Source organism: Sphingomonas sandaracina, from assembly GCF_036663695.1.
Taxonomy (GTDB): domain Bacteria; phylum Pseudomonadota; class Alphaproteobacteria; order Sphingomonadales; family Sphingomonadaceae; genus Sphingomonas.
In genome coordinates this window covers 57,672-106,125 of record NZ_JAXOJK010000008.1, presented here as the reverse complement: position 1 = coordinate 106,125, position 48,454 = coordinate 57,672, and the positions used below count along the sequence as shown (strand labels likewise).

At 61.6% G+C, this 48,454-nt stretch carries 43 protein-coding genes and 1 pseudogene (1 of these 44 running past the window's edge); 20 read left to right on the top strand and 24 right to left on the bottom strand.

The window, feature by feature from the left end; genetic code table 11:
- A pseudogene (locus U1707_RS18095) lies at nucleotides 1–1,604 on the bottom strand (hypothetical protein); the annotation flags it as partial.
- Between the two features lie 967 nt (nucleotides 1,605–2,571).
- On the opposite strand from U1707_RS18095, the gene U1707_RS18090 reads away from it, so the two are divergent.
- The gene (locus tag U1707_RS18090; RefSeq protein ID WP_332801451.1) at nucleotides 2,572–2,769 is read left to right on the top strand and encodes a hypothetical protein; all 198 of its coding nucleotides are present in this window, start codon (nucleotides 2,572–2,574) and stop codon (nucleotides 2,767–2,769) included.
- 35 nt (nucleotides 2,770–2,804) lie between these two features.
- Here the strand turns inward: U1707_RS18090 and U1707_RS18085 are convergent, their stop codons facing one another.
- Nucleotides 2,805–3,806 carry a site-specific integrase gene (locus U1707_RS18085; RefSeq protein ID WP_332801450.1) on the bottom strand — a complete coding sequence of 334 codons (1,002 nt, stop codon included), beginning with the start codon at nucleotides 3,804–3,806 and terminating at the stop codon, nucleotides 2,805–2,807.
- A 380-nt stretch (nucleotides 3,807–4,186) separates the two neighbouring features.
- On the opposite strand from U1707_RS18085, the gene U1707_RS18080 reads away from it, so the two are divergent.
- Both U1707_RS18080 and U1707_RS18075 read left to right on the top strand, forming a co-directional pair.
- Complete coding sequence (locus U1707_RS18080) at nucleotides 4,187–5,488, top strand: nucleotide sugar dehydrogenase (RefSeq protein WP_332801449.1); 1,302 nt, start codon at nucleotides 4,187–4,189, stop codon at nucleotides 5,486–5,488.
- 66 nt (nucleotides 5,489–5,554) lie between these two features.
- Complete coding sequence (locus tag U1707_RS18075; protein ID WP_443025729.1) at nucleotides 5,555–6,349, top strand: metallophosphoesterase; 795 nt, start codon at nucleotides 5,555–5,557, stop codon at nucleotides 6,347–6,349.
- On the opposite strand, the gene U1707_RS18070 is transcribed toward U1707_RS18075, so the two are convergent.
- Both U1707_RS18070 and U1707_RS18065 read right to left on the bottom strand, forming a co-directional pair.
- Nucleotides 6,333–6,677 carry a hypothetical protein gene (locus tag U1707_RS18070; protein WP_332801447.1) on the bottom strand — a complete coding sequence of 115 codons (345 nt, stop codon included), beginning with the start codon at nucleotides 6,675–6,677 and terminating at the stop codon, nucleotides 6,333–6,335. The genes U1707_RS18075 and U1707_RS18070 overlap by 17 nt on opposite strands.
- A gap of 26 nt (nucleotides 6,678–6,703) precedes the next feature.
- Complete coding sequence (locus U1707_RS18065) at nucleotides 6,704–7,027, bottom strand: hypothetical protein (protein WP_332801446.1); 324 nt, start codon at nucleotides 7,025–7,027, stop codon at nucleotides 6,704–6,706.
- Between the two features lie 183 nt (nucleotides 7,028–7,210).
- On the opposite strand from U1707_RS18065, the gene U1707_RS18060 reads away from it, so the two are divergent.
- From U1707_RS18060 to U1707_RS18045, 4 genes are all read left to right on the top strand, one after another.
- Complete coding sequence (locus U1707_RS18060) at nucleotides 7,211–7,906, top strand: polysaccharide biosynthesis/export family protein (protein ID WP_332801445.1); 696 nt, start codon at nucleotides 7,211–7,213, stop codon at nucleotides 7,904–7,906.
- A 157-nt stretch (nucleotides 7,907–8,063) separates the two neighbouring features.
- Nucleotides 8,064–10,163 (top strand): GumC family protein, encoded by a 2,100-nt coding sequence (locus U1707_RS18055; RefSeq protein WP_332801444.1) that lies wholly within the window; start codon nucleotides 8,064–8,066, stop codon nucleotides 10,161–10,163.
- Nucleotides 10,153–11,406, top strand: a complete 1,254-nt coding sequence (locus U1707_RS18050; protein WP_332801443.1) for a hypothetical protein — start codon at nucleotides 10,153–10,155, stop codon at nucleotides 11,404–11,406. The genes U1707_RS18055 and U1707_RS18050 overlap by 11 nt, the downstream gene beginning before the upstream one ends.
- On the top strand, nucleotides 11,403–12,752 hold the full coding sequence (locus tag U1707_RS18045; RefSeq protein WP_332801442.1) for an O-antigen ligase family protein: 1,350 nt from the start codon (nucleotides 11,403–11,405) through the stop codon (nucleotides 12,750–12,752). The genes U1707_RS18050 and U1707_RS18045 overlap by 4 nt, the downstream gene beginning before the upstream one ends.
- Before the next feature lies 1 nt (nucleotide 12,753).
- On the opposite strand, the gene U1707_RS18040 is transcribed toward U1707_RS18045, so the two are convergent.
- Nucleotides 12,754–13,911 (bottom strand): glycosyltransferase family 4 protein, encoded by a 1,158-nt coding sequence (locus U1707_RS18040; RefSeq protein ID WP_332801441.1) that lies wholly within the window; start codon nucleotides 13,909–13,911, stop codon nucleotides 12,754–12,756.
- 26 nt (nucleotides 13,912–13,937) lie between these two features.
- Between U1707_RS18040 and U1707_RS18035 the strand changes: the two genes are divergently transcribed.
- From U1707_RS18035 to U1707_RS18020, 4 genes are all read left to right on the top strand, one after another.
- A complete protein-coding gene (locus tag U1707_RS18035; RefSeq protein WP_332801440.1) occupies nucleotides 13,938–15,101 on the top strand; it encodes an EpsG family protein in 1,164 nt (387 codons plus the stop codon).
- 177 nt (nucleotides 15,102–15,278) lie between these two features.
- Nucleotides 15,279–15,746, top strand: a complete 468-nt coding sequence (locus U1707_RS18030) for a sugar 3,4-ketoisomerase (protein WP_332801439.1) — start codon at nucleotides 15,279–15,281, stop codon at nucleotides 15,744–15,746.
- On the top strand, nucleotides 15,743–16,846 hold the full coding sequence (locus U1707_RS18025) for a DegT/DnrJ/EryC1/StrS family aminotransferase (RefSeq protein ID WP_332801438.1): 1,104 nt from the start codon (nucleotides 15,743–15,745) through the stop codon (nucleotides 16,844–16,846). The genes U1707_RS18030 and U1707_RS18025 overlap by 4 nt, the downstream gene beginning before the upstream one ends.
- A gap of 121 nt (nucleotides 16,847–16,967) precedes the next feature.
- Nucleotides 16,968–17,939, top strand: a complete 972-nt coding sequence (locus U1707_RS18020; RefSeq protein WP_332801437.1) for a glycosyltransferase family 2 protein — start codon at nucleotides 16,968–16,970, stop codon at nucleotides 17,937–17,939.
- Nucleotides 17,940–17,948: 9 nt separating this feature from the next.
- On the opposite strand, the gene U1707_RS18015 is transcribed toward U1707_RS18020, so the two are convergent.
- From U1707_RS18015 to U1707_RS17980, 7 genes are all read right to left on the bottom strand, one after another.
- Nucleotides 17,949–18,989, bottom strand: coding sequence for a glycosyltransferase family 2 protein (locus tag U1707_RS18015; RefSeq protein WP_332801436.1), 1,041 nt, complete (start codon nucleotides 18,987–18,989; stop codon nucleotides 17,949–17,951).
- A complete protein-coding gene (locus tag U1707_RS19075) occupies nucleotides 18,986–19,408 on the bottom strand; it encodes an acyltransferase (protein WP_443025728.1) in 423 nt (140 codons plus the stop codon). Before U1707_RS19075 ends, U1707_RS18015 begins: the two co-directional genes overlap by 4 nt.
- A gap of 106 nt (nucleotides 19,409–19,514) precedes the next feature.
- Nucleotides 19,515–20,501, bottom strand: a complete 987-nt coding sequence (locus U1707_RS18000) for a class I SAM-dependent methyltransferase (RefSeq protein WP_332801435.1) — start codon at nucleotides 20,499–20,501, stop codon at nucleotides 19,515–19,517.
- Nucleotides 20,498–21,673, bottom strand: coding sequence for a glycosyltransferase family 4 protein (locus U1707_RS17995; protein ID WP_332801434.1), 1,176 nt, complete (start codon nucleotides 21,671–21,673; stop codon nucleotides 20,498–20,500). Before U1707_RS17995 ends, U1707_RS18000 begins: the two co-directional genes overlap by 4 nt.
- 14 nt (nucleotides 21,674–21,687) lie before the next feature.
- Nucleotides 21,688–22,605 carry a glycosyltransferase family 2 protein gene (locus U1707_RS17990; RefSeq protein ID WP_332801433.1) on the bottom strand — a complete coding sequence of 306 codons (918 nt, stop codon included), beginning with the start codon at nucleotides 22,603–22,605 and terminating at the stop codon, nucleotides 21,688–21,690.
- Nucleotides 22,602–24,116 carry an oligosaccharide flippase family protein gene (locus U1707_RS17985; protein ID WP_332801432.1) on the bottom strand — a complete coding sequence of 505 codons (1,515 nt, stop codon included), beginning with the start codon at nucleotides 24,114–24,116 and terminating at the stop codon, nucleotides 22,602–22,604. Before U1707_RS17985 ends, U1707_RS17990 begins: the two co-directional genes overlap by 4 nt.
- A complete protein-coding gene (locus U1707_RS17980; RefSeq protein WP_332801431.1) occupies nucleotides 24,085–25,167 on the bottom strand; it encodes a glycosyltransferase family 4 protein in 1,083 nt (360 codons plus the stop codon). Before U1707_RS17980 ends, U1707_RS17985 begins: the two co-directional genes overlap by 32 nt.
- Before the next feature lie 395 nt (nucleotides 25,168–25,562).
- Here U1707_RS17980 and asnB point away from each other — a divergent pair, with 395 nt between their 5' ends.
- The 5 genes from asnB to U1707_RS17955 all read left to right on the top strand — a co-directional run bounded on the left by asnB (nucleotide 25,563) and on the right by U1707_RS17955 (nucleotide 30,688).
- Complete coding sequence (gene asnB / locus U1707_RS17975) at nucleotides 25,563–27,539, top strand: asparagine synthase (glutamine-hydrolyzing) (protein WP_332801430.1); 1,977 nt, start codon at nucleotides 25,563–25,565, stop codon at nucleotides 27,537–27,539.
- 86 nt (nucleotides 27,540–27,625) lie between these two features.
- On the top strand, nucleotides 27,626–28,621 hold the full coding sequence (locus tag U1707_RS17970; RefSeq protein WP_332801429.1) for an NAD-dependent epimerase/dehydratase family protein: 996 nt from the start codon (nucleotides 27,626–27,628) through the stop codon (nucleotides 28,619–28,621).
- Nucleotides 28,622–28,861: 240 nt separating this feature from the next.
- On the top strand, nucleotides 28,862–29,098 hold the full coding sequence (locus U1707_RS17965; RefSeq protein ID WP_332801428.1) for a hypothetical protein: 237 nt from the start codon (nucleotides 28,862–28,864) through the stop codon (nucleotides 29,096–29,098).
- 283 nt (nucleotides 29,099–29,381) lie between these two features.
- Complete coding sequence (locus tag U1707_RS17960) at nucleotides 29,382–30,263, top strand: M48 family metalloprotease (protein ID WP_332801427.1); 882 nt, start codon at nucleotides 29,382–29,384, stop codon at nucleotides 30,261–30,263.
- Entirely contained in the window at nucleotides 30,260–30,688 is a 429-nt protein-coding gene (locus U1707_RS17955; RefSeq protein WP_332801426.1) for a J domain-containing protein, read from the top strand. Before U1707_RS17960 ends, U1707_RS17955 begins: the two co-directional genes overlap by 4 nt.
- On the opposite strand, the gene U1707_RS17950 is transcribed toward U1707_RS17955, so the two are convergent.
- The 7 genes from U1707_RS17950 to traA all read right to left on the bottom strand — a co-directional run bounded on the left by U1707_RS17950 (nucleotide 30,689) and on the right by traA (nucleotide 39,566).
- A complete protein-coding gene (locus U1707_RS17950) occupies nucleotides 30,689–31,948 on the bottom strand; it encodes a sugar transferase (protein ID WP_332801425.1) in 1,260 nt (419 codons plus the stop codon).
- Between the two features lie 221 nt (nucleotides 31,949–32,169).
- Entirely contained in the window at nucleotides 32,170–33,036 is an 867-nt protein-coding gene (gene rfbA / locus U1707_RS17945; RefSeq protein WP_332801424.1) for a glucose-1-phosphate thymidylyltransferase RfbA, read from the bottom strand.
- Nucleotides 33,033–33,947 (bottom strand): dTDP-4-dehydrorhamnose reductase, encoded by a 915-nt coding sequence (gene rfbD, locus U1707_RS17940; RefSeq protein WP_332801423.1) that lies wholly within the window; start codon nucleotides 33,945–33,947, stop codon nucleotides 33,033–33,035. Before rfbD ends, rfbA begins: the two co-directional genes overlap by 4 nt.
- Nucleotides 33,948–33,958: 11 nt before the next feature.
- Nucleotides 33,959–35,014 (bottom strand): dTDP-glucose 4,6-dehydratase, encoded by a 1,056-nt coding sequence (gene rfbB, locus U1707_RS17935; RefSeq protein WP_332801422.1) that lies wholly within the window; start codon nucleotides 35,012–35,014, stop codon nucleotides 33,959–33,961.
- An 11-nt stretch (nucleotides 35,015–35,025) separates the two neighbouring features.
- Nucleotides 35,026–35,601, bottom strand: a complete 576-nt coding sequence (rfbC, locus tag U1707_RS17930; RefSeq protein WP_332801421.1) for a dTDP-4-dehydrorhamnose 3,5-epimerase — start codon at nucleotides 35,599–35,601, stop codon at nucleotides 35,026–35,028.
- 371 nt (nucleotides 35,602–35,972) lie between these two features.
- Nucleotides 35,973–36,671, bottom strand: coding sequence for a DUF6118 family protein (locus U1707_RS17925; protein ID WP_332801420.1), 699 nt, complete (start codon nucleotides 36,669–36,671; stop codon nucleotides 35,973–35,975).
- A 9-nt stretch (nucleotides 36,672–36,680) separates the two neighbouring features.
- Entirely contained in the window at nucleotides 36,681–39,566 is a 2,886-nt protein-coding gene (gene traA / locus U1707_RS17920; RefSeq protein WP_332801419.1) for a Ti-type conjugative transfer relaxase TraA, read from the bottom strand.
- A gap of 151 nt (nucleotides 39,567–39,717) precedes the next feature.
- Between traA and U1707_RS17915 the strand changes: the two genes are divergently transcribed.
- The 4 genes from U1707_RS17915 to U1707_RS17900 all read left to right on the top strand — a co-directional run bounded on the left by U1707_RS17915 (nucleotide 39,718) and on the right by U1707_RS17900 (nucleotide 43,559).
- On the top strand, nucleotides 39,718–40,068 hold the full coding sequence (locus U1707_RS17915) for a conjugal transfer protein TraD (protein ID WP_332801418.1): 351 nt from the start codon (nucleotides 39,718–39,720) through the stop codon (nucleotides 40,066–40,068).
- A complete protein-coding gene (locus U1707_RS17910) occupies nucleotides 39,980–40,363 on the top strand; it encodes a conjugal transfer protein TraD (protein WP_443025727.1) in 384 nt (127 codons plus the stop codon). The genes U1707_RS17915 and U1707_RS17910 overlap by 89 nt, the downstream gene beginning before the upstream one ends.
- 288 nt (nucleotides 40,364–40,651) lie before the next feature.
- The gene (locus tag U1707_RS17905; RefSeq protein WP_332801416.1) at nucleotides 40,652–42,133 is read left to right on the top strand and encodes a glycoside hydrolase family protein; all 1,482 of its coding nucleotides are present in this window, start codon (nucleotides 40,652–40,654) and stop codon (nucleotides 42,131–42,133) included.
- A gap of 175 nt (nucleotides 42,134–42,308) precedes the next feature.
- Complete coding sequence (locus tag U1707_RS17900; RefSeq protein WP_332801415.1) at nucleotides 42,309–43,559, top strand: right-handed parallel beta-helix repeat-containing protein; 1,251 nt, start codon at nucleotides 42,309–42,311, stop codon at nucleotides 43,557–43,559.
- A 522-nt stretch (nucleotides 43,560–44,081) separates the two neighbouring features.
- On the opposite strand, the gene U1707_RS17895 is transcribed toward U1707_RS17900, so the two are convergent.
- From U1707_RS17895 to U1707_RS17875, 5 genes are all read right to left on the bottom strand, one after another.
- Nucleotides 44,082–44,774: an opacity protein gene (locus tag U1707_RS17895; RefSeq protein WP_332801414.1), complete on the bottom strand. Its 693-nt coding sequence runs from the start codon at nucleotides 44,772–44,774 to the stop codon at nucleotides 44,082–44,084.
- Between the two features lie 304 nt (nucleotides 44,775–45,078).
- On the bottom strand, nucleotides 45,079–45,345 hold the full coding sequence (locus U1707_RS17890; RefSeq protein WP_332801413.1) for a ribbon-helix-helix domain-containing protein: 267 nt from the start codon (nucleotides 45,343–45,345) through the stop codon (nucleotides 45,079–45,081).
- Complete coding sequence (gene parA, locus U1707_RS17885; protein WP_332801412.1) at nucleotides 45,342–46,010, bottom strand: ParA family partition ATPase; 669 nt, start codon at nucleotides 46,008–46,010, stop codon at nucleotides 45,342–45,344. Before parA ends, U1707_RS17890 begins: the two co-directional genes overlap by 4 nt.
- A gap of 275 nt (nucleotides 46,011–46,285) precedes the next feature.
- Complete coding sequence (locus U1707_RS17880) at nucleotides 46,286–46,960, bottom strand: helix-turn-helix domain-containing protein (RefSeq protein WP_332801411.1); 675 nt, start codon at nucleotides 46,958–46,960, stop codon at nucleotides 46,286–46,288.
- 549 nt (nucleotides 46,961–47,509) lie between these two features.
- Nucleotides 47,510–48,454, bottom strand: partial view of a replication initiator protein A gene (locus tag U1707_RS17875; RefSeq protein WP_332801410.1) — the 3' portion only. It continues 135 nt past the right edge of the window; 945 of the gene's 1,080 nt are visible here — the last part of the coding sequence; its start codon lies off the right edge, out of view; its stop codon occupies nucleotides 47,510–47,512.

Below are 48,454 nucleotides of genomic sequence, written 5' to 3'. Positions count from 1 at the left end.
GTGTTGGTGGCGAACAATTGCGCGCCGTTGACGGCATCGGTCGACCCGGCATTCAGCGCACCGGCAGCGACATTGGTGATCGTGCTCGCAACCCCGCCGCGCGATGCGTCGAAGGCACTGATCGCAGAATTGAACAGCAAGGCATTGCCCTGCAGTGTAGTGATGTTGGTCGTGTTGCCGACGACGAGGTCGTTCGTCGCGGACAACTGGCCGCCATTGATGGCATCGGTCGAGCCCGGAGCCACTGCACCCGCAACGACGTTGGTCAGGACCGTACCATTTGCCCCGCCGAGCACGAGCGTTCCCCTCGCTGCATCGGTGTACCGGACTGCCAGCGGATCGGCAGTACCGTTGGCGATATTGGTGGTAAGATTTGTAATGTCCGCCGCATTGGTATCGACGCGCGTGTTGGTGGCGAACAATTGCGCGCCGTTGACGGCATCGGTCGACCCGGCATTCAGCGCACCGGCAGCGACATTGGTGATCGTGCTCGCAACCCCGCCGCGCGATGCGTCGAAGGCACTGATCGCAGGATTGAACAGCAAGGCATTGCCCTGCAGTGTAGTGATATTGGTCGTGTTGCCGACGACGAGGTCGTTCGTTGCGGACAGCTGGCCGCCATTGACGGCGTCGGTCGAGCCGACGGCAATAGTACCGTCTGCTACATTCGTGATCCGCGTCGCCGCGCCACCACGGATAGCGTTGAAGGCGTTTTCGGCGGTATCGAAGACCAGCGCGTCGATCGGGGTTAGGCCAAGCGTCGCTTGCTTCAACTGCGCGACGTTGACGGCATCGGTGTCGGCCGAACCGCCCGCAAGGCCGGTGAGACGACGATCGCCGATATTGACCTCTGCAGCGGCAGCTCCACCGATCAGATAGGCGCCATTGCCAAGCGTCGCGCCTGTTGCGAGCGAGTTCTGGCCGAGAGCGACGCTACCGGGGGCGCCTGCTGCAACACTCGCGCCAGTGCCGATTGCTACCGCGCCGGTCGCGCCGAGGGCGGTATTGGCACCGTTACCAAATGCGATCGCATCGAGTTCCGCGGCGCTGGCATAGGTCGCGCCGGAGCCAAGCCCGGTGATCCGCCCCCCGCCCAAGGAAAGTCCGGCGGGCGTCGTCAGCTGGAAGCCATCGGCTTGCTGCACACACTGCCCCGGGCCTACTGCCGTGATCGCGTTGCCGTTGATGTCGAGCGCGTTGAGCGTGATTGGCGCGCCGGCAGCAGTGCTGGTCAGCGTAGGCGTGATGTTCAGGTTGAGCAGCCCACCCGTCAGCGGACCGAGCAACGTTTGCGCCGGCGTCAGTACAGGCACCAGCACACTGCCGATCAGATTGGTGACGACCGAGCGTGGCAGGCTGACCCCGGTGCAGGCGCCGACTACAGAAGTCTGGGCACTGGCTTGGCTGCCGGCAAGCGAAGCGAACGCCAACGCGGCGAAGGAGATGATGCCCCGCAAATGATCGGCGCGACGCGACTTGCGTGCGGTGGCGCCGATGACGTGTGATTTCGTAATTCTCTCAAGACACGCCGATGCACGACTCGCGGTAAAGGCGTAATTAATAGCTACAAGGGGGGTTTGTGTCGTGACTACGAGTTTTGACATGTGAATATCTCCTGCTCCTGACGAGCAGTGTGCAGCGAAATAACTACCTAATACTTAATGCATATATACAGGTCATATTGGCTTAAATTAGTGACCAACTCTGTTATTTCTATTAATTGCAACCGATGTGCCTTGTATTTAGATACTTTCGATTTAGTATTTTAATAAGTAACTTATATACGGTATCACAGCCAAGAAAGATTAAAGCCAAATTGATTTGTTTCATTTAATCGATTAGTTGTTGAAAACTTCCTGCTCTTACGTCCTTTGTGGACCAGCTAAAACTGAAGCACACGCCCAAGAAATAAACCACCATAGTGAGGGGTAGGACTGCCATTCTGGCTGCCAAAGGTCTTAATCAAAATGGCCGACCATATTTCGTCGACACAGAGCACATGCAATTATGCGAGGAGTTACAACGACCGCTTAGAACAAGCTGCGACGAGACCGTCATTTTTCCAGAAGATGAGCGAAGCTTGGACTAATAGACTAGGTCTACAGGTCGACAGGTCTACAGACCGCCAGGTCGACAGGTCGACGGGCCGACGGGCCGACGGGCCGACGGGCCGACGGGCCGACGGGCCGACGGGCCGACGGGCCGACGGGCCGACGGGCCGACGGGCCTACAATTTAGCATCAGGTACTGCCGCTGGTCGTCGAGATGCTCAAACGACGCGGCATGCCGATCCCAGCAACGCTTGCAGCTCGCCACGATCCGATAGATTTATCAAGGATAGGTATTTCGGCGCGAATGCAGTTCACAAGACAATATTCTTAATCGGTCTTTATTTTGGACGTTCTGTTACATCCTTGCAATTATTACCTGATGTATCGAACTACAATGTTCATCTAATATGCTGATATGTAGTGGATACAAGCAATACATTTTGCCTTGATGCTCATAAGATAATCACGGCACTTGACAAGTTATATAACCAAATATCTGATAATAGCCAGGGCTTAATTCATGATGTATATCATCACAGGCATCCTGCTCGTCGTCGTGATTGCGACAGGATGGTATATTTACTCGAAGATGTTGAAATCAAAGAGAATGCGCAGTTTTGCCCGCAAACGTGGGCGCGATGCAGCCGCATGGCAAAAGGTATTGGACCAGAACGCCGCAGATCGCGCGAAAGCCGACCTTGCCGCAAATAGGGCTTGAATCTTTTTCGTTGTATCCGATTTCTGTACGCCGATCTAAAGAAACCGCTCTCCGGCATGATCACGGAACAGTTCGTGGTTGCGGACATAGTCGGACAGAATCTCTAGTGATTTATGGCGACTTACTTCCTTCATTTTGAACACCGTTGCACCTTGTCGCGCCGCTTCGGTCAGGAAACCCGCGCGTAGCGAGTGGCCCGAGACGTGTTCGGGATCATAGCCTGCAGCAGCCGCGCGCGCCTTTACGACCAGCGCCACGCCTCGGTCGCTCATCGGCTTGGCCGTGATCCGCCCCTGCGGGGTTAGCTTGCGGAATACCGGACCCTTGTCGAACCCTGCGCAGGCGATCCATGCTAATAACAACGCCTTGGGACGGATCCGCCGACCTTCGGGTACCGCAATGATCGCGCCTTCGCCTTCCTGATCGGTCTTGGATTTGCGAACCGTGATCATCAGCCCCTCGGGCGTGATCGCAACGTCATCGATCTTCAGCGCGACCAGTTCGGATCGGCGCAACGCCGCGGCCATGCCGATCGCCAGCAGCGCCCGATCCCGCACCGCCCGAACGCTATCGGCCCCGTCGCTTTCGCAGGCGCGCAGCATGTCGCGCAGCATGTCCCCGTCCGCGGCGCGTTTCTGGACCTTCTTGATACCGTGCGTGCGGCGGATACCGGCGACAGCATTGCGGATCGCCACGGCCCCCGCCTGTTGCTGCGGCGGATCGAACCCGGCCTGCGCATGCATATAACCGATCGCGGCCAGCCGACGCCCGATCGTCGAAGGCCGTACCCCCGCCTGCGCTTCCGCCGACAGGAAGATCGCGACCGCCTCGGGCGCGGCCGGCAACGGGTCGATCGCGCGCGGTCCGCACCAGGCCAGGAATATACGCCAATCGGATTCATACGCCCGTCGCGTCGCCGGCGCGCGCGCCGCGGCGACATACGCACGCGCCGCCTCGATCTCTTCGCCCAGCAATAAAGGAATTAACGGTGTCGTCGAAATTCGCGTGAGCGCGGTATCGTCGAGGTCGTCGTTCATGCGTCACTGCCTCGGTTCGCCTGGAGCCCTGATCACCCGGTTTCGTCTACGGCGAGCAAATACGCTCGAACGACATGGCCCGCACCGAACATGCGGACAATTTTCCCGCATCAGGACCGGTATCGGTTTATTCCGAGAATACCATTTATCGGAATAAACGGGCTTGTAAACGACGGCGCTGCAATCGGTTCTCTGATGTCGCGCGAAGCGTCGGGAAGTTACGCTGTGGATCGCCGCGTCGGCTGCGAAACGGTGCCGCACGGCATCGCTCGCCCCCCTCGCGGAATCCCGCATGGCTGCGCTGTAATGATCGCGACTTGTCGTTACGCCGGTTGCCGGTAAGGAACCGGCTTCTTGCAGAACATGTGAAGGTGTCGAACATGGCCGATAACACGCGCGTAATAGTGGTCGGGCTCGGCTATGTCGGGTTGCCGCTCGCTGTTGCGCTGGCCAAGTCGTTCGAGACCTGGGGCCTCGATGTCGATACCGGCCGCATCGCCGAACTCGAACGGCAGCATGACCGTACCGGCGAAATCGACGCCGATCGTCTCGCCGCATCCAGCCTGCGCCTGACGACCGATCCGACAGCCTGTCCGGATGCCGATTTCTACGTCGTCACCGTGCCGACACCGGTCGATGCCGACAACCGTCCCGATCTCGGCATCGTGATGGCTGCGACGCGTACCGTAGGCAGCATGCTGAAGCCGGGGCGGCGGTCGATCGTCATCTACGAGAGCACCGTCTATCCCGGGGTGACCGAGGATTTGTGCGGGCCCGAGCTCGAACGCGTCAGCGGCCTCGTCTGCGGCGAGGACTTCTTCCTCGGCTATTCGCCCGAGCGGATCAATCCGGGCGACCGCGAACATACTGTCGACCGGATCACCAAGGTGATCTCCGGCCAGACGCCCGCGGTGCTCGAGGCGATCGCCGATCTCTATGGCAAGGTGACAACGGGCGGCGTGTTCCGTGCCGCCTCGATCAAGGCGGCCGAGGCGGCCAAGGTGATCGAGAACGCCCAGCGCGACATCAACATCGCCTTCGTCAACGAAATCACGCAGATCTTTGCGAAGATGGACCTGTCGGTCTGGGACGTGCTGGCCGCGGCGGGCACCAAATGGAACTTCCTGAAGTTCGAGCCGGGTCTCGTCGGCGGGCACTGCATAGGCGTCGATCCCTATTATCTCGCACACCGCGCGACCGAGCTCGGCTGCGATCCGCGCATCATCCTGGCAGGCCGAGACATGAACGACGGCATGGCGGCATGGGTGGCGAAGGACGTGCATGACTGGCACGCCGGTTCGGGCGGAACGGGCGGTTCGGGCACCGCGGGCGGTAAGATCCTGATGCTCGGCCTGGCATTCAAGCAGGACGTGCCCGACCTGCGCAACTCGAAGGTCGCCGATCTGGTCGCGGCGTTCCAGGCGCTGGGCCATCAGGTCGACGTGCACGATCCGCTTGTTTCCGCAGCTGAAGCGCGTCACGAATATGGTCTGAAGCTCGTCACGGCACCTGCCGACGTGACCTACGACCTGATCGTGCTGGCCGTTCCCCACCGTGAACTGGTCGAAGATTTCGCCCGGTTTACGGGACAGTTGGCACCAGGCGGCGGAATCGTCGATCTGAAGAACGCACTCGCTGGGTCGGATCAGGTGGCCGACGGAATGAAACTATGGACGATGTAACAATCGCGCTTACATGCAGAGGGAACGGTCGCCGTGCGGCCGCCCGTGTCTGCGTTCGAGGTTTGCGTGTTCTCTAAGTTGTTCCGCCGCATGTCGGCCACCGTATCGTCGAAACCCCTGTTTGCGGGCCCACCCGGCACGCGACTCTATGCTGTCGGCGACGTCCATGGCCGCCTCGATCTCGTCGACGATCTGCTCGGCCGTATCGAAGACGACATCGCCGATCGGCCGGTGGAGGCCGCGGCGGTCGTTTTCCTGGGCGACCTGATCGATCGTGGTCCGGAATCCGCCGGTGTCATCGATCGGTTGCAGAGCATCCGGCATTTTCCCGCCAGGATGCTGTTTATTCAAGGTAATCACGAAGAGTTTCTGTTGCGCGCGCTGGCCGGCGAACCGGGTGTCGCGCATGACTGGCTTGGCTTTGGCGGCGATGCCTGCATGGAAAGCTACGGCGTTGCGACCGCCGCCCTGCAGGCGATGGACGAACAGCGGATCGCCGAGGTGCTTCGTGAGGCGATCCCGGCCGCGCATGTCGCCTTCCTGAAGACCTTCGGCGACACTTTTCGGTTCGGCGATTATCTCCTGGTTCATGCCGGCATCCGGCCGGGCGTGCCGATCGACAAGCAGCAACCGCGCGATCTGCGCTGGATCCGCCAACCCTTCCTGTCCGATGCGCATGATCATGGCTGCATGGTCATCCATGGCCACACCATCAGCGACGGTGTCGATCAGCGCACCAATCGGATCGGGATCGATACCGGTGCCTATCGGACCGGCATTCTGACGGCAGCGGTGATCGAGGAGGAGGATCTCCGCTTCCTGGCGACGGGCCCGCAAGACACCGTTAGCGTACCCGCCTGAAACGGTAAAACTGCGGCGAGTCCCACCGCGCGGCCAGCACGATCGCGAGCGGAGGCAGCATGGTCAGCGCGATATCGACAAGCATCGGGCCAGGGGCCCAGGGATAGCTGTCGACATAATAGCGAATGAAGTCGAACGCCTCGTTGACCAGTTCGACGCCGAAAACGAGGATCAGCGGCAGCCATGATCCGAGCGGCAGACGCAGCAGCCAGCCAAACCCCAGGGTCAGCAGCACGCCGAGCAGCAAATGGAAATCATGATGCGTCAGGCCGGATGTCGCGGTCAACCAGACCTTGAACATCTCCCAGTCTAGAACGATCGCAACCATAGCGCTGCTATGCGCAACAACGCCCATCAGTCTGCCTTCCCCGGCGCGATTTCAGTTATCGGCGTACCGGGCATGTCGATGAATTCGGCCTGCGTCACACCGTGATCGTGCAGTTTGAACATGATTTTGGCGAGACACTTCGTTCGTGCAGCCCGCGGAACGATGATCCTGACCGGTCGACCGGCCGCCCATTCGGCTGCGTATTTCTTGAAGTCGGCATTTCGCAACGTCCGCCCGGCACTCGACAGATCGCATTTTCGGGATTTCGCCACGACCATAATTTCGCTGGGGATCTCATCAGGCTCTGCGCTATTCGACAAAAACAGCGCAAGAGCGGCGATAAGGATCATGCAACCGCATTCGCTACCCTGGCTACGCTGTCAACACAGTCTCGATCGCTATTGCGACAAGGGCCAGCTTATTGCCTGTCTCATTGAACATTTCAGTGCTCGACTTGCGGCAGACCGGGGTTAATTGTAGGTGTGTATCCGTGCATCACGGGGATGCAGGGTCGGTTGCAGGGCAGTGACATTATGAAAATCGGATTGATGGGCCGGATGGCCATCATCGGTCTCGCCTTGCTGCTGGCGGCGTGCGCGTCGACGCGCGGTGGAAAGATCTCGTATGATTCCAGCAACTTCGGCACGCCCGACGCACCCAAGGTCGTCGCGATCGACGATACCTACAAGCTCGCCCCGCTCGATACGGTAAGCGTCATGGTATTCCAGGTCGCCGATCTCAGCCGCGACTACGACATCGATCAGAGCGGACGCATCACCATGCCGTTGCTCGGCCGCGTCGATGCGGTCGGCCTCAGCACGACCGAGCTCGGCACCGTGATCGGACACCGGCTGGACGAGAAATACCTGCGCAATCCTAGCGTTACGGTTTCGTTGAAGTCGTCGGCCAGCCGCGTCGTCACGGTCGATGGATCGGTCCGCCAGCCCGGCATCTATCCGGCGACCAGCACGCTTTCTCTGGTTCAGGTCATTGCACTAGCGCGCGGTACCGACGATCTCGCCAATCCCCGTCGCGTCGCCATTTTCCGGACCATCGGTGGGAAGCGCATGGCGGCCGCATTCGACCTGACGAGCATCCGCCGTGGCGAGATGAAGGATCCGGAAGTCTATCCCGGTGACACGGTCGTCGTAGACGGATCGGCCGTCAAGAAAACACAGCGCGACCTGATGCAGAGCCTGCCGCTCGCATCCATCTTCCTGGCGCTTTGACGCCTCGCCTTTAGGACTTTTGTACATGGCAAGCCCAGGGGCCGTGGGTCCTACGAACCTGACCGTGCAACCGGATCAGCGCCGCGATCTCGCCCCTTTGACCCCGGAAAGTGGGTATGGCGGGTATGGAACCACGAATAACAGTAGCGAACTGTCGTTGTCGCTGTTGTGGCGCATCGCCGTCGAATGGCGCTGGCTGATCCTTGCAGCGATCGGCACTGGCATTGCCGCAGCGGTGCTCATCACGCTGCTGACACCTCTAAAGTATCGCTCCGTCGCCACGCTTGAGCTCAACCCACCCGAGGTGGAGATCATGGCAGACGAAGGGAATAAGAGTGGGCGGCAAAGCAGCGGGCGCAACGATACCAATTTCGTCGGCACGCAACTTGCCCTGCTTGGCAGTAGAGCGCTCGCCGAACGCGTCGCACAAAATCTCAATCTTGCTGCCGACCCGGCAATTGTCGGCGAGAGTACCGATCGCGCCGCCAACACCGAGATCGCGGCAGGGTTCGTACAAGGCGGAACGAAGGTAAAACTTCAGCCGCAGAGCATGATCGTTATCGTATCGTTCGTTGCACGCGATCCGCAACTTGCAGCGAAGGTCGTCAATGGTATCACCGACGCATACATTGCGACCAATCTGGAACGACGCTACCAGTCGTCATCCTACGCGCGGGACTTCCTTCAGCGCCAGATCGCGACCACGCGGCGCGACCTGGAAAAGTCGGAACGCGGGCTCACCGCCTATGCGCAACAGCAACGGCTGATCAGCACGGGTAGCAGCGAAGAAGGTAGCGACACCAATTCGCTGACCGGTAGTTCGCTCGTCTCGCTGAACACCGCTCTTGCCGCCACCCAGGCACGCCGGATCGCAGCCGAACAGAAATATCGCGAGGCGACCCTGGGCGGTGCAACGACTGAGGGAAGCGCAAACGCGGCGCCGTTACGCGCGCAGATCGCTGCGCTCGATGCCGAATATCAGCAGAAACTCCAGACGTTCCGTCCCGACTATCCCGAAATGGTCGCGCTCAAGGCGCGCATCGATGCCTTGCGGGCGTCAGTGGTCACCGAGACGCGCACCGCCAATTCCGATCGCGTCGGCACGCTCCGCCAGGATTTCCAGGCGGCACGCGCCGAGGAAGACCGACTTCGTGCGCAAGTGTCCGGGCTTAGCGGCACGGTGCTCAATCAACGTGGCCGGCTGATCCAGTATAACATCCTGAAGCGCGACGTTGATACCAACCGTACACTCTACGATGCGCTTTTGCAGCGCTACAAGGAGATCGGGGTCGCGGGCGGTATCGGCACCGCGGTTGCGTCGGTGGTCGATCGCGGCCTTGTTCCTGGTGGGGCGTTTTCCCCTAATCTCTATCTCAATCTTTTGATCGGTGCCGCCCTCGGCTTTGTCATCGGCATGCTGGCCGCGATCGCGCTCGAATTCATCAACGATACGATCAAGACGCCAGACGACGTCCGGAACAAGCTGCAGCTACCTTTCCTGGGGGGCATCCCCACCGCCAAGAGTGCAAAGCCCGTCGAGGAATTGAAGGATACGCTGTCGCCGGTCGCCGAGGCCTATCTGTCGACCGCTTCCGCCATGCAGTTCGTGACCGAAGGTGGCGCACCTAAGACGCTGCTCGTCACCAGCACGCGTCCGGCAGAAGGTAAATCGACATCGGCTTGGGCGCTCGCGCACAGCTTTACGCGGTTGGGCAAGTCGGTCTTGCTGATCGATGCCGACATGCGCCGTCCTGCCTTCGTTACCGGGCGCGACAATATCGGCTTGTCGCATATCCTCACCAACACGGGTTCGCTGAGCGAGCACATCCTGCACACCGATGTGGAAGGGTTGTGGATCATGCCATCGGGTACCATTCCACCGAGCCCGCCCGAACTGATCGCCTCGGCGCGTTTCGCGTCGCTGCTCGCCGACGCCTCCGCGACGTTCGACGTCGTCGTGATCGACGGTCCACCGATCCTTGGTCTCGCGGACTCTCCGTTGTTGTCGTCGATCGCTCAGGCGACGTTGATGGTGATCGAATCCGGCCGCACCAGAACCCGGGCAGTGGTCGAGGCGCAAAATCGCCTTAGGACTGCAGGCGCGCATATGGTCGGCGCCATCCTGACGCGCTTCCAGGCGCAGGCATCGTACGGCTATGGCTATGGCTACGGACAGACCAAGGATCAGTACCGCTACGTTGCCGACGACAATGACAAGAAACGCCGGATCATGCTGACGACGCACGATGAGCCGTAAGAAGAGCAGGCATACGCTGCGCAACGCCTTGAGCGTTCGCGGCATGGCCTCTGCCGCGGTCTTGGCGGTCGCCGGTGTATCGCTCGGGTGGCTGTCGTTCAAATCCGCAATGGTCAACACACTGCCGGCCTCGTCGGCGGAGATCGCACGCCTGGCGCCTGATCATCCCGACGTCGTGCTGGGCCGAACAGCCGCAAGGCTGGTCGCGCAACACGGCATCCTGGATGCGCAAACCCTGAACGCCGTTCGGCAGGCGGCCGCAGCGGCGCCCCTCGATGCCCGCGCGTACCTGATCCTCGGGCATCAACAGTTGCTCGACAACACACCGGACCGCGCGGTCGCGACGCTGGAGGCCGGACAACGGCTCGATCCGCGTCAGCGGTTGATCCATCTGCTCCTGCTCGATCGGTATCTGCGCACCCAGCGCTATACCGATGCCGCAACGCAATTTTCGGTCCTGGCGCGGATCCTCGGCGCGACCCAGGCGCCGATCGCGACAGCGATGGCGCAGATGACGATGGTGCCCGAAACGCGCGATGCGGTCCGCCGCACGCTGAAGACCGACCCGGCGCTCGAGCGCGCGGTACTCACCTCGCTGGCCAAGTCCGCCATCACGCCGGATGCGATCTTCGCGCTAGCAGGCCCGGCCGCGCGGGCCGATGCAGGCAATGCCGACAGCTGGGGGCCCGTTCTGGTGAACCGTCTGGTCGAACGTGGCCAATACCCGACAGCGCGGTCGGTGTGGCAACGTATCTACGGTATATCGCCCGCGCAGGCCGCGATGGCGATCACCAATGCCGGGTTCCGCGAAACCAGGGCGGCCCCCCCGTTCGACTGGACCCTGACCGCCAGCAGCCTTGGCGCGGCGGATTTGCGGGGCGGGAGTCTGGCGGTTGAGTATTATGGACGCGACAGCGGTGTCCTGGCCAGCCAGTTGCTGGTGCTGCGGCCCGGTCGTTACCGGTTTGCCGTCACCGTCGATCCGGGCAAGACCGATGCGGCCGCCAAGCTGTATTGGACACTCGCCTGCAAGACCGCGGCGACCGATACGCGCGATCCGCTCATGACCCTCGCCGTGACCGCAACCGCCAAACCCCACCGCATTGCTGCCGATATCGCGGTTCCGGGCAATTGCCCGAGCCAGATCCTGACGCTGCGCGGCGAGGCCGGCGAATTTCCATCACCGCTGAGCGTAACGCTACGCGATCTGGATCTTCGCCCCGCACCGGACTCCAAGCCATGATCCGCCACGCGATCGTCCCCGTCTACCTTCTGGCCTGCCTGCTACTCGGAGGCGCGAGCGCGGCCGGCTTCACCGCCAACTTCATTCTCCAGGTCACGAGCCTGCCGCTGATCGGCTGGGCGTTGTGGACCATGATGCAGGAACGTCCGCCGGCGCAGATCCGTGCGCCGCTGGGCCTGCTCGCCATCTTCGTCACGATCGCGGTCCTGCAGCTCGTTCCCCTGCCTGCTGCGCTGTGGACGCTGCTGCCGGGGCGCGGCTCGGTCGTGGAAGGCTATCGGCTGCTCGGCATTCCCCTGCCCTGGCTGCCGCTGACGCTGGCGCCCGATATCGCGCCATCGAGCCTGTTGTGGCTGCTGCCTGCGATCGCCACGCTGTTGAGCGTCGTCGTGCTCGGTGCGTTTCGCGGACGCTGGATCGCCGCGGCGATCGTCGCGGTCACGCTGACGTCGGTCGCACTCGGCGCCCTTCAGGTCATCGGCGGGACCGGCGCCTATCTCTATCGCATCACCAATTACGGCGTCGCGGTCGGGTTCTTCGCCAACGCCAACCACAATGCGACGCTGTTGCTGGTCTGCATCCCGTTCCTGGCGGCACTCCAGACGATACTGCTGAAACGCAGCAAATCGCCGCGTAGCGCCTCGGCGGTCCACCTGCTCGTTGCCGCGACCTATGCCGTCATCTTCGTCGGCCTGCTGATCAATTCCTCGCTGGCGGGGATCGGCCTCGGCGTGCCCGTGGCGCTCGTCTCCTGGCTGACGTTCGGGCGTCGGCGCAACGCCGTCGTCCAGCGCAGCCTCGTCGTCGCAACCGGGCTGGTATCGCTCGCCGCCATCGTCACGATCGTCGTCGGACCGTTCGGCAACAATCTGTTCGGCACCCAGAAGGCCAATGTCGAGCTGTCGCGCCAGACCTCGTTCGCACTCACCTTGCGTGCGGCGCGCGCGTATTTTCCAATCGGCTCGGGCACCGCCAGCTTCCAGCCGGTCTATCACATGCAGGAGCCGCTCGCGTCGGTCACGACGACCTTCATGAACCATGCGCATAGCGACTGGCTCGAACTGCTCCTCGAAACGGGCGCCGTCGGAATGGCGTTCGCGGCGCTATTCCTGGCATGGTGGGTCATCCGCCTGCGCGCGATCTGGCGGGCCGAAGAGCCCGATCCGTTCGCCCAGGCCGCGGTCATCGCGACCGCCGCGATTCTGCTCCACAGCGTCGTCGACTATCCGCTGCGCACCGCCGCGCTGTCCGCGGTGTTTGCGGCCTGTATCGGCCTCATGTCGGGGGTGCGCCCCTATACGCAGCGCAGTCGTGCCCCCTCCTCGGCGCGGCATCTGAGCCTGTAGCTTAGGGCTGCGTGACCCCGGCATCGGCAGGCACGCCGGCGGTCGCGCCGGCGGTCGCCTTTGCGATCGCGTCGAGATACCGCGCTTCGACGACCGACACGTCGAATTCGCGCTCGGCAATCTCCCGACTGCGACGCCCCATCGCCGTCCGCTCGGCAGGGTCGAGCGCGAGGAAGGCGAGCATCGCGTCGGCCAGCGAACGTGCGTCGCGCACGGTGCACAGGAAAGCGTTCTCGCCGGCCCGCGCGATTTCGGTACAACCGGGCACGTCGGTCGCGATCAGCGGCCGCCCCATCGCAGCCGCCTCGAGCAGCGAGCGCGGCATGCCTTCGCGGTACGACGGCAGCACCACGGCTGCGGCACGGACCAGATGCGGCCGCACATCGGCCGCCTCGCCGAGATAGCGTAGCGTGCCCTCCCGTTCCCAGCGCTCGACGGTCGAGCGGTCGATCGCGGTCCGGTTCTGGACGTCGAGGAAACCGAGCAGATGAAATTCGACGTCAGGCCGGCTGGCGCGGACGATCCGCGCGGCATCGGCGAACTCGACCACGCCCTTGTCGCGCAACAGCCGTGCGACCATCAGGAAAACCAGGGGCGCGCCCTCCCCTGCCGGTTCGGGAACGAACTGCGCCAGATCGATCCCCGAGCCCGGGAGCAGCGCGGTACGCTCCTGACGGACTAGCCGCTGCTCTACGAACAGATCGCGGTCGTGACGGTTCTGGAAGAAGACGGTGGCTGAGCGGGCGAGCGCGGCCCGGTAGAGCAATCGAACCACCCGCGTCACCAGGCCGATCTTGATGAACGCGGTGCCGAGGCCGGAAATGTTGTTGATGACCGGGATACCGAGCGCGTGCGCGGCCAGCGAGCCGTAGACATTGGGCTTGATCGTCCAGCCCAGGAACGCGACCGGACGCACCTGTTTCAGGATACCGAAATACGCCGCGGCAAGCTTCAGGTCGCGGACCGGCGAGAGTCCCTTGCTGTCGATCTCGATCGGAAAATACTGGACACCCAGCGCGACGAGCGCGTCGCTATGCGCGTCACGCGGCGCGATCGCGACGACGTCATATCCTTCGCGCTGCAGTCTAGCGATCAGGTTGCTGCGGAAATTCACGATGTTCCAGGAGGTATTGATCGACAATACGATAGCGCCAGCCATGACAGTCGGTTCATCCCTTTCCGGTTATGGCGCAGGCTCTACCGGGTAGACCTGCCAAGCGCGAGCGCTATAGCTGCGTCGGTGGATCGCATGGACGCCTCTTACATTGTGCCGAGGCGGACGTGACGGCGTATTGGATCTTGTTTGCGATATGGGCGGCCGGTGCGGTTCAATTCGCCCGTCGGCAATATCAGGCCTATAATCGATCATTCTATATCTTCGCCGCAACGCTGACGGCGCTGATGATCGGGCTCCGCTACGATGTCGGGGGCGACTGGGTCACCTATCTTCACATGTATGAGACCATTGCGTTCCAGACGCTCGGGCCTGCACTGACGACCACCGACCCGGGATATGCGCTTTTGAACTGGATATCCGCGGGCGCGGATTGGGGGATCTGGTTCCCGAACCTGGGATGCAGCATCCTGTTCATGGCAGGCCTGGCACGACTTGCGTGGCGGCAACCCAATCCGTGGCTGGCTGTCCTGGTCGCGGTACCGTATCTCATCATCGTCGTCGCGATGGGCTATACGCGCCAGGCTGCGGCGATCGGCATCATCTGCTGGGCAGTCGCCGACGCATCGCCGAAGCGGCTGGGGCGGCTGGTGCTGATGATCGCCTTCGCCGCCCTGTTTCACAAGACCGCGATCCTGTTCCTGCCCATCCTCCTGCTTCCGGTGGTCATCCGCAGTCCGTTGCTCGGCATCGTGGGTGCGGTCGCATTCGCGCTGCTGTTCAACGTTTTTCTGGGCAGCTCTTCCGACGATCTGATCAACAACTACGTCAACAGCGACTATAATTCGCAGGGTGCGGCCATTCGGGTAGCGATGAACGTGGTGGCAGCCATTATCATGCTGCTGTTGCGAAATCGGCTCGGGCTGGAAGACTTTGCCAAGAGTTTCTGGACGAATTGCTCGATCCTATCCATCCTGTCCGTATTCGCTCTATTGGCATTCTCGGCCTCGTCGGGTGTCGATCGCATCGCCCTGTTCCTGATCCCGTTACAGGTGGTGACGTTCTCGCGTATTCCCTACGCGCTATCGACCACCGGCCGACCGCAGTTTTCGGGGGTGCTCGCGGTAATCGGTTACAGTTTTGCGGTTCAGTTCGTCTGGCTCAATTTTGCCGATAACGCCGAACTGTGGAAACCGTACGATACAGTGCTTAGGGCAGATGACCTCGGACAATAGCCGGCTTTATCAGACCTCGACGTCGACGCTGGACGTCGGACCCGCCGTCATAAACACCCGTAAATCATCGGGAAGAATATCTGGAGAGTTTGGGTCCTGCACACGACATCGATGACGCGTCGAGATCGGCTGAGCCTGCTCATTGCACTGCCGTGGTGCGGCTGATACTGGCGGCAAATGAATGCTTTTCAACCCGATGACATCCAAATGCCGTCTGTCGAAGTACCCTTGCAAGGTACGTCCGACCCGCTAATTCGGCAGTTGCCGGTACTGGGCGATCACCGCGGCAGCCTGATCGCGATCGAGGGGGGCAGCACCGTACCGTTCGACGTGAAACGCATTTACTACATCTTCGGGACGCAGCCAGGGGTGGAACGAGGGTTTCACGCGCACGTCGCCTTGCGCCAGCTTGCGGTCTGCGTGGCGGGGAGCTGCGAGATGATCCTGGACGACGGGCGGGAAAGAACCACGTATCTGCTCGATCGTCCCGATCGCGGGCTTCTGATCCAGGCCATGATGTGGCGGGAAATGCGTAACTTTTCTGCGGATGCCGTGCTGCTCGTTCTCGCAGACCATGCCTATGACGAAGCCGACTATATACGCGACTATGACCGCTTCCTCGAAACGGTGAACAGCCTGGCATGACGATCCCCTTCCTTGAATTGAAGCCTATCTACGACGAGTTGAAGGGTGAGATCGACACGGCGATCGCCGAGGTTATGGCCAGCGGCTGGTTCGTGGGCGGCCCCATCTGCACGCGGTTCGAAGAGCGTTTTGCAGATTTCTGCGGTGCCAAGCACTGCGTCGGCGTGGGTAACGGGCTGGATGCCCTTCATTTGGCGATCCGCGCGCTCGGCATCGGTGCCGGCGACGAGGTCATCATCGCCAGCAATTCGTTCATAGCGACGGTGCTGGCCATAACGATGGCTGGCGCTACGCCGGTTTTCGTCGAACCGGATCCGATCAGCAGCAATCTCGATCCATTACTGATCGAGGCGCAGATTACGCCCCGAACCCGGGCGATAATCCCGACGCATCTGTACGGCCAGCCAGCCGATATGGCGCCGATCAAAGCGATCGCCGACCGTCATGGCCTGAGGCTGATCGAGGATGCGGCCCAGGCGCATGGTGCGCGGTATCGAGGAAACCGCGTCGGCAGCGGATATGGCGACATCGTCTGCTGGAGCTTCTACCCTTCGAAGAATCTGGGCGCTTTGGGCGATGGCGGTGCGATTACGACCGACGATGCCGACCTCGCCGAACGTATCCGCGTCCTGGGCAATTACGGTTCGCGTGTGCGTTACGTAAACGACGAGCGCGGGGTCAATTCCCGGCTTGATCCGCTTCACGCCGCAGTGCTGGCGGCAAAGCTGCCCTATCTCGACGCCTGGAACGCGCGCCGTGCCCAGGTCGCGGCACTCTATCTGACCGAGTTGGCGGATTGCCCGATCCAGTTGCCGCAGGTGCCCGAATGGGCCGAGCCCGTCTGGCACTTGTTCGTCATCCACACGCCGCGCCGCGACGAGATCCGTACCGCTCTGGCGGAGCAGGGGATCGCGACCCAGCTCCACTATCCGATCCCGCCTCATCTGCAGGAGGCCTATGCCGATCTGGGGCTTGGCGAAGGCAGCTTCCCGATCGCCGAGCGGCTTGCACGAGAAACGCTGAGCCTGCCGATAGGGCCGCACCTGGCCCTCGACGATGCACGGCGGGTCGCAGACGCCATCAGGACGTGCGTGGGATAAACCGATCGCCGTCCGGTGCGGCAATCCCTTCGACGAACCGCGTGGCCTGTTTACACGGATCAGGACACCGCCGGGCACCAGATACGATACCTATGCGGCATGCCATTCAGCAGGATCATCCATGACCAATTCTGAGCATCCCTTGGTCAGTGTGATCATCCCCGCCTACAATCACGATAAGTATGTCGAGCGCGCTATTCGCAGTGTCTTGACCCAGACCTATCGCCACATCGAGTTGATCGTAGTCGATGATGGATCGACCGATGATACGCTCGCGGTAATCGAGCAGGTTCGCAGAAAAGATAAAATAGATTTCAAGGTCATAGCGAAACAGAATGGTGGCGTATCGTCTGCGCTGAATGCCGGCATAGCCGCTTCGCACGGCGAATATGTCGCGATACTGGCATCGGACGACTGGTTCCTGCCGGAAAAGACCGCGCGGCAAATCGCGATGTTCAGCGCGGCGGGTCCGACGACGGGCATGGTCCACGCCAATGGTTTGATCCAGAGCGAGGACGGCGGACCACCGGTGAATCTGCTTGGCAGCTATCGGCCCGCCGAGGGTCTATGTTTCAAGGAACTGGTTGCTCGCGGCGTTACCGCGATCGCACCAAGTATCATGGTACGGCGAACGGTGGTCGACGAAGTCGGTGGCTTTGACGAGACGCTCGTTGGCGAGGATCTGGATTTCTATGCAGCGGTCGCTGCCCATGGCTACGCGATCGGATTTGATCCGACCCCGCAAATCGTGAAATCTGCACGCGGAGACAATCTGGCGACGAGGGTAGAGTTGTTCTTCAACGATCCCTTCATAACGCTTGCCAAATATCGTGACCGTTTCACCGCAGCGGAATATCTGGCGATGGAGAACGGATTTTATGCCGGCATGGGCCGCGCTGCGGCAGGAGTCGGCGAGTTCGCCTTGTCCTGGAATGCCTATCTGACGCTCTTCCGCCGACGGCGAAATGCCGCACCCCTTGTGGAATTTGCCGCTCAGAACGCACGATACCTGGCACTTGCCGCCTTACCGCGATCTTTGCGCTCCCGTCTCAGACGCGCGCGCGCCGGCATTCGTTCTAAAGCAGATAGGTGACAATGCGGTTCACCTAGCTTTCGACGTTTGTCTAAGCTGTTGCAGGCGGGTTCGTGCCATCATGGGCAGAACGCGGATTCCGACGGCGCTCTTCATCCATCGGCGACTTGCGAAGCGGAGCGTCATCAGTCGCGACGATGTGCTCAACTCGCTCCACCGGCCCACGCGATCGAAATAGGCGAGATCGCGACCGATCCGGCTGGATAGGGGAAATACGCCTTCAGCCTGCCGCCCATGCCATGTCCTGAAGCTGTCGAGCGTGGTCCCGAAGGCGGCTGAGCGCCGCTGCCACTCGCGGTCTGCTCGTTCGATCGCTTCGCGATCGGTCCCGGCTGCGCTCTCGAAATTGGTCAGGGCGCCCGAATGGCGGCGATATTGGACCAGCACGTCAGGAACATGGGCGATGCGCGCGCCCAACGAAGCGAACGCCAACCCGAGCCAGGTATCTTCGAACAAGACCATCTCGTCGTTGCGGGGCCGGCCCAGCGCCTTCAATTGCTCTGTGTCGTAGACCGACGACGCGCCGTGGATGTTTATCCCCTCGGCCTGGGGAATATAGTCCTGCGGAGAAAATCCTGAATCGTCGAACCGATAATGATCGTCGATGATCGTGCCGACGTCGTCGATCACCGCATAGTCGGCGAACGCAGCCGCATAGGGCCGGCGGGACCATGCGGTGGCCATGACCTCGGTGCGCCGGGGCAGCGACACGTCATCCGCCGCGCTGACGATGAGCAGACGTCCCGATGCCAGTTCGGCTATATCCAGAAGGTGGTGGAGGACGCCGCGATTGATCGGACTACGACGCACCATGAGGCGATGCGGCCCTTCGTACGTTGCCGCGACCGCCTGCATGCGACGCATCGTTCCATCCGACGAACCGTCGTCACTGACGATGATCTCCAGATTCTCGTAGGTCTGTGCAAATGCCGCGCGCATCGCGGTTTCGACGAACTGCTCCTGGTTGAACGCCATGATGCAAAAGGTGAGCAAGGGCGGTCTAGCGGCCGATACGACGCTGTCATCCGGCAAGGTGCTCGTACCGGTCATCGGACGGCCCGCGCGGGATTGCCGACCATCGTCGCGCCCGCCGGCACGTCGTGGGTCACGACGGCCCCCGCGCCGATCATGGCGCCTTTGCCGATACGCACGCCCGGCAGTATGATCGCACCGGCACCGATGCTGGCCCCCTGCTCGACCACGGTTTGCGCGTAAACCGTGGGATGCTGCTTGGAGCGGGGCCGCTTGTCGTTCGTGAAGGTGGCATTGGGCCCGCAGAAAACGTCATTCTCCAGCGTTATGCCATCCCAGACATAGACGCCGCACTTCAGCGTCACGCGGTCGCCCAATATCGCGCCGCCCTCGACCAGGGTATGGGCATTCAGATTGCAGTCGCGACCGATCACGGCACCTGCCAAGACGACCGAGAACTGCCAGATGCGGGTTCCCTCCCCGATGACATCGGACATCACGTTTGCCAAAGGGTGAATCATATTGGGTATCCGATATGGGGAGGATTGGTGCACGGTCCTGCGGATGACGCCTACGGAGTACGTAACCGTCACGCGGTATCGTTCACCCTAATTTGCGCAGCCAGACGAAGAGGTTGCGGCGGTCGTGATGCTGATACCAGGGGCGGATCATCTCCTTGGCAAACGTCTTCGGTTTGCCGAGATCGACAGCGCCGCGATGCTGCAAGAACGCAAACCGATGGCGCATGCTCGGCAGGACCGGCTCCAGTCCTGCAGCAGCCGCCATCGCCTCGATTGCCGGCTGGGAGAAGAGGTTTACATGTTCCAGCGGCTGAACCGGTACGATCGTCTGATAATCGCCGGCATACTCTCTCTCGCGCAGACGCTTTATGAGCGACATCTGGTCCGGGGCGGTCGGCACCGATATCTTCAAGATGCCACCAGTGCGCAGCGCCTGGGCCAGGCACCGGAGCATATCGAGCGGTGCGATCAGATGCTCGAACACCTGCTCGGTGTTGATGAAATCGAACTGGAGCGTAGCAATCTCTTCCAGATCGACGGCCTTCACTCCGTGTGAACGCGCGAAATCCATACGCGACTGAGACAGGTCAGATCCATAGGATTGGCAACCGAGGATCGCGGCTATTCGCGCCCACAATGCCCACCCCATGCCGAAATCCAACGTCCGCAACTCCTGCAGCGGAACGCCCAGATACGACGCGGCAGCCATCACTTCATGCGCATCGCGCGACAGCAGCGGCGCCCGGATATCGCGCCGGTACGTATCAATTTCCGCTTCCGGATCCTGCGGGTTCTCGACCCAATCGGTATAGAGATCGCGCAGCAACTCGTCCGAACCAACATGATGCTGATATACCAGATCGCACTTTGCGCATTGATCAAGTCGATAGGTCGCTCGCGAGAGTCTTGCGGTATCAACGCCGTAATAGGTCCGGACGAACGTACCGATTCCAGCCTGATCGAACCCGCTTTCGAACAATATCGTGCTGTCCGGGCATTCGCACGCAGGGCAAACCGTCCGGGCCTCGAAATCGTACGATGATCGAGAGGACGTTCCAAATTCTGTCATATCGCCTCCAGTGCGGTCGCATAATCGCCGACGGCACGATCCAAAGAGAAGTGCGCAAGGCCGATCGCGCGCGCGCGTCGGCGAAAGTCTTCGGCGTCGGCCGCCATCAACCGTTCTTCCAGCCACTTGGCCGCGGCATCGTGCCCTGCATTTTCGTCCATGAAGACCCCTGCCGCGACCGCGCTTCGCACATCACCGATCGCTGCCGTGCCGACCACCGGCGTTCCACACAATAGATATTCGGCGACCTTGACCGGTGCGACCGCGCGCATGGAAAATCCGGTGTTCCGGTATGCGGTCGCTACGTCGGCGCAGGCAAGATAGGCCGATACCGCATCGGGCGGCACACGGCGAACGATCACATGGTGCGGGCTGTGCGGCACAGCGGCCAGGGCGTCGGGCACCAGGTCGGGCGAGCCGGTCAGGATCAACAGCTTGGCATCGGGCAGCCTCCGCCGCACGGCGGCCAGCAATCTGACGCTTTCCTCAAGCCGATATTGCGGCCCTACGGATCCGGCATACACAATCAGCGGCGCATCCGTCGCCACCCCCAATTCGGTCCGGATCCGCACCCGTTCGGCGTGCGCGATGGGCGCGAACAGCGTTTCGTCGCGCCCATTGGTGACGATGCGGACCCGGGCCGGCGATACCATCGGCCCGGCCCGCGCGAGAAGGATATCCCGGGCCGCATCGGTCCGGGCGAGCGTGATATCGGCCTTCCGAACCATCGACGCCTCGATCTCGCGGAGCAAACGATAGGGCGCGCCATTCGCATCGAGCCCCGCAAACTCCACCCGCTCGTCCGCCGGCAGTCCGTCCGCGTCGAAGATGATAGGCTGCGTCCAGCGACGACCTGCCAGAATGGCCAGCGCCGGCATCAGGCTGCGCGGCATGATGACATCGCTACCGAACGCCGCAGCGGCCGACCGCACGGCCCGCGCGCCGACGACCGCGGTCGCCATCGCACCCAGGCTGCCCCCGCGCCGCAGGACATTGTGAAGGCGGAGGCCGATACCGGCCTCGGCGCAGAGGCGCTTCAGTGGCTCGGCGGTGTCATCGGAACCCCAGCGGAACTGCACGATGTCGAAATGAAACCCCCTTCCCCCAAGAGCCTTGAAGATCGGGACGAAGAGACCTTCGACATAGCTGACCTGCGGGCCATCCCAGGTCACGAACAGAACTCTCTTCACCTATGGCGACCATGACGGAGTGACAAAAAGGGGCGAAGCAGGTATATCGCGACCCTATATGGCATATCCCGAATTATCCAAGGGATATCAAGTGAAACTACACTTTTAGCAATATCCAACATTACCAGCTTATCTTTGCCAGAGGGAATTCCTCTTTTAACGATAGCCAGTAGATTTAAAATAATATTGTTTCTCGCGATGCGTAACTTGCTCACAGCTACACCATGGTGAATAGCAAGCCGTAGAGTGCGCATATTTGTAAGAGCCTGCCCTAATATTTGCTGAGCAGTATATTCGCGAGTCTTGTCACGATATATGTAAACTCCCCGATTTCCACCTACCTGAGCAGCAGATAGAAAAATGTATCGCGTAATTACCTCGTCATCCGAGTGACCATGAAAATCAAAGTCATTTGTTGCCGCATCGTAAATTTCTCTTTTAAATACACCCATAGGATGAATTGCCCACCCACCGATCGTTCGACCAAAAGCCTCATTTCCACTAATCACTTCTGTTAATGGCGGTATATAAAAATGCGTCTTTCCACTCTGATCAAGTCTTAGCATAGTATATATCGAAATATCGAGTTGACGATTAACTAGGTCAGCAGCCGCATCTCTTACTGCTTTGGGACCGAGAATATCATCAGAGTCGAGAAAGGTGATCAGTGGATAGGACGATAATGCTACGGCTTGGTGCCGGGCCCTTGCCGCCCCCACATTAGCAGAGTTACGAATTATTTTAATTTTTGGGATGTTGGCCAAGGTTACCAATGACACCGAATTATCCGTTGAAGCATTGTCAATGACAATGACCTCTCCAATCATGTCATCGGTAGTATCGATGGAGTTAAGACATTCAATAATATAGGATGCGTCGTTCCACATTGGAACAATGACCGATACTAGCGTCATAAGCGCACCGCCCCTTTGAACTTTCCGATGATTCGCCTCAGGCGCTCGCCTATGACTGCATCAGTGGCGCCTATCGCTTTCAGTCCACGGATTCCGAGAACTGTTGCGACCAGTATACCGACCACGAGCCCTGCAATGTGCGATTGAAGCGAAACGAGGCATATGCCAACTGCGCTAGCGCATACGACCAGAGTTACTGCCCAGTTTTCCCATGATAATCTTACACCCCGCCGCATACTTAATATTACAGATAATGTAACCGACGATATCAGGCCAGCAGCATATCCAACAGCAATACTGTTAAGGCCCAGCGTCGCAAAAAATATCCATGGCATTCCGACCAGAAATACATCAAACGCTACTTCTGCTGCAATAAACCCTAACACGCTGCGTGTAACTATAAGAATATATCCAAGCGCCCAACTTAGAATTTTCAGACTGTCCGCAGCCACTTGCCACTGAAACAATGGGACTGCAGTAGAAAAATCTCTACTGTATAGTAATGGCATAATCCATGGCGCCATAGCTATTGCTGATACTAATATTGGCGCCGATAATATCAACGCTAGTTTATATTGTTCGTTCAATATATCCGTAAGATCGGAAGAACTGTCTGCTGACGAACTAAGTTTGGGAAAATATTCTACGCTCATAGCGGCCAAAACTATGCTGAGATTCACATTTGTCAGGGTGTAGGCTGCCTGAAAGAAGCCCGCTGCCTGAAGATTACCGCGTTCGGTAATAATCCACCTTACCCAAAGCTGGCCAAAATTGCCTATCCAGGCCGCGACGGATACGCCAATACCGAGCATCAAGAGCGCGCGCCACTCGCCCAGAACCGCTTTATCAAACCGGCGCCAAGGCATGCGGGGCACTCGACGAAAATAGGGAACCGTGACCAGCAAACTTGCCAGCGGCATTGCAAGCACCGCCATATACAGGCCCGGTGTTCCAGTCGCGGCGACCGCGATTACGCCAGCAATCGCACCGAGCACAGAACCATAAATGCGAATACGGGCAATATCGCCGATACGGCCGTAAACCTGAAGAAAGACAAGTTGCGCGGCGTTGATCACCGCGACTGCAACCGCCAGAGCAATCCACGGCACGGTCGGCGAAGCGCCGGCACCATCTGTATAGAACCTCTCAAACCCCCACAGACCGACCCCGCCGACGACCGCTGCGACAAGCGCAAAATACCAGACCGCAGACTCTGCTAAAGACCTCGCTTCGGTGTTGGTATCATGCTCGCTAATCTGCCGCACACCGCTAACGCCAAGATTCAGGCCCGCTAAAGCGGAGCCCGTGGACCATAGTACGTTAAGTAGGCCAAACAGACCGACTCCGGCAGGGCCCGTTAAGAGCGCAATTACCTTCATCCGGCCAAGACCGACTAGCAGCGATATCACCGTAGCTCCGCCGATCAGCCCGGTGGACCGCAGCGTCCGCTTCATCGATTCGTTGCTGTTTTCCACGCCGCTATTTCCCACGGCGCCGACCTTGCGCAGCATCACGGAAGGCATCGGCCATTGCCGATCGTTGCGACTGGAGTGAATAGTGCGCCTCGACCCGTGCCCTGCCATTCGCGCCCATGGTGGCACGCAATCCGGCATCACCCATCAGCAAACCGATGCGATCGCGCCACGTCTCGGGCGACGTGCACAGAAAACCCGTCCTGCCGTCTTCGACGATCTGGGCATTCACCCCCACCGGCGACGCAAGCGTGGGAAGTCCGCACGCCATGTACTGGATCAGCTTGTACCCGCACTTGCCGCGCGCCCATGGTTCATCAGGCAACGGCATGATGCCGATATCGATCTGCTGGACTTCGGCGATCTCGGTCGCTTCCTGCCATGGAATATTGTCCACGCCCGCATGGCGATCCGCCATCGGTCCTGCACCGACCGCGCGAAACCGCCAGCCGGCGCGCTCGATAAGAGGCAGGAGTTCGGGCAAGATCGGTTCGACGTAGCGCCACGTCGAGGGCGATCCGATCCATCCTACCGTGCCCCCCCTGGACGCTGGCGAACTGTCCTGCTTCGTGGGAATATAGGCTTCGACGTCGACCACGGTGGGAATGACCCTGACATCGGCGTGCGGCCGCACATACTCCGCCAGATACGCGTTGCCAGCGACGACCAGCGCCGCATGGTCGAGCAAAGTGGCGATCTTCCCACCTAGCACCTTGCGAACGGCGCCATTGGCATGCGCGTCATATTGATGGAAGATCGCGTCATCCATATCGACCACGAACGGGGGACCACCCTTCATCGCCAACAGCTCTACAAATGCCGGCATGAAAGGCAGTGCCTCGAAATGTATCCAATTCAGATCATAGTCGTGGTTCTTCACCAGAACCCCAAGCCTGTTGATATACGACTTTGCGACCAATAATTTGTTTTTGGGTTTGTTCTGCGCCAAATCAATCAGATATTGCGTATCGAACAGAGGTTTTACGTCGACCTCAATCCCCTGATCGGCCAAAAATGGCAGATACTGCAAAAGGCGCTGTCGCGTACTTGCGGCTTGCCTTTCATATTTGGTGAGGGCAAGAACACGCATATATTGTTACAATTTCTCTTTGCCGGCTAACCGCTTACTGCGCTCCTCATGATGCCGGTTTGTTACACGGTAAAGCTTTTTTTGCCGTTGCCGATCTAGCGGTTTCCAGTGTGCATGGCTGTCGCTCACCGGACTTTGAAGTATCGGTCAAACGCTCTCCATGCTTTGGCAGAGCCCTTGACGCTCTTCGGATCGATCAGCTGCGTGACCTGTAACCTGTAGTACACGCCCCGCCCGACGGCGCGCCGGCGGACCAAGGCTCCTTCAGCAAGACCTTCCGGTCCGATACCCCAGTCTCAAGAGGCAGGCCAGTCGCTGGACTTTACCGCAGCGATACGCTTTGGACCTCCCTGCTGCGGTTCTTGGACTTGGTGTCATCGCTGGGAGAGTATCGCATGTGTGGGATAGCAGGATATTGGAGCGCATCGCGCGCTGCCGTCGATGCCACCCCGATGGCGGCCGCGCTCACGCATCGCGGCCCCGACGATGGCGGTGCGTGGGCCGATCCTGCGGTCGGGATCGCCCTGTCGCATCGCCGCCTGTCGATCATCGACCTGTCGCCGGCCGGGCATCAGCCGATGGCATCGCCCTGCGGACGCTACATGATCGTCTTCAACGGCGAGATCTATAATCATCTCGACCTGCGCCGCGAGCTCGAGGCGGCCGGAGCGATCGCGTGGCGCGGGCATTCGGATACCGAGACGCTGGTCCACGGCATCACGCACTGGGGCCTAGATGCGACACTCGAACGCGCGGTCGGGATGTTCGCCATCGCGCTATGGGACCGCCACGCGCACACGCTGAGCCTTGCGCGCGACCGGATGGGCGAGAAACCGCTCTTCTATGGGTGGAGCGAGATCGGACTGGTGTTCGGCTCCGAGCTGAAGGCGTTGCGCGCGGCCCCCGGCTTCGCCAACCCGGTCGATCCGGACGTGCTGTCGCTGTACCTGCGCTTCAACTACGTGCCCGCCCCCTGGTCGATCCTTCGACATGTCTACAAAGTGGAACCCGGCGTGATCGTGACGCTGGGTCGCGACGCGCTCGGCGCACCGCCCGCACTGCCGCCAACCGCAGCCGGGGCAGCTTCACCCGGTGGGGCGTCGGCTGGTGTGACATGCCGGCGTTATTGGTCGCTCGATGCGGTGGTCGCGGCCGGTGCCGATCCGGCAATGACGGAAAGCGAGGCGCTGTCCGGTCTCGAAGCGCGGCTGACCGAGGCGGTGAAGATCCAGACGGTCGCTGACGTGCCGGTCGGCGCGTTCCTGTCGGGCGGCGTCGATTCCTCGGCGATCGTCGCGTTGATGCGCAACGTCACCAGCGCTGATGTGAAGACCTTCACGATCGGCTTTGCCGAAACCGGGTTCGACGAGGCGCCGCATGCCCGCGCGGTCGCCGCGCATCTCGGCACCGATCATCACGAGATGTACGTCGATGCCGAAGACGTGCGCGCGGTCATTCCCGATCTCGCGCGGATCTACGACGAGCCGTTCGCCGATTCCTCGCAAATCCCGACCGTGCTGCTCAGCCGGCTGACGCGGAAGTCGGTCACCGTCGCGCTGTCGGGCGATGGCGGCGACGAACTGTTCTGCGGCTATAATCGCTACCTCGTATCGCGCCGCTACTGGGATGCGGCCGCGCGCGTGCCGGCCCCGTTGCGGGCGGGTATCGGCAAGGCGCTCACCCGGTTGTCGCCGGGCACCTGGGACGCGCTGACTCGGCTCCCGGGAGTACCGCGCATCTCGATGCTGGGTGACAAGGTCCACAAGGTCGGCCGGATGCTGCAAACCGAGGTCGGGATCGCCGACATCTATCGCGCCTCCAGCGAGGAATGGTCGGGCGGGCTGCCGCTGACATCCGACATACGCCTGGCCGCATCGATCGATACGCCGCCTGCGCTGCGAAACGAGGCAGCCGAACAGATGATGCACTGGGACATGCAGTCCTATCTGCCCAACGACATCCTGACCAAGGTCGACCGCGCGGCGATGGCGGCGAGCCTGGAGACACGCGTCCCGCTGCTCGACCACCGCGTCGTCGAGCAGGCGTGGCGCACGCCGCTCGCGTTCAAGGTCCGTGACGGCCAGGGCAAATGGGCGCTGCGCCAGATCCTGTATCGCTATGTCCCCAAGGCGCTGATCGAGCGGCCCAAGGCGGGTTTTGCGATCCCGATCGGCGCCTGGCTGCGTGGACCGCTACGCGACTGGGCGGAATCGCTCCTGTCGGTGCAGGCGCTGGCCGAGCAGCCGACGCTCGACGTCGCCGCGATCCGCACGCGCTGGGCCGAGCATCTCGCCGGCACGCATGACCGGACCGCATCGTTATGGGGCGTGCTGATGTTCCAGGCCTGGGCGCGCGAGTGGCACGCGCGCTGATCCCCGGACAGCCTTTCCAGGCGACCGGCCGTTGCCGTTTGCGGGACCGGGCCGTAGAGGCATTTTGAATTTTCAGGAGTGACCGCATGCGCGTTCTCGTTACCGGCGCGGCCGGGTTCATCGGCTTCAACGTCAGCCGCCACCTGCTTGCACGAGGCGACACGGTGCTCGGCATCGACAGCCTCAACGACTATTACGACGTCACGCTGAAACATGCGCGACTGGCCGAGCTCGACAAGCTGGGAGACGGCTTCGCGTTCAAGCAGGTCGACTTCTCCGATCATGTCGCGCTCGACGCGGTGCTCGACGACGAACAGTTCGACCGCATCGTCCACCTCGGCGCGCAGGCTGGCGTGCGCTACTCGATCGAGAACCCGCGCGCCTATCTGCAGGCCAATCTCGCCGGGCACCTCAACATGATCGAGGTCGCGCGGCACCGGAAGGTCGAGCATATGGTCTATGCCTCGTCCTCGTCCGTGTACGGCGGCAACGATACGCTGCCGTTCCGCGTCGAGGACCGCGTCGACCAGCCGCTGTCGCTCTATGCCGCCACCAAGAAGGCGGACGAGCTGATGAGCGAGACCTATGCGCATCTCTACCGGATCCCGCAGACCGGCCTGCGCTTCTTCACTGTCTATGGCCCCTGGGGCCGTCCCGACATGGCGATGTGGCTGTTCACGAAAGCGATCCTTGAAGGCCGCCCGATCGATGTGTTCGGCGAAGGTCAGATGCGCCGCGACTTCACCTATATCGACGACATCGTCGCCGGCATCGTCGCATGCGTCGACAACCCGCCCGCGGACGATGGCGCGCTCAAGGCAGGCGGCAGCGTCAGCCCGCACCGGATCTACAATATCGGCAACAGCCAGTCGGAAGATCTCGGCGAGATGATCTCGCTGATCGAGCAGGCCTGTGGTCGCCCCGCGGAACGCAGACTACTGCCGATGCAGCCCGGTGACGTACGCGATACCTTTGCCGACATCAGCGCGATCCAGAAGGATCTCGGCTTCGAACCGCGGACGACCATCGCCGAAGGCGTTCCGCGTTTCGTCGAATGGTATCGTAGCTATCACGGCCTCTGAGCTACCTGGTACTTCGGTCAAATACGTGGAACCACGGTCTGCGTCACGATTTCGGCGATGGACTGGACTGCAACGACACAGATGAAGGAACCTGCCGTTGCTCGCGGAGTTTCAATATCGTCGATAAGTCTATGACGAATACCAAGAATCATCGCAGTTTTGATGTAGACAACGTCGACTGATCCGGTCTATGCGAGCAGCGATATCCGGTTTTCCGAATCCTAAAAGGGGATGATGGCAATGAAATTGAAGGCATTTTACACGGCAATGACGGCGCTTTCGCTCGTCGCAGCGCCGACGATCGCAGCAGCGGCTCCCGTTGCTACCCCGTTGACCCAGCCGGCCAAAGAGTCGGTTGACGGCGACAACGCACTTGCCGGTGGTGGTTTCATCATCGCTGCACTTGCTGTTGTTGCAGTCGGTCTCGGCATTTTTGTTGCCGTCGACAAGAACGACGATACGCCCAACAGCCCGTAAGCCTTTTCCGGCTTTCGGTAGAAAAAGGCTCGGATGGTCATCCATTCCGGGCCTTTTTCTTGTCTGCGTTCGTAAATCGATCGATTGACCGCACATGCCTTCGATCCATCACCTGCTCGGGATACTCGGTGTCGTCGCCTCGATCGCGACAGGACCGATCATCGGTCCTGCGTCCGTGCAGACCCGTCCCCCTCCCCTGTCGCATTCAATCTCGGCGCCTGCCCCGATATCACGTCAGGTATCCAGCCCGGCATCGACTCAAGTCTCAGGCCCGGTAGCGACATTGCCGGGCCGGGAGGCCGATGGACGGGTAGAGCAAATCGCCTTCCGTCTCGCCACCGCCGGTGCCGCGCATTGCCCGGCACTCGAGCCGGATCTCGGCCTCGTACTCCAGCATCTGTCGCAATTCGAACTGGCCGACCGCCAGGGCATGATAGCCCAGCAGTCGCTCGATCGTGGCCCCGGCGTCATAGCGGTCGTTCCTGGCGGTCCCGCGGCATCGGCCGGGATGCGTCCCGGCGACGTCCTGCTCGAGATCGATGGCCGTAGGATTCCCCCAGAGACCGCGCTTGCCGCGCCGTTCGACGCAACCCGGGCACATGCTCGCGCCGACGCGGTCCGCGATCTGCTGTCGCACACGAAGGACGCGCCGTTTGCGATCTCGCTGCTGCGCAACGGTACAGTCTCGACTGTCACGGTGACACCGCGCCTCGCCTGCCCGTCATACGTGCACCTCGCGCGGTCGGACCAGCGCAATGCCTATGCCGATGGACGGCATGTATTCACGACCACCGGTCTGGTGTCGACGGTGCGGAACGACAACGAACTGGCGTTCATCATCGCGCACGAGATGTCGCACAACATCCTGCACCATGCCGTCGTCATGCGGGGCGGCGCGGTGACACGCGGCATCGGCCGCACGCTGGGACGAAGCGGCCGGATCGTTCGCGAGACCGAACGCGAAGCCGATGCGCTTGGCGGGACGCTGATGCTTGACGCCGGGTTCGACCCGGTGAGGGGGGCCGCCATCCTCGGGCGTCTGGGTGGCGGCGATCTGGGCATCGAGATATTCGCCGCCCATGACTCTGCCGGCCACCGTGTCGCCGCGATGCGGGCTCTGATCGAGGCACGGCGCGCCCTGGTCGCGGCACGCCAGCCCCGATGAGCCAGCGTGATTTCTACCAGGTCCTCGGCGTAGCCCGCAATGCGTCGCCCCCCGACATCCGCGCCGCGTTCGTCCGACTGGCCAAGCATCATCATCCGGATCATGCACGATCCACAGCGGAACTGCCGGGACGGCTGCGCGAAATCCAGCAGGCCTATCATTGCCTGTCGGAACCCGGCGCGAGGGCCCGGCATGACGTTGCCCTGGTGGAAAGCGATCGACTCCACGTCGCACGCCAGCGCCGCGTTCGGGACCGGCTGGACCGCTATGACGGGCGCCATCTCAGGCCCCATCCCACCTCCAACCAAACGCCCCGCCTCAGCTTCCGTCGCAGGATACGCTGGTGGGCGGTCGGCGTGCTGATCGTGAGCGGGGCGATCCTGGCAAACATGTTCGCGCTCGCCCCACTGACTCTCTGGCGCTGACTATTTGGCGCCGAAACCGGTGAGCATGATCCCGATGGTGCGCAGCGCGATCAGCAGATCGAGCCACGACGAGAAGAATTTGATGTAATAGAAATCATAGTGAAGCTTGACGTGGACATCGTCGAGACCGGCGACATGGCCCTGGTTGACCTGCGCCCACCCCGTGATTCCCGGCCGCACGATGTGGCGGTAGGCGTAGAAGGGCAGTTCGCTCTCGTACCATGTCGACAGTGGCACCGCTTCCGGCCGCGGGCCGATCCAGCTCATCTCGCCGCGCAGAATATTGATGATCTGCGGCAGCTCGTCGATGCGGGACCGGCGAAGGAAGCGCCCGATACCGGTGATCCGGTCGTCGGCATCGCGCGTGATCGCCGAGTGGCGCGCCGCGGCGTCGCTGGTCGTCGTCGCCTGCTCGACCATCGTGCGGAACTTGATCATGTTGAACGGCACGCCGCGATATCCCATTCGCTGCTGACGGAACAGGACGGGGCCCGGCGAGCTTGCCCGCACCAGCAGTGCGACGACGACGAGCGGCAGCAACAGGATCGGCAGCAGGACGATGCTCGCGACGATATCAATCGTACGCTTGATCCCACGATAGCCGAGCGCCGGCAGCAACGAGCCGAAGCTGTTCTCGGACAGATGCTCGATCTGGACGCGCCCGGTCAGCGATTCGCGCAACTGCTTGGTATGGTAGACGGGAATGCCGGAGATCGCCGCCTGCGCCAACATGCGCTCCCATTCGGGGGAGTGGTTCGAGCGGAGATCGACGACAATCGAGGCTTGAGGATCGTCGGGCACGACCGGTTCGACGAGCTTGATCCAGTCGATCTCGGGCGTGTCGTCGACGATGCCCGTCTTGCCCACGGGGACGTAGTACATGCGCCTGGGTGCTGCGCTCTGATTGAAATAGCCGAGCAGGAACGTCACGCCCACCGACGCGAGATACCCGGTCAGCAGCATCGAGCCGCTATAGCTCACACGCGAAGTCAACAGGATCGCCGCAGCCACCCCGAATGTCGTCGAGAAGGCGGGCAAGATGAAGCCGAACGCGCGCGCGCCCGGATAGATCGTGACCCGCCGGAAGACGAGCAACGCCGTCACCGCCGCGATCAGCGACGTCAGCTGCGTGTTGCCCGTGCTCGAAAGGTCCAGGGAAAGCGTGCCCGATGCTACCAGCGGCGCGGCCAACGGAACGAAATACGCCGTCAGAGCAACCAACAAGAGCGGCTTCAGTAATCGAACGTCGGTATGGCTCACCCGCGTGGATCGCCCATTTTCGCCGGTTATAAGCAAGAACCACCCCATACCGAATGTAACGGCGCGTACTTTCAGCCGAGCCGCTACCAAATTAACTTGAATAGTGCGGTATGCCCTCCGCAGCTCTCCAGCAAGCAATAGAACCCTGCGCTCTGCCCGGGTGACAGCTCTAAATCGCCTACTTTGCCGATAGGAGCTGACTTATCCTATCAATTCAAATCTCATTCGGAAATCGCATTCAGGATTGCCCGGCCATATGCCGTCTTTTTGAATCGCTCGCCCGCTTCGCGGGCCTGCTCGATAGTGATGAAGCCCTGCTGGAACGCGATCTCCTCCAGGCACGCGACCTGGATCCCTTGACGCTTCTGGAGGGTACGGACGAACTCGCTCGCTTCGAGCAGGCTGTCGTGCGTGCCGGTATCGAGCCATGCATAGCCGCGACCCATCTGTTCGACGAACAGGTCGCCCGCGTCCATGTAGAGGCGGTTCAGGTCGGTGATCTCGAGTTCGCCGCGCGCCGATGGCTTCAGGTCGCGCGCGAATTGCACGACCCGGTTGTCGTAGAAATACAGGCCGGTGACCGCATGATGCGACTTGGGCTTTGCCGGTTTTTCCTCAAGGCTGACGGCCTTGCCGCCTTCCCCGAACTCGACCACGCCGTAGCGCTCGGGATCCTCGACGCGGTACGAGAATACCGTCGCGCCGCCCTTACGCGCAACCGCGCTCGCCAGCAGTTCGGTCAGGTGCGCACCGAAGAAGATGTTATCGCCGAGCACGAGAGCGACATCGTCGTCGCCGATGAAGTCCGCGCCGATCGTGAAGGCTTGGGCAAGGCCCTCGGGGCGAGGTTGTTCGGCATAGGAGATCGCCAGGCCGAATGCCGCGCCGTCCTCGAACAACCGACGGTAATTGTCGAGATATTCGGGGCTCGAGATGATCAGGATATCGCGGATGCCGGCGAGCATCAGCACCGACAGCGGGTAATAGATCATCGGCTTGTCGTAGACCGGCAACAACTGCTTGTTCACGGCGAGCGTCGCCGGATGCAGGCGCGTGCCCGTGCCGCCTGCGAGAATGATGCCCTTCATTGGGAAATGTCCTTCTTGGGGGCCCCGAGCAGTTCGTCGAGGATATTGCCGAGCGCGGTCTGCCACGCCGGCGGATGAATGCCATAGTCGCGCGTGATCGCGTCATGGCTGAGCAGCGAATTGGCAGGGCGTGTGGCCGGCGTCGGATACGCGCTGGTCGGGATACCCTCGACCTCGGCGCTGGCCCCACCCCGCGCGGCGCTCTGCGCGAAGATCTCGCGTGCGAAGCCGGCCCAGGTGACCGCGCCGGCATTGCTGAAATGATAGATGCCGGTGGGGGCTGCCGGATCCTCGACGAGACGCATCGCGATCGTCGCGAGCGCAGCTGCCAGATCGGTCGCCGACGTCGGGCTGCCACGCTGGTCGTCGACGACGCGCAAGCTCGGGCTGGTCGCACCGACGCGCAGCATCGTCTTCACGAAGTTGGTGCCGTGTGCGCTGACCACCCAGGCGGTCCGGACGATCGCATGGCGCGCGCCCGAGGTTCGTACCGCGAGTTCGCCCCCGAGCTTCGACGCGCCGTATACGCCGAGCGGCGCGACGGGATCGGTTACCTCCCAGGCGCCATCGCGGGCGCCGTCGAAGACGTAGTCGGTCGAGACCTGGACGATCGGGATACCGGCCTTGGCGCAGCTTTCCGCAAACGCGGCCGGTGCCATCGCGTTGACCGCCCAGGCGGTGACGATGTCGCTCTCGGCCTTGTCGACCGCGGTATAGGCACCGGCGGAGATCACTGCGGCCCAGGGCTGCCCGCCGACGCCTTGGGCGACCATCGCCGCGATCGCATCGGTATCGCGCAGGTCGAGCTCGTCGATGTCGATCGCGATGACCGCCCAGCCCTCCGGCCAGGCGTAGCGCTTCAATTCCGTGCCGAGCTGGCCATTCCCGCCGGTGACGAGAATCTGCTTCATACCGGCCCCGCTCACACCGAGAGGCCGCGGCGCTGATCGGCCTTGTGCTCGGCGACGATCGCCTGCCACCAGTCCTGGTTGTCGAGATACCAGGCGACGGTCTTCTCGATGCCGGTCTCGAACGTCTCGGTCGGTTCCCAGCCAAGCTCGGTCTTGATGCGGGTCGCGTCGATCGCATAGCGCTTGTCGTGGCCCGGACGGTCCGCGACATAGGTGATCTGGGTCGCATAGGACTGGCCATCGGCGCGCGGGCGAAGGCGATCGAGGATCGTGCAGACGGTCTTCACGACCTCGAGGTTCTGCTTCTCGTTGTTCCCACCGACATTGTAGGTGCGGCCCGGCTCGCCCTTTTCGAACACGGCGTGCAGCGCGCGGACGTGATCCTCGACATACAGCCAGTCGCGGACTTGGTCGCCCTTGCCGTAGACCGGCAGATTGGCGCCAGCGAGTGCCTTGACGATCATTAGGGGCACCAGCTTTTCGGGGAAGTGATACGGCCCGTAATTGTTCGAGCAGTTGGTGATCAGCACCGGTAGCCCGAACGTGTGCCCCCAGGCACTGACGAGATGGTCGGAGCCTGCCTTCGACGCCGAATAGGGCGAGCGCGGATCGTACGGCGTGTCTTCGGTGAACAGCCCGGTGTCGCCGAGCGAACCATATACCTCGTCGGTCGAGATGTGATGGAAGCGGAAGCGTTGGCGTGCCGCCTCGTCGAGCGACAGCCAATAGGCCCGCGCCTCGGCAAGCATCGTGTAGGTGCCGACGACGTTGGTCTGGATGAACGCGCCGGGGCCGTCGATCGAGCGATCGACATGGCTCTCGGCCGCCAGATGCGTGATCACGTCGGGCTTGAACTCGGCGATCGCGGCGCGGACCGCATCGACGTCGCAGATGTCGCCCTGGACGAACCGGTAGCGGTTCGACTGCGCGACGCGTTCGACCGTCGTCAGCGTGCCGGCATAGGTCAGTTTGTCGAAGTTGAGCACTTCGTGGAGCGTGTTTTCCAGCAGGTGGCGGACGAGCGCCGAGCCGATGAAGCCCGCCCCGCCAGTGACGAAAATGCGCATCAATCTATCCTTCAAACGAGCGAGACGAGCGGACAGCCATCATAGGAAAACGGGCTATCGAAGTTTGCCAGTAGCGGCTGGACCTGGTCCTTCGCGCTCAGCTCGGGCGTCGTACCGATCGGGATCGGCCAGGCGATGCCACCCGAACCGATTGCGGGATCGTCCCAGCGTATGCCCCGGTCGGCTTCGGGCGCATAGGTGTCCGAGCATTTGTAGATGACTTCGCAATCGGGCTCGAGCGTCAGGAAGCCGTGCGCGAAACCGATCGGGATAAAAAGCTGGTCGCCGGTCTGCGCCGACAATTCCGTTCCAACCCACTTGGCAAAGGTCGGCGACCCCTTGCGGATATCGACCGCGACGTCGAAGATTCGTCCTCGAATGCACCGCACCAGCTTGTCCTGCCCCCGCGGCGGTGTCTGGAAATGCAGGCCGCGCAGCGTGAACGCGGACACCGACAGCGAATGATTATCCTGCACGAAACGACACTCGATACCCGATCTTGTAAAAGTATCGACGTTGTAGGTTTCGGTGAACCACCCGCGGGAGTCACCATGTCGCTTGGAGCGGATCAGTTGAACGGAAGACATTGCCGGGCGGCATAGCCTTACGCTCATTCATGAGCAATTGACGGGTTCACGATCGGGTTTATCAAAATCGCCACCCATCATGCCGGCATACCCAATACGATGCAAAAATCGGTGGAGACCTGTACTTTTGGCTAAGGACAGAGCTCTATCCCCCCGCGATGGGGAGAAACAAAAGCACCCGCGGCATCCATGTGGCTTTGATCCGAACACACGTTATCCATGCATTCTACGCATGTTTGGAGAGTCTGGATCTGCCACGCAACCAGTCCCTGCGTAGGTGGCTCGGTCCGCCCCTCATCGCACAGCACCTAATCCAGCATCGCTACGCCACGGGCGCAACACGATCCTGTCCGAACACGTCAATCCATACCTCAGCTCTCGGCCTTCACCTCGATGCTACAGTGCACGGTCTTCCTGACCTTTCCAGCACGCTTGCGACAGGCTTCCGGCGTTTCGCGATTAGTGGCTGCCAGCCGGTTGCCCGCCAAGATTCCGGCGAACGCCTGCGACGACGCCGCCCGCATCAGGCGCTGTCCGCCTTCCCACATCGGCATGCGTAACGTGCGCGCGGCCATCCGCTCCGGCCACAGCCAGTCGGGCGGCATGGCCCGCGCGAGTGGGCCCGCCAGCGTCGCCCACACGACCATCCCCAGCACCAGGCCAAGCACGAGCCCGATCAGCCCGACATGACGCACCCGCCTGCCCTGCTCTTCCGCCATGACATGCGAGTCCAGCTGACGACCGAGCTTCGTTGCGACCTCCTCGATCAACTGCCGGGCAGCGGCGATGGCACGGCGATCCTCGCTCCGCCCCGCAGTACCGACCTCTATGATCTGCCGGCCGAATTCATGCGGAGTAAGCGCTAGCGCCGGACTGTTTACCACCGCATCGATGCGCTGCGCCGTCGCGGAGAGGTTCCGGGATATGATCCCCAGCGTCTCGGCATAGTCCGGCGTGTCCGACGGTTCGGCGCGCTCGGCCGCCAGCCGCTCGACCGCGCGACGCATCAACGACACCTCGGCACGAAGGTCCTCGAACGCCCGTGCCGCTTCGTCTTCGCTGTCCGCCATCCGCCCCTCCTATCGGCTCAAATCATGATCCTGCTGCCGGTCGCGCTCCAATTGCCTCTGGCGATCGAGCACCTGCTCGATCGACGGCGCCCGCTCGATGCGGATCCCCAGCTCGGGTGCGCGGCGGGCCAGCTCTTCCTGCAGCATGGGGTCGTGCCGGAGGTCATCGACCATGACGGCCATGCGCCGCGCGACGGGGCCTGTACGGGCGTCACCACGTTCGGCCTCCAGCAACCGCCAATGCTCCATGAACCGGTCAGCACGCAGCGCCGGATCGGCCCGGACCCGGGCTTCCTCCGCCAGGGCGCGTGACGCGGCCCGCACGTCACCGCCCGCCACATCCCGGGCAAGCTGCGGGTTGCGCGCAAACGCAGTCGCAAGGTCGCTGCTACCGCGGTAGCGGGTCCGATCCAGCGCCTCGCCGGCACGCGCTAGGGCGGTTTCCTGATGCGGCAACACCGGGAGATCCTTACCCTGCATGCGCGCAATATCGACCGCGGCACGCGCATAACGCTGGATCGCCTTCGCCTCACCCGCCCGGCTCGTGCTTTCGGAAACATGGTCAGGCACCTCCCGTAGCTTCGGCCTGAACCCGGCGAACATCGAACGCGCCTTGGCCTCGACCTTCTCGATCATCGCGCGCGCCCGCTCCGGCAGTCGGATCTCGCGCCTGTCGGCAAAAGCACGAGCGGCCTCCTCGGGCTCAGCCATATAGTCGGCCGCCATGTCCTTCGACCGGTCGCGCGACAGCACCGCGGCAAGCTTCGCATCGCTCGCGAAGTCGTCGCGCCCGTAATGCAGCTGCACCCCGTCGCGATGCCGCGACAGGGCAACATAGGCCGCGTGCCGGTCCATCCCCGGCGTAGCGAGCACGTCGACGCGGTCGACCGTCACCCCCTGCGATTTGTGGATGGTAGCGGCATAGCCATGATCGACATGGGCATAGTCCTTGAGGTCGAACCCGACCTCACGCCCGTCATCGAGACGCACACCCATATGCTCGGCCGATACCGCGTCGATCGTGCCCAGCGTGCCGTTCTTCACCCCCAGCCAGCGCTCGTTGCGCAGGAACATGATCCGGTCACCGGTCGCGAACTGCCGCTCACCACGCTCCGCCTGCACGACGACATCTTCGCCAAGGTCACCGGTCGCCCGCAGCCGTTCACGCGCTTCGCCATTGAGCGTGAGCACCTCGGCGTTGGTATGGGTGAGGATCATACGGGTCGAACCCGGCTCTGTCTGCCGCAGCCGGTCCCAGCCCTTGACCAGATTTGCCCGCGCCGCCTCACGCGTATCCGCCGCGTGCACCATGTCGTGCTCGCGGTACGCGCCGATCGCCTCGGCTGTCCTACCGGTCGCAAGCCACCGGGTCGCGTCGCGCTGCCACGCCGCGCGCTGCCGACGGATCTCGGTAATCTCGGCAGCCCCATGACGCTCGCTGATCGACCGGAATGCCGCGCCCGCCTCGATCGCCTGCAACTGCTCGGGGTCACCCACCAGCACCACCTTGGCACCGGCCTGGTCCGCAGCAGACAGCAAGCGCTCCATCTGCCGCGTACCGATCATGCCGGCCTCGTCGACCACCAGCACGTCGCGGGGCCCGAGCTGTTCACGGTCCCTGCCCCAGGCATATTCGAGGCTCGCGATGGTGCGCGACGGGATGCCGGAACCACTCTCCAAATTCTCCGCCGCAATCCCGGACAATGCGGCGCCGCGCACCGTGTAGCCAGCCTCCTCCCACGCCTCGCGCGCAACCCCCAGCATCGCCGACTTGCCGCTCCCGGCATAGCCGACAACGGAGGCAAGACCTTCGCGTTCGGTGATCCGGCCGAGCGCGTCCCGCTGCTCGTCCGACAGGGTGAGCCCCCTGCCCTGCGCGGCGTCCAGCGCACGCTGAACGCGAGTGGCAGCGACGAAATGATCCCTGCTCTCTACAAGCCTGTCGGATGCCTGTTCCAGCCGCGCTTCGGTCGCGATCATCTCACGGCTCGTGAACCGCTCGTCACCGCGCCCGTCCTTGCCGAGCGCGACAAGGTCTGGCGACGCCTTTGCAGCCGCCATCACCCGGTCATACTGATCCTTCCCATCCGAATGCCGGAACGCGAACAGGGCAAGGTCGCGATTGGTGAACGTCGCCTGCGTCCGCGTGATCGCATCGAGCGCGATATTCGGGTCGGCGATAATGCGCTCGCCATTCTCACGCGCGATGCGGTCGTGATCCTCGAGCCGTTCGGCTTCCAGCCCCTGCCCCGGTCGCCGCGATGCAGCCGGTCCGATCTTGTGCTGCGGCTCGAGCTTTATACCCTGTTCGGCATAGGAGCGATGGTCGATCCGCGCATCGATCCCGAGCTCCGCCAGTCGTTCGTTGACGTGTGCGCTCCACGCCTCCCGCCAGTGCTGCAACAACTCGTTCCGGTTCCAGTCGCGCGCCTTCTGGCCAAAGCCGTCAGGCCCCACTTCACGCATCGCCAGCATGACATGTGCGTGCGGCTTCGGGCTTCCGTCTTCAGCTCTGTCCCAATGCACATTCAAATCCGCGACCATGCCGCGCTTCACGAACTGCTCCGCGACGAAATCGCGCGCTAGCGAGATGCCCTGCTCGCGGTTCATCTCACGCGGGATCGAGAACTCGATTTCCCGGGCGAGCTGGGCGTCCTTGCGCTTCTCCGCTGCCTCCACTTCGTTCCACAGCGTCGTGCGACCCCGCAACCGCTCGGGCGCGCCTTCCGGCAACATCACTTCTGAGTGAACAACGCCGGTCTTGTTCGTGAAGTTGTGATGCCGTTCCAGACGGTTATCGAACAGTTCGGAAGCAGAGCGATACGCAGCCGCAGCAACGGCGCTCGATCCCTTTGCGCGGCTGATGACCTTGGCGGAGAAATGGTAGATCGCCATGACGCCGCGTCTTCTACACTTCTGAGCGAACGTCGGCAACGACGTATAAGCGCGCACTCACGACCACTTCGTTTGGTCGCTCATGACTTGATGCTGTAACGCGCAAATGACATAGTCTGCCTTCGTGATGAGCCATGCAGGAGCACACACGATGCGTAAAGTCCGTGACTATGACGCCGAGCTCAAAGCGCTGAACGATCGCGCACGAGACCTCAAAGCAAAGAAGATTCAACAGCTTGGTGAGCTGGTCGTCGCAACCGGTGCTCAAGGACTCGAGCCTGAGACACTTGCAGGCGTGCTGCTTGCTGCGGTTGCGACAGATGATGCTGATCGAAAGGAGGCGTGGCGCGCAACCGGCGCTGCCTTCTTTCAGCGACGAAGCCGCAAGGCCGTTTCAGACGTCGCGCCAAGGGGTGAGGCGAAGCCTGACCGCCATAGCGACGGCGGAGCGGCGCAACAGGGCCCTGGTCCTGCGTCTGGAAGCGGCGCGGCATCGAACTGATACACGGGGCTGGGTCGTGCAACGCCGCGAACGCACCCGTCACCTGATCGAGCTGGGCGGTCTCGTCCAGAAGGCGGGCCTAGTCGATCTCACCGACGACGATCGTGCCACCATCTACGGTGCGCTGCTGGAACTGGTCGGTAAGGCGCGGCGTGAGGCAGGTGATGATACGCTGGCATTGTGGAAACGACGTGGCAGACGCGCTTTCGCCATGGACGAAAAACATGAGAGGCAACATGATCGGCCCGACGACGGCGTCCCCAGCATGATTTCACCTCATAATCGCACAACTTGACGTAGCTGGGTGCTTGATATTGATCTCGTCGAACGAATGGCTCGACCTGCTTACCCGTGGGCCTCCCTCGGCCCCACGAGCTTTGATCTGTGCTCCAGAGCAGATGCTAATCGTAGCCGAGTTGCTGCGCTGCGGGTTCACCGGCCTCGACAACAACTCGCCCACCCCCCATCCGTCAAATTTCTCGTGACGCTGCCGACGGACACCAACGTGTTTAACCTCAAGCGACTGCGAACGAGCGTACCCGCCCAAGTGATCACATGCGTCCTGGGGAGGGGAAAGATTTCTGTGGCGCTTCGACGCAACGAGGGGTCTTCGGCGCGGTTCTGGGCGCTTTATCTTTCCTCGATAAAATGGGAAACGGAGACGATGATGATCCACCGACGCACCATCCTTCGTGGGGCTCTGCTGGTGCCGTGCGCGTCCCGCGCGTTCGCAGCGCAAAATCGCGTTTTCACGCCGGAAGAGTTCGGTGCAAAAGGTGACGGCGTAACGAACGACAGCGCTGCGATGGCCCGCCTGTCGACGGCGGTACGAATGTACGGCGGTGGGACTGTGGAATTTCGTCGCACGACATATGTCGTGGGCGCACAAGGCCTCCAGGTGCAGGGCGCATTCGCATTCCCGCCCCGCGACCTGCTGACTTTCATCGGATGTTCCTTGCCGCTTCATCTGAAGGGCAACGGCGCGCGCCTGCTGTGCGAACCGGACTTGCGGTTTGGGGTGTTCCGCGATGGTGAACCGTTCAGACATGCGATGCCGTATCTCGGCCCAGGGGTAGCCTCGCCCTACAACTCGATGATCCTGGTCGAGGGGTGCACTGCCCCGGTTCGGATCTCGGATCTTGACCTTGAAGGCCCCGGCGACAGGATCGTGGTAGGGGGCCAGTACGGCGACACCGGCTGGCAAATCCTCTCGACCGGCCTGATCCTCCGAAACAACGAAGGGTCAGAGATCGTAGAGCGGGTTCGCACCCATCGTCATTGCCAGGACGGCATGATGATCGACGGCGTCGATGCCGATACGCCGGGCGTCGAACGCAGCCTCGTGGGAGTCACAGCCGATTCCAACGGGCGCCAAGGGTGCAGCATCATTGGCGGGCGGGGCTACCACTTTACCGGCTGTTCGTTCACCCGCTCCGCGCGGGGCAGTATCAAATCCGCACCGGGTGCCGGCGTAGACATCGAAGCCGAGGGCAAGAAACACGTACGCGACCTCGCATTCTCCAAATGCCTCTTCTCCGATAATGGGGGGTGCGGCATGGTCGCGGACTCAGGGGATACCGAGCGAGTTCGCTTCGCGAACTGTACGTTCATCGGCACGGTCAACTGGTCCGCCTGGCCGAGCAAGCCGTTCTTTAAATTTGAGGATTGCACCTTTGTCGGTGCGATGACGAGAGCATTCGGCGATAGCGCAGCCGCGCGCGCAACTGCGTTCGTCCGATGCACTTTCGACGATGATCCTGCGCGCTCGCCCACCGGTACAGTCTTTGGCGGAGGCGACGCAAATGCACCGATCGTCAATCTCGGAAACAATCAGAACGTGTCGTTCGACAAATGCCGTTTTTCCGCGCTTCATGGCTCGGTTCTGCCGTGGTCGACGGGCGCAATCTATCGCGACTGCATCATGGCGCAGGGCAACCGCACATTCGGTTATCCCCGCGGCCAGTTCGTCGGGACGAACCGGATCACCGGGAAAGTCGACCTTTATAACTCGAAGATTTCCGGCGTTTTGACGGTGAACGGCCGCCTGATTCCGCCATCCGGATGATAGAAGGACCTATGTCGACATGTATTAGTGTCGACATGTCGTGTGCCGAGAAAGGTGCGAAAAACGCACGTCTCGTGTGGTGGTTATGATGCCAAGAAGGGCAGAATGACACGAGTTGCCGTAACCAAGTTGGCCTGCGGCTGACATTGGAATCGACCACTCAAGGAATTGCAATGTGATCAGGATTTTGCCAGCCATTCTGCTCGTTGCTTCGGTCCCTGCCCACGCGGCGGTTTTCTACGTTGCCCCCCATGGCAACGACCGAGCGGTCGGGAATTCGCTGGGAACAGCGTGGCAAACCGTCCAGCGCGCGCAGCAAAGTGCGCAACCTGGCGATACGGTTTACTTTCGTGGGGGACGCTATGTCGTCACGTCAGGCGTCAACCGTTGCACCACGCGCACAGACACCGTGAATGCTGTCACGTTGGACAAAAGCGGCTTCGAGGGAAAGCCGATCCGCTATTGGGCTTATCCCGGCGAAAAACCCGTGTTCGATTTCTCCGCGATGAAGGACGAATGCCGGGTCAAAGGCTTCAACGTCACCGGAAGCTGGCTACATCTGAAGGGACTCGAGATCACCGGCGCACCGCAGCAGCCGAACAACCATCTCAATCACGAATCCTGGGGCATCTGGAACAACGGCAGCCACAATATTTACGAACGGCTCGACCTTCATCACAACATGGGGCCGGGATTGTTCATCCAGGATGGCAGTTATAATCTGGTCCTGAACACCGATTCTCACCACAATTACGATCCCTATACCTCCAACGGCGCCGGACAGAGCGCGGACGGCTTCGGCGCGCACATCAAGGCTGGCCGCCCGGGCAACGTCTTTCGTGGTGACCGCGCCTGGGCCAATTCGGACGACGGCTTCGACCTGATCAACGCGTTGTCGCCGGTGACGATCGAACAGTCCTGGGCATGGCAGCAAGGTTATCTGCCCGGCACGCGCACGCCTCTGGCGGCAGGCAACGGCAATGGTATCAAGGCTGGCGGCTATGGCGGACGCTATGTTGCGAACGCCGTCAAGCACATCGTCCGCTTCTCGGTCGCGTTCGACAACAAAGCGGCGGGATTCTATGCCAACCATCATCCACTGGCCTTGGACTTCATCAACAACACCGCTTTTGGCAACGGCGTCCAATACGATATGCTGGGTATCTCGGCCGATGGCTCTCCGATCGCGCTTGGCAATATGCGCAACAACATTGCCTGTGGCAAAGTTTTGACCGCGCATACGAGCGGCCTGGACATGGCGCACAACTCTTGGACCTTGCCGATCCGAGTGACGCGCGCCGATTTTCAAGACGTTTCTGACCATCATTGGGACGCACCACGCCAGGCCGATGGGAGCCTCCCTATATTACGCAGCTTCCATCTGCGATCCGGAAGTCCGCTGAAAGGTATGGGCGCGTTCGACTAAGGGAAGCATTCATCATAGGTCATTGCGCTGACCCGGTATCGGGTCAGACCTTGGCCGTGCGGTCCAGCCGATCCGACCAAGCGTTCCGAGGATGATCGAGTGCGGCACCTTGAAGGTCCGGCAGACGGATGTCTTGCTGCCCCCGCCATCCAGCGCGGCGGTGATCCGCGCCGTTCCGCATCTTCACGGCAGTGTAGATGTGCCGGACGAACGGCTCGCCCACGTCGCGCCGTTGGGCGGGAAGTACATTGCCTCACGGGCAACTATCTGACGCGGTGCCGCTGTCCTACGTCGTCGTGCCGTGATCAGGTACGGCATGGTCCAGACATCATGCCGCAACCCGCACGACGAGCCTGTATCATGCCATGTGCAGACCCTTCCCAGCGTGTGCACTTTGTGAACTTCACTCGCCGCTCAGCCCCGAAACACGGCGATCGGGCCCGAACGCACGAAGGGCGGGGCGTGACCGATGTCACGCCCCGCCCCTGTCACGTCCAGCGTATGCCCTGTGCGGGCAAAGGCTTAGAAGTGGGTGATGATGCCGAGCATCGGACGGAAGCTCTGCGCTGCGCCGAAGGTGTTGACCTCGGCGCGGATGCGGAAGCCTGCGTTGCCGGTGATGCCCTTGAGGCCGATGCTCTGCGGACCGACTTCTGCGCCGATGCCGTAGGTGATCGCGTTGTAGTCACGGTTGGTGTTTCCGCCATTGGTCGCGAACTGCGAGAAATGGTCGAAGTTGACCCACTGGTAGCCGACCTTGCCGTACAGGATGCCGCTGTCGCCGGCGCGGAAGCCGAAGCGGCCTGCTGCGCCATATTCCCAATCGATGTTGCCATCGACGCCCTTGATGACGTTGCCTTCGACGCCGACGAAGACGGGGCCGAGCGGCACGTTGACGCCGAGGACGCCCTGCACGAGCGCGCCGTCTGCGCGGTAGTTGTTACGGACCGAGCCGTCCGAGTTCAGGGCGCGCGGGATGCCGTGGTTGCCCTGGTTGTCGAACTGCTCCCAACCGCCCATCACGCCGAAATACGGCTCGATGCCGAACGCCTTGGAGCCGTCGGGTGCAGCCGCTTCGCCGGGGGCTGCGCTGTTGTCGACGGGGGCTGCGCTGGTATCGACGGGCGCAGGCGCCGGTGCCGACATGTCCTGTGCGAAGGCAGGGGCTGCGAATGCGGTGGCAGCGAGGACGAGGGCCAGGGAAAGCGTACGCATGGAGAATTAGACCTTCTATCGTTTATTTCGTGGCCCCCGGCCGCACGATGCAGCGGCTTGGATCAGGCTTCGAAACCGGCCGCTACCCGCTTTGTTGCAATAAAAATACAGCTGCGCAGGAACTTTCCTGCGGTGTTGCACTGCAGCAACGGTTCCTGACAGGATGATGAACGACAGGCCTCCGCGGCTACGAGCTGCTTTTGCAGCGTCTGGGAGAGTGGCCTTGTTCGGCGTGATCAATGGCTCCCAATCGGGCGTACTGTTGCCGGTACGCTCATCGATTACCTGTCGATCCGAATGTCATTTAATCGCCGATCGGGCTTTCGCCATGCTTGCGCAGGACGTCGTTGAACGCTTCGGCCATCAATGCCTGGAGGCTCCTGCCCTGTCGACGCGCCAGCGTATGCATCGCGAACGACATTTCGGGCGAGAAGAACCCCGCGATCTGTTTGCGGCCCTGCCGACTGGCCGGACCGGTCGATGCCCCCTGCCCCGCCACCGATTGGACGGGAGCGACTGGCTCGGACGCGGTACGATCGCGCAGATTGGCGAACGAGGGTTTGCGGCTCATGCTGTGATCTTCCTCTTGTGCGCCGATTTTACGGGCTGTGTCGACGTGCCAGTTTGTCGACATGTCCACTCGTAGATATGTCGAATATCCTCGGCCGCCTTGCCGCTCGGCTCGAACTCCATGACGGTACGGCCTTCGGCACTGGCGTGACGGAAAGCGGCGCGATCGGGAATCTGGATCGGGCAGGCCGGCGTCCCGAAGCTTTCGACGAGTTCGCCAGCTTCCTGATAGACTCGCGGGGCATTCGGCGATCCCGCAGTGAACACGACGAAGGCAGGTTTGCGAAGCAGCTGAACCAGTTTGGCGGTCGTCTGGATCGCCGACAGGTCGAACGCGCTGGGTCGGCACGGGATCAATACGAGGTCGGCGATCTCGACCGCAGCGCGTGCGGCGCTGTCGGCATGCGGTGGTGTGTCGATGACGATGAACTCGGCCCCCTGTTCCTTTGCCTGCGCGACCTTGGCAGCCAAGCGCGGTGGCGGACTGTCGATCACCTCGGGTGGTGCTTCGCTTCGCCATGCAGCCCATTGGCTCGCAGTCGCTTGTGGATCGGTGTCGATAACCAGTGCCACGCGGCCGGCGTCATGTGCGGCTGCGGCGAGATGCAGGGCCAGTGTTGTTTTTCCGGCACCGCCCTTCTGGCTGATGATGGCAATTGTCGTCATGTCAAAACCCCTACATGTCTACATGCGGACAAATCGCTGGTATTGGCAAGCCCTTTATATCGATCTCGGGCCGTATGCCGATGCGTCTGCGGCGAAGGCATTCGGACAACCTCTCGTATTCTATCGATATGACGCGGCAACCTCGAAGACCGCCACGTTTGGTGACGAACCACGCTCTCCGCTTGCTCCAGCTAGGGAGCATTTCGACAGTCGATTTGCGTGATGGCTTCTGTAGTTTTTGTCGGTGTTCTTTTCGGCGCTCGCTTTCTAATTAATCAACTCTGTAGGGGTTGAGACTGCATTTGAGACTCGCGCTCGATGCGATCGAGGCTTGCGCCTAATTTCGCAAGCATCTTTCCCAGTTGCCCGCCGACCGTCACGTTCGCCAAATCCCGACATGACAACCCCGACATCATTGCCGCGAGGTCCTCGGCCCGATCTCCCTGTTGCTGAACGACGTCGTCAGGCATCGGCGCGGGCCGCATCCAGCGAGGCAGATAGGCAAGCACGCGTTGGGGCAGGGTAGGGCGGTACACGTTGGACGTCTGCCGATAGCGCGGTCCTGCTCCTTGTGCTTCGACGCGCTTGAATCGCCGTTGCCTGACGAGAAACCCGATATCTTCCAGGATATGCAGCGCGCGAGCGATCGTTGCACGGCCGAGACTCGTCGCGTTGGACAGATGGTCGTAGCTTGGAAAGACGCGCCCCTTGTTGAGCCGCGCCAGGGTAAGGATCTCTTCGTAGACCCGGACCGCGGCCGCAGTGAGCAGGACGATCCGACGTTCGGCCGCGGTCAGCGTGCGATCGCCGGCCCGCGCCTCGCGTCGCAGCTGACGGCCTGCATCGAGCGTGCGCCTGGCAATCCGCAGCAGCTTGTCGGTCTCCCCCTTGGCGGGAATGGTGAAGAACAGCTCCTCGAATGTCCCCGCCTCAATGCTGTCGCGCAACACCGGCGCACCGGTGCGATGCGGACTGCCTGAACGTACGTCTGTCCCTAGAGGCGGCCTACGAGACGAACGTCCTCCTGCACATGCGCCCAGCGCGCGCGCGGTCGCCTGGCCCAAGGTAAAAACAGCCATCTTCCATCCCCTTATGGGGCTGGGACCAAGACAAAAAGAGACCATGGCGCGAAACGCGCATCCTTGAACCGAGGTCCGTGTCAGGCTATGTGGAGAGGGTCGGTGAGTTTCGACCCCGGAATCGACGTTTGGCGACGTCGCTCCATCAATAACTTGGGATGCCCGGCCTTCGTGCCGGGCTTTCCTTTATGGGGTCACAGCCGCTCCAGTTTGAGTTCCACCGGTATCATCACCGACATTGCGCAATTTTCGCAGTTAATCGCCAATAACGAAAGCGTCTGTGGTTCGTGCTTTCGAGTATCAATTACGAAAAATGATCGATTATCTTATCGAAAGTTCGTGCTTTCGAGTATCAATTCATGCGCGCATTCGTGCTTTCGAGTATCAATTCGCGGGAAAGTTCGTGCTTTCGAGTATCAATTAAAACAGGTCCTCCGACTCGGCGTCGCCTGATTCGCGGCCCGATTCGCGGATCGTTTCGCGAGCCGTTTCACGGGCCATTTCACGGGGCGCCTTCGACATCGGTTCCGCTGTCGATAAAAGCTGACGGGACAGACGGGGTTTGGGATGTTCGTCGAGCGCCGTGAGCCGCCTAGTGATCACAACCCTGACGGGGTTGGTCTTGCGGCCTCGCTTGACGACATCGGTGCTGTCGGGATCGCTGACGGTCTCTACCAGTTCGAGCCTGTAGTCGGGGATCGTGTCCGCGACGACGATCTGCCGCAACGCGGCACGAAAGTTCGCCAACGGGTTCTGATAGCCGATCTGCAACCGGAACGTCGCGAGATCGATCTCGAACCCATCGCCATTGCCCGTCGATCGCGCGACTTCGTAGATCCGCCGTTCGATCGGACCGAGTTGAAAATAGGCCGCGGCATAGTCGAGCACGTGTCGGTCGAGCAGGATCGCGCGAAACAGCCAGTCGCACAGCCGCACTTTGACGGCCTTCAGACGGCGTTCGCCGGCGCGGGTCTTGTTATAATGAAGCTTGGCTTCCGATAGCCAAGAGAAGAACCCTTCCTCGCCTTCGCCGCCCGCCTCGATATTGGTCTTGATCTGGGTACCCTGGAGCCGCTCGAGCGCCTCGGACAGGCGTCCGTAGGAGCGCGCACTGTGGTTGCTGCCGGTGACGCTGAACAGATCGTGCGCGGTAAAGACAAAATCTTGCGCAACGTCCTCGCCGGCCTCGAGCTTAGCGGCCATGAGACTGGCGATATAAAGTACGATCTCCTTGTCGTAGATCGTCGCGACGCCACTGGCACTCGGCCGCACTTCGATCGTGACGGTGTCAGTCTTGTAGCTCAGCGGCTTCATCCACGCATTCTTGCTGAGCGCGAAGAACGGGAACGCCATCAACGATCGCTC

Excerpts from the sequence above, each read along its gene's own strand:
- U1707_RS18070 (WP_332801447.1), bottom strand. The coding sequence starts at position 6,677 with ATGGTTGCGATCGTTCTAGACTGGGAGATGTTCAAGGTCTGGTTGACC.
- U1707_RS17915 (WP_332801418.1), top strand. The coding sequence starts at position 39,718 with ATGCGTAAAGTCCGTGACTATGACGCCGAGCTCAAAGCGCTGAACGAT.
- rfbB (WP_332801422.1), bottom strand. The coding sequence starts at position 35,014 with ATGCGCATTTTCGTCACTGGCGGGGCGGGCTTCATCGGCTCGGCGCTC.
- U1707_RS18060 (WP_332801445.1), top strand. The coding sequence starts at position 7,211 with ATGAAAATCGGATTGATGGGCCGGATGGCCATCATCGGTCTCGCCTTG.
- U1707_RS18050 (WP_332801443.1), top strand. The coding sequence starts at position 10,153 with ATGAGCCGTAAGAAGAGCAGGCATACGCTGCGCAACGCCTTGAGCGTT.
- U1707_RS17970 (WP_332801429.1), top strand. The coding sequence starts at position 27,626 with ATGCGCGTTCTCGTTACCGGCGCGGCCGGGTTCATCGGCTTCAACGTC.
- U1707_RS17925 (WP_332801420.1), bottom strand. The coding sequence starts at position 36,671 with ATGGCGGACAGCGAAGACGAAGCGGCACGGGCGTTCGAGGACCTTCGT.
- U1707_RS18065 (WP_332801446.1), bottom strand. The coding sequence starts at position 7,027 with ATGATCCTTATCGCCGCTCTTGCGCTGTTTTTGTCGAATAGCGCAGAG.
- U1707_RS18020 (WP_332801437.1), top strand. The coding sequence starts at position 16,968 with ATGACCAATTCTGAGCATCCCTTGGTCAGTGTGATCATCCCCGCCTAC.
- U1707_RS18030 (WP_332801439.1), top strand. The coding sequence starts at position 15,279 with ATGAATGCTTTTCAACCCGATGACATCCAAATGCCGTCTGTCGAAGTA.
- U1707_RS18015 (WP_332801436.1), bottom strand. The coding sequence starts at position 18,989 with ATGACCGGTACGAGCACCTTGCCGGATGACAGCGTCGTATCGGCCGCT.
- U1707_RS18085 (WP_332801450.1), bottom strand. The coding sequence starts at position 3,806 with ATGAACGACGACCTCGACGATACCGCGCTCACGCGAATTTCGACGACA.
- U1707_RS17990 (WP_332801433.1), bottom strand. The coding sequence starts at position 22,605 with ATGACGCTAGTATCGGTCATTGTTCCAATGTGGAACGACGCATCCTAT.
- U1707_RS18080 (WP_332801449.1), top strand. The coding sequence starts at position 4,187 with ATGGCCGATAACACGCGCGTAATAGTGGTCGGGCTCGGCTATGTCGGG.
- U1707_RS18035 (WP_332801440.1), top strand. The coding sequence starts at position 13,938 with ATGGCGCAGGCTCTACCGGGTAGACCTGCCAAGCGCGAGCGCTATAGC.
- U1707_RS19075 (WP_443025728.1), bottom strand. The coding sequence starts at position 19,408 with ATGTCCGATGTCATCGGGGAGGGAACCCGCATCTGGCAGTTCTCGGTC.
- parA (WP_332801412.1), bottom strand. The coding sequence starts at position 46,010 with ATGACGACAATTGCCATCATCAGCCAGAAGGGCGGTGCCGGAAAAACA.
- rfbC (WP_332801421.1), bottom strand. The coding sequence starts at position 35,601 with ATGTCTTCCGTTCAACTGATCCGCTCCAAGCGACATGGTGACTCCCGC.
- U1707_RS17985 (WP_332801432.1), bottom strand. The coding sequence starts at position 24,116 with ATGCTGCGCAAGGTCGGCGCCGTGGGAAATAGCGGCGTGGAAAACAGC.
- U1707_RS17955 (WP_332801426.1), top strand. The coding sequence starts at position 30,260 with ATGAGCCAGCGTGATTTCTACCAGGTCCTCGGCGTAGCCCGCAATGCG.
- U1707_RS17895 (WP_332801414.1), bottom strand. The coding sequence starts at position 44,774 with ATGCGTACGCTTTCCCTGGCCCTCGTCCTCGCTGCCACCGCATTCGCA.
- asnB (WP_332801430.1), top strand. The coding sequence starts at position 25,563 with ATGTGTGGGATAGCAGGATATTGGAGCGCATCGCGCGCTGCCGTCGAT.
- traA (WP_332801419.1), bottom strand. The coding sequence starts at position 39,566 with ATGGCGATCTACCATTTCTCCGCCAAGGTCATCAGCCGCGCAAAGGGA.
- rfbD (WP_332801423.1), bottom strand. The coding sequence starts at position 33,947 with ATGAAGCAGATTCTCGTCACCGGCGGGAATGGCCAGCTCGGCACGGAA.
- U1707_RS17980 (WP_332801431.1), bottom strand. The coding sequence starts at position 25,167 with ATGCGTGTTCTTGCCCTCACCAAATATGAAAGGCAAGCCGCAAGTACG.
- U1707_RS18090 (WP_332801451.1), top strand. The coding sequence starts at position 2,572 with ATGATGTATATCATCACAGGCATCCTGCTCGTCGTCGTGATTGCGACA.
- rfbA (WP_332801424.1), bottom strand. The coding sequence starts at position 33,036 with ATGAAGGGCATCATTCTCGCAGGCGGCACGGGCACGCGCCTGCATCCG.
- U1707_RS17965 (WP_332801428.1), top strand. The coding sequence starts at position 28,862 with ATGAAATTGAAGGCATTTTACACGGCAATGACGGCGCTTTCGCTCGTC.
- U1707_RS18045 (WP_332801442.1), top strand. The coding sequence starts at position 11,403 with ATGATCCGCCACGCGATCGTCCCCGTCTACCTTCTGGCCTGCCTGCTA.
- U1707_RS17890 (WP_332801413.1), bottom strand. The coding sequence starts at position 45,345 with ATGAGCCGCAAACCCTCGTTCGCCAATCTGCGCGATCGTACCGCGTCC.
- U1707_RS18000 (WP_332801435.1), bottom strand. The coding sequence starts at position 20,501 with ATGACAGAATTTGGAACGTCCTCTCGATCATCGTACGATTTCGAGGCC.
- U1707_RS18025 (WP_332801438.1), top strand. The coding sequence starts at position 15,743 with ATGACGATCCCCTTCCTTGAATTGAAGCCTATCTACGACGAGTTGAAG.
- U1707_RS18040 (WP_332801441.1), bottom strand. The coding sequence starts at position 13,911 with ATGGCTGGCGCTATCGTATTGTCGATCAATACCTCCTGGAACATCGTG.